Origin of the sequence: Sorangium sp. So ce385, assembly GCF_051474135.1 — a bacterium.
GTDB lineage: Bacteria > Myxococcota_A > Polyangia > Polyangiales > Polyangiaceae > Sorangium > Sorangium cellulosum_D.
Window position 1 is genome coordinate 14,166,042 of the sequence record NZ_CP150337.1, and the last position, 57,671, is coordinate 14,223,712.

Consider the following 57,671-nt stretch of genomic DNA (forward strand, 5'->3'; position numbering starts at 1 on the left):
GGGCCTGGAGGAGTGCGACGGCGGCCCCGCGTGCGGGCCTGCGTGCCAGCGCATCCCGGTGTGCGGCGACGGCCTCATCGACGATCCCGAGGTCTGCGACGACGGCAATACCGACGGCGGGGACGGCTGTGACGCCGCGTGCCGGCTCGAGGGGGCGACGGCCGAGATCGAGCCCAACTCGACCCCTGCCGAGGCCGACGCGAACGGCGCCGTGGCGCCGGGAGCGCTCGTGTCCGGCGCGATCGCGCCGGAGGGCGACGTCGATCTCTTCGCCTTGCAGCTCGCCACCCTCTCCGACCTCCGGCTCGAGACCTTCGACTCGAGCGGCCCCGACCGCTGCGCCGGCGGCGTCGACACCGCCCTCGCGCTCCTCGCGGCGGACGGCGCGACCGTGCTCGCGTCCGACGACGACGGCGGCGTGGGCGCCTGCTCGCTCATCGACTCGACGAGCCCGGGCGGCGCCGCGGCGCGCCGCCTCTCGCCGGGGACGTACTATGTCAGCGTCCGCGGCTTCCCCGAGGTGCCTGGGGCGCGCTACACGCTGCGCGTCTCGCTCGACGCCTCGTGCGGCGACGGCGTGAGGGAGGGCGCGGAGGAGTGCGACGGCGGCGCGCTCTGCGATCCGCGCTGCGAGCGGGTCGCGGTCTGCGGCGACGGCCTCCGCGACGCGCCCGAGGGGTGCGACGACGGCAACGCCGCGGGCGGCGACGGGTGCAGCGCCGCCTGTCAGCTCGAGGCGGTGACCGCGGAGATCGAGCCGAACGACACCCTCGAGGAGGCGGGGGCGCGCGATCTCGTGATCGCGGGCGACGCGCTCGTCGCGGCGAGCCTCGCTGCGGGCGACAGGGATGTCTTTCCCATGAGATTGCCTGTCGCGTCGGTCGTGCGCCTCGAGGTCTTCGACGGCACCGCCGCGGGCTGCGCGGGGGACATCGCCACGACGCTCCGCGTGCGGGACGCCGAGGGGGCGCTCGTCGCGACCGACGAGGGGCTCTCCGACGCCGAGGTCGCGAGCGGCATCGGCGGCTGCTCGGCGCTCGTCCTGGCGCTGCCCGCCGGTGACTACGATATCGAGGCAGCGTCTCGGGACGGCGGCGCGGCGATCCCGCTTTACCTCCTCCAGGCGAAGGTCCTCGAGTCCGCCGGGGCCGAGGGCGAGCCGAACGGCACCATCGCCGAGGCGAACGGGCCCATCGGCTCCGACGTCTTCATCGCCGGCGCGCGGACGAGCGACGACTTCGATTTCTACGCCGTGGACCTCCCGGAGGGCCGCTCGATCCGCGCGGAGATCGTCGAGGGCGGCGCGGAGACGTGCGAGTCGCTCGAGATCGACAGCCGGCTGTCGCTGCTCGACGCCGAGGGCGCGCTCATCGCGGACGACGACGACGGCGGCCGGGGGCGCTGCTCGCTCGTCGACGGCACCGGGGACGCGCCGCGCCACCCCGGCGCGCACGCGCTCCCGGCGGGAACGTACTTCCTCCGCGTCCGCGCCGCTTCGGGCGCGTCGGGCTCCGCGGCCTTCTTCGATTACCGGCTGGCCGTCACCCTCCGCTGACGCGCGGCGCCCCCGCGCGTCCGGGGTCGCTGCGCCCACGTCCAGCCGAGACGCGGCGCGCCCGCTCCGGGCGCCGCCGGGGGGCCGGGACGAACCCCCGCCCGCCGCGGCGACTCGATGTCTCGATATCCCATCATCGCGAGACTGCCGCGCTCCGTCGCGCCGCCGTGTGGCTCCGCGGTGCTCAGCGGCGTCACATGAGGGGGCGGGACCCACAAGCATCCTCGGGAGTCGCTCGCGATCGTTCACGCGCATTCCGCGTGTTCCTTCCTCGCGCGCCCGCGCGGGCGCTCCCGCCGTCACACGCGGCCTGGACCGCTCTTCGCAGCGCCGCCGCACAGCGCCTCTCGCGGCGCAGGTGCGTGATACTTCGGCTGGATGTGGGAGCCCACGGGGTGCGTTCGAGGCAGAGGGCATGAGAGCATAGTCGAGGAGTGCCGGTATTCTCCCTGGTTCTATCTCCGTCGTGTTTTCGAGCGGAAGACTGCCAGTCAAAAGTGCTTGCGCGAACCCGCGGGGAGAATAGTCTCCTGTTGTTCGCGTCATGACCTCGGGGCGGGTTCCTCCGGGAGCGTGGCCATGACGGGCCGACGACGACGTGCGTCGCGCCCGCCGGGCCATCGCTCCCCTGGCGCAGGCCCCGGGGCATGAATCCCTTGGGTGACGATCTGGATAGGTATCTGCATCAAACTTCACCACAGATTCGATTCCTCGGAGGTATTTCTCATGAAGAAGTTTGCTCGTTGGGCGCTCGCTTTCGCTGCGGTGATGTCGGTCTCTGGCAGCGCCATGGCCATCAATCAGACTTGCGGTTACGATGTCGTGCTCAAGAACGGGCTGCGGAAGATCCCTGCCGGTAAGTTCGCTTGCGGCCTGGCCGAGCAGAGCGGGGATTTGTGGAGAGACGAGTGCGTCTTCGCGTGCAAGTGGGGCGTCATGGCGGCCCCGGGCGCCGCCGTGAGCGCCACCTCCGTCCTCCGCCAGGCGACGACGCTCGGGAATTTCGACTGCGACGCGATCTCCTATCAGTTCACGGACTCGGACATCTGCATGGACACCTTCGGCCCGAACTACGGCATCGACACGAAGTGGCAGAAGTCGATCCTGGCCAGCTTCATCGCCATCGAGGACGGCTACAACGGCGTGATGAAGTCGGTGTTGCGGTACCACTCGCCGCTGTCGTTCGCCCTGACCGGCACGTTCACGCCGAGTGGCTGCTGATGCCGGCGCGTCGCTGAGACCGGTCTCCATCGGGCTCTGAAGCGACGCCCAGCGCTCGACCGATCGGCGAGGGTCTCCCCGCAGAAAGCCCTCAGTAACGGCCCCGGGCAGGACGGGGAGGCGTTCGTCGATCGCGTCGTGCGGAGCGAGGAGGGGGCGCCGGCAGTGGCCGGCGGCCCCTTCTCTTTCTCCGCCTCCATCGAGCGTCCGGCGCAGAGCTCTAGCCAAGTCGACTTGTCTGGAGGAACAATGATGCAACCGAGTACGTCGCAACGGCCCCCGTCGCGCCGGCGTCTGTGGATCGCCGTCGGACTTCTCCTGGCTGCCCTCGCCGGCGTGGCCCTCTTCCTCGCCCTCCGTCCGGCGGACGAGCCGACCGGCGGCGCGAAGGCCCCGGCCGCCGCGGCGGAGAAGCGGGCTCGCTATCGCAACAGAGCGCTCCTCCGCGGCGGCGCGCCCGCGGCGCAGCCGGAGGCGCGGCCCACGATCAGCGGCCTTGTCTACGGGAGCGACGGGAACACCATCGCGGGCGCGACGGTCGTCGCGTCGACCTTCGAGGTCGCCGGCAACGTGCTCTCGACGGCGGGCTCGGTGAAGAGCGACGAGCGCGGGCGGTTCGAGATCGCGCTCCCGGACGGCACCTATCAGCTGAACGCGAGCGCCGAGGGGTACGGGACCACGTCGACCACGGCGCACCCCGGCGAGGCGGTGAGCCTCGTGCTGTCGAGGAGCGGCGTCATCGAGGGGCGCGTGCTGGACGAGCGGGGCGAGCCCGTGCGGCGCTTCGCGCTCGACGTCCTCTCGGCCGTGACGGCGGAGACCCCTGCGACGCCGCCTCTGTTCTCGCGCACGTTCGACAGCCCGGACGGCTCGTTCCGCATCGAGCAGCTGCCCTCCTGGCAGTTCACCGTCAGGGCGACCGCGGCGGGCTTCGCGCCCACGTTCTCTTCGATGATCGCCGTGGCAGCCGGGGACGTCGAGAAGATGGATTTGACCCTCTCCCAGGGGTGTATTCTGACCGGGCGCGCGGTGGACCCGTCCGGCGCTCCGCTGCCGGGCGTGTACGTCGACGCCGAGTCGCTGATCGCCGTCGGCGAGATGAGCCCCGTCGCCATGGAGGCCGCCGCCCAGGCGCAGACCGAGGACGACGGCTCGTTCAGCTTGCCGCACGTGCCGAAGGGCACGGTCGTCGTCCGCGGCTATGACGGGAGCAACGCCGTGAGCTCGATGGAGATCGAGGTCTCGAGCTGCGACGGCCTCCCGCCGGTGAAGCTCGTGATGTCGCCCGGCGGCAGCCTCTCCGGCGTGGCGCGCGACGCCGACGGCAAGCCCATCGCGGGCGCCCGGATCACGCTGGCGCACCGGCCGATCGGCTTCGTGAACACGGTGAGCGACGCCCAGGGCCGCTTCGAGTTCGATCAGGTCCCGTCCGGCGCGCTCCGCGTGATCATGCAGCGCGGCGAGCAGGTGATGATGGCGGGCGTCGAGATCGCGGAGGGGAAGACCACGCAGCAGGACATCGCCTTTCCGCCCCAGGGCACAGGGGAGATCCGCGGCCGCGTCACCGTGGGCGGCAAGCCGCTCCCGGGGGCTCGCCTCGTGCTGGCCACCTCCGTGGGGGACGAGGGCGCCATCGGCATGTTCTACCCTGTCACGGCCGAGGACGGCTCGTACCGCGCGTCCGGGCTCCCGCCCGGCCCCTACATCCTGAACGTCGAGTCGACGAGCACCGGGGCCGGCCTGCGGGTGAGGCCGGGCGAGGTCGCGACGATGGATCTCCAGGTCGTCGACCCGCCGAGCATGAAGGGCCGGGAGGCCGCGCTCCCGCCGCCCCAGTGACTCCAGCGCCGGCGGCGCTCCCCGGCTGTCCGGAGGCCGAGCCTCCCGGACGGCCGGTCCACGTTTGTGGTGACGACCGCGCACCGCGCGCGGGCAGCGCCGCGAGAGCGAGGCGGCAGCGCCCCCCTCCGCGGCGCCGCCGCTCAGCGAAAGGTCACTCCGCCGGCGCGACCGTCAGCGTGAACGGCCCGACATCGCCGGGGCCGTAGCTGTCGACGAAGATGTCGATCGGCGCGTCGGCGGTCACCGCCACCGTGATCGACTCGGGGAACGCGGCTTCGAGCGGATCATCGGCGCACGCGAGCTCGCTGTCCCGGTCGGCGCAGTCGGTCCGCGCGTAGAGGACGATATCGCTGCCGACCTCCGGCGTGGCGGTGATCGTCACATCGCCGCTCGCCGAAGGGGTGTACCGATAGACGATCTCCCCACCGGCGCCCCCGCACGACCCCGTGAAGCCCTGCGTGCCGTCGGACGTGTCCCCCGCCACCTCCGGCTCCGTGAGCGCCACGGCGTCGGCGCACAGGACCTCCGCGTTCACCACGCACGTGTTCTTGCATGCGTCGTCGTCCACGGTGTTGCCGTCGTCGCACTCCTCCGTGCCGACGATCTCTCCATCGCCGCAGACTTGCGGCACGAAGTTCACGTCGAGCTCGTACGAAGCGTCCGCGTCGCTCAGCGCCTCGATGTAGATGAAGTAGGTATCGCCGGCCTCGACGGTGAGCTCCACGAAGGGGTCGCCCGGCGCGAACGCCTGGAGGCAGCCGAGCAGCGTGGCCGCGTCGTCGCAGCTGGTCCGGACGTACCAGTCGAACAGGCCCTCCGGATCGTCCGAGAACGCGGCGAACTCGACCACGCCCTTCGCCGGCGCGACGAACTCGAAGACCTTCTCCTTCAGGCCCGAGCCGGCGGGGTACGTGCCGAAGAGGTCCGAGCAGATCGCGCCGAACGTGTCGGTGCCGTCCTCCGTCGTGCCGGTGAACGTCCCTCCCTCGGACACGTCGGTCGCCCCCGTGCACGCCGCGGTGATGCGATCGGAGCACGCCGCCTGCGCGGAGCAATCGAGCTCCTCGCAGTCCTGCAGGGCGTCGCGGTCGTCGTCCTCGCCGTTGTCGCAGGTCTCGCCCTTCGCGACGCAGAACCCGGAGTCGTCGTCGCAGGAGCCCTGGCACTGCTCGTCGGCGTCGCAGCCGCCGACGCACATCTGCCAGCCTGCCCCGTCCACGTCGACGCAGGTCTGCCCCACTCCCTCGCAGTCGTCCGCCGCTGCACAGGACTTGAGGCAGAGCGAGTAGCTGCCCTGGGGCAGACACTCGGATCCCTCCTCGCAAGGCAGCAGCTCCTCGTCGCAGAGCGAAGAGCAGTAGCCGCCCGCCCAGCCGAACGACTCCTCGGTCAAGCAGAGCCCGCCGAGACACTCCTCGTTGGCCGTGCAGGCCTCGCCGTCCGCCTTCGCCTCCGGGGCGCCGAAGCCGTCGCCGCCGTCGCCGCCCTGGCCGCCGTCGCCGCCCTGACCGCCGTCGCCGCCCTCGCCGCCATCACCGCCTTCGCCCGGAGGCGACGGCGAGGGGTGACCCGTGCCGGACGTGGTCCCTTGCGGGCTCGGGTCGTCGTCGCCGCAGGCGGCAAGCGACAGGCACATCGCTGCAACCGCTGACAGGGGAAGAGCAAGTCGCATCTTGTTTCTCCTTAGTAGGGGGTACAGCGCTCGTAGCACGGAATACGCCAATACGTGCCACATCAGGAGAAAAACACAGCAATAGCTGTAATTGTTACGTCCTTGGTAGAATACGTTGGTAAGAAAATGGTCCTTACAATCGTGCAATGCTGAGACCATGGCGTTTCAGAATCGAAACCTGGCGGGGATGTCCCCGACGCACTGCCGCAATTCTCGGCCGGTTCTAGGGATCCTCCGGATGGCATGGTCGGTGCTTCATGGGAGGCCAGCGCCGCCGGCGCGGCCTTCGCCCCCCTGAGGCCCCGGCGGCGCTGTATTTTTGTCCGCAGCCCTCCCGGCTGTCGCGTTCTGTCACGCCTGAGCCCCTCGGCTCGCTTCGCCCGGCAGGCCGGGACGGCGGCGGAGGGCGCGGCCGGACCGGGCGCGCATCGCCGTCGCGTTGTATCGTCGGCCGCCCCATGGCGACGAAGACGAAGCGCGCCTCTCCGGCGAAGAAGCTCCCGAAGCTTCCGGCGGAGAAGCTCTCCTCTCCCCCGGATCAGAAGTTCGCGTGCCGCGACTGCCCAGCTCGCTGCTGCCGGCTGCCCTGGAACATCCGCTTCAGCAGCGAAGAGGCCAAGCGGTACCTCGAGGAGCCGTGGGTGCGGGAGCGGGCCGGGGAGGAGGGGGCGCTCGTCATCGCGCGCGGCGTCCTGCCCATGCGGGAGAAGGACCGCCGGCTCCAGTGCGTCTTCCTCGACGACGACCTGCTCTGCAGCATGCAGAAGCGGTTTGGCCACGAGTACATCCCCAAGTCGTGCCAGGCGTTCCCGTTCGGGTTCGTCCGCGACGAGAAGGACGTCGTCGTCGCGCAGCTGTCCCATCTCTGCCCGTCGATCCGCGACAACTACGGCGAGCCCGTGGACCGACAGCTCAAGGACAAGCTCCAGCAGCGGGGCGACACCGAGCGGATGTCGAAAGCGCTCGCCACGCTGGGCGGCGTCATCCTCGCCCAGCCGCAGTATCTACGCGCGGCGGCGCACTGGGAAGCCGAGCTCGCGACCGACGACTCGCCGGCGTCGATCCTGGCGCGGCTCTACGACTGGACGACGGCCTTCGAGCGCGCCCTCCCCCCGGGCGCCGAGCGCGCCGCGGACGTCTCGATCGACGCCGCCCTCGCGCTCGCCGGCGCCGAGGCGCCCGCGCCGCTCGAGCCCCGCAGGAAGCCCTCGTTCTACGCCCGGGTGCTGTTCGCCTATCTCCTCGGCAACCTCTGTTATCCGTCGCGGGTCCGGGAGGCCCACCGCGTCGGAGAGGCCTCGTGGACGGAGCTCCACGCGCTGCGCAGCTTCGGCAACAAGGTCGCCTGGATGCTCGGCCGCGGCACCGTCGATATGCTGTTCATCCCCAAGCCGTTCAAGCTGCAGCGGGTGAGGACGGTCGACCGCTTCCTCGCCGGGGACGAGGGGACCCTCGTCAAGGACTACCTGCGCCTCGTGCTCCAGCGCCGGCACATCTTCTCGGCGCCTCGGCACCTCCTGGCCGCGGTCCTCGACCTGTCGCTCGCCACCGTCATCATCTCTCGCTTCGCCCGCTGCCGCGCCGCGGCGGACGGCCGGGTCAAGGTCTCGCCGGAGGACGTGCGGGAGGGCATCAGCGTGGCCGAGCTCGTCCTCCTGAGCCACGCGGCCCTGTCGGAGCAGGGCAAGCTCATGAAGAACCTGCGCTGGCTCCTCCTCACGAAGCGCGAGAGCTTCCGGGCCCTCCTGGCGACCGAGGCGTAGCCCGGCGCGCAAGACGTGCGGCGGGGCTCGCCTAACCGCCGGTCCCGACTATCCTTCCGCGCCCACCGGGCCGGCAGGCCCATGGAGGCACGCGCAATGATCGTCATGAAGTTCGGCGGCAGCTCGGTCGAGAGCCGCGCGCAGATCGAGAAGGTCCTTCACATCGTCCGAGCCCGTCTGGACCGCCGCCCCGTCGTCGTGAGCTCCGCCCACAAGGGCATGACCGACGCGCTGATCAACGCCGCCAAGCTCGCCGCCACCGGGAAGTACGACCCCTCCGTCCCGGTGTCCAAGCAGCGCGCCGTCGCCGAGGCGCTCGGCTGCGCGCCCGAGCTCCTCGCGCCCTTCTACGAGGAGATCGCGGATCTCCTGCGCGGCATCAGCCTCGTCAAGGAGCTCAGCCCGAGGAGCCTCGACTACATCGCGAGCTTCGGGGAGCGCATGTCCGTGCGCTGCATCGCGGACTTCTTCGCGCGGAGCGGCGTGCCGGCCCGCGCGTACGACGTCTGGGACCTCGGCTTCATCACCGACTCGAGCTTCGGCCGCGCGCGCCCGCTGCCCGGCTTCGACGCCCGCGTGAAGGCCATGTTCGCCGAGCGCGTCCCCGAGGGCGTCGTCCCGATCGTCACCGGCTTCGTCGGCCGCAACGAGGCCGGCGAGATCACGACCGTCGGCCGCAACGGGAGCGACCTCACGGCCACGCTGCTCGCCGCGGGCCTCGGCGCCGAGGAGGCGCAGATCTGGAGCGACACCGACGGCGTGATGACCGCCGACCCGAGCGTCGTGAAGACGGCCCGGAACATCCCCACGATGCGCTTCGACGAGGCCGCCGAGCTCGCGTTCTTCGGCTCCCGCGTCCTGCACCCCTCCACGCTCCTGCCCGCCATGGAGAAGGGCATCCCGGTGCGGGTGCTCAACACGAACCGGCCGGATCACCCCGGCACGGTCATCGGCTTCAACACCGAGGCCGGGTCCCCGGCCGTGACCAGCATCGCGTACCGCGAGCGGCAGGTCGTGCTCAAGATCAGCTCGACCCGGATGTTCGGCGAGGTCGGCTTCCTCGCGCAGGTCCTCGCCGTGCTGGCCCGGCACGAGGTGGTGATCGACGTGATCACCACGTCCGAGGTGTCGGTCTCGATGACCACCGACGACCTCGGGAAGCTCAGCCGCGCGCTGCCCGAGCTCGAGGGGTTCGGCGCCTGCGAGGTGCTGCCCAACCGGACGACGCTCGTCGTCGTCGGCAAGGGCCTGCCCAAGCAGAAGGGCGTCGCCGCGCAGGTGCTCGAGGCGATGGCCGAGGCCGGCGTCAACGTCGAGATGCTGAGCTACGCCATGGGCAGCATCAACCTGTCGATGGTCATCGAGGACGCGAGCGTCGCGGCCGCGGTCGCGGTGCTGCACCGCTCCCTCTTCGAGAAGGCGCGCTGACGGCTCACCACGACCGGCCGCCGGCCGCGTGACACCGGCCGCCGGCCGCGTGACAGGACGTTGACAGGCGTGACGCGACGCGCGCGCCGCAGTAGGCGTAGCCCTCGGCCGGACTCGGCGTCCGGCCCCGGGGAGACCATGACAGCGGCACACCAGGGCGGCAGCGCGGCGCCCATCCCTCGCGAGAGCACGAGCGACATCCTGCGGCGGATCGAGGCCGCGCACGCCGCCCTCGGCCCGGGCGCCGCCCTCGCGTTCGACGCGGACGGCACCCTCTGGGAGGGCGACGTCGGCTTCGACCTGTTCGAGGCGTTCCTCGCCGGCCGCTGCGCGCGGCCCGAGGCCGAGGCGGCGCTGCGGCGCGAGGCGGAGGCGTTCGGCGTCGCCGCGGAGGGCGGCGCGCACGAGCTCGCGAGCGCGCTCTACGCGGCGTTCGCCGCCGAGCGCTACCCGGAGGACCGGGCCTTCGCGATGATGGCCTGGGCCTTCGCCGGGTGGCGCGAGGACGAGCTCGCCGCCCTGATCGACCGCGTGCTCGAGGAGAAGGGCCACGCGGGGCGGATCCGGCCGGCGCTGCTGCCGATCCTCGACTGGGCGCGGTCGCGCGGCGCCCCTGTGTACGTCGTCTCCGCCTCCCCGCGCGCCGTGATCGAGCGCGCCGTCCGGCGGCTCGGCATCGCCCCCGAGCGGATCGCCGCCATGACCCCGGCCGTCCGCGAGGGCCGGCTCGCCGCGGAGCTCGCCGCGCCCCCGACCTACGGCGACGGCAAGACGCGCGCGCTCGAGCGCCTGTTCCCCGCGCTCGCCGTGCTTGCGGCGTTCGGCGACAGCGCGTACGACGCCGCCCTGCTGAGGACGGCCCGGGTGCCCGTCGCGGTCGCCCCGAGCCCGAAGCTGCTCGCGGTCGCGGGCTCGATCCCGGGGCTCGTCCTGCTCGACACCTGAGCTGCCGCCATGGCCACCCTCTCGCTCCGCGGCCTGATCCGACGCTTCCCGGGCGCCGCGCGCCCCGCCCTCGCCGGCCTGGACCTCGAGGTCGAGGACGGCGAGCTGCTCGTCCTCGTCGGGCCCTCCGGCTGCGGCAAATCCACGGCGCTCCGGCTGATCGCGGGCCTCGACAGCCCCGACGGCGGCACGGTCTCGATCGGCGGGCGCGACGTCAGCCGCGTCGCGCCCGAGGACCGCGACGTCGCCATGGTCTTCCAGGGCTACGCCCTGTACCCGCACATGACCGCGCGCGACATCATGGGCTTCCCGCTCCGGATGCGCGGGGTCGCGAAGGTGGAGCGGGCGCGCCGCGTGGAGGAGGCGGCGGCGCTGCTCGGCATCGGCCACCTGCTCGATCGCCGCCCCGGCGAGCTCTCGGGCGGCGAGCGCCAGCGCGTGGCCATGGGCCGCGCGATCGTGCGCGCGCCCGCGGCGTTCCTCTTCGACGAGCCGCTCTCGAACCTCGACGCCGCGCTGCGCGCCGAGCTCCGGGTCGAGCTCGCGGCGCTCGTGCGCCGCCTCGGCACGACGTCGGTCTACGTGACCCACGACCAGATCGAGGCCATGACCATGGGCGACCGCATCGCCGTGCTGCGCGCCGGCGAGCTCCAGCAGGTCGGCCCGCCGCGCGCCATCTACGAGGCGCCGGCGAACACCTTCGTGGCCGGCTTCCTGGGCACGCCGGCGATCAACCTGGTCCCGCTCGAGCGCGCCGGCGATCGGTACGCGAGCGCGGCGCTCTCGCTGCCCGCCCCGCCGGGGGTGGCGCTCCCGGACCGGGTCATCGCGGGCGTGCGGCCCGAGCACCTGCGCGTCGCGCCGGGGGCGCAGGGCGACGCGGCGGCGTGGGGCGGCGCCGGGGCCGCGGGCGACGGGGCGCGGGGCGAGGTGGAGGTCGAGGCGCGCGTCGTTGTCGCCGAGCCGCTCGGCGCCGAGACGTTCCTGTACCTCGAGGCCGGCGGCGCGCGGCTGCGCGCGCGGGCGCACGGCTTCGCGACGCCCGCGCCGGGGGAGGCGGTGCGCGCGCGGCTCGACCCGGGCGCCGTGCTCTGGTTCGACGCGGGCTCCGGCGCGCGGATCGCCCCGCCGGGGGGCGCGTCATGAGCGGAGGGGGCCGCGCGGGGCCCTGGGCGAGCGCCGCCTGCTCGCGGCGCGACGCGCTCCGGGCGCTCGCCGCGTCGATCGCCGCGGCCGCGACCGGCGCGACCGGCTGCGCGCGGCGCGCGCCCGACGGGCGCATCGAGGCCTCGCTGTGGTTCGCCTACGGCGGCAAGAACCGCGAGGTGCTCCTGTCGCTCGTCGATCAGTTCCACCGCGAGCAGGGGCGCTACCGCATCGACGCGGTGTACCAGGGCGACTACTTCGAGGCGCTCGCCAAGCTGCGCACCGCGCTCGCGGCGCGCGCGGCGCCCGCGCTGACGCACGTGGTCGGCGAGGTGGTGCCCTACCTGGCCGAGGCGGGCGTGCTCGAGCCGCTGGAGCGGTTCCTCGGCGCGCCCGGCGCCGGGCACGGCGGCCTCGACGTCGTCGAGGCGCTCGGCCAGGCGGGCACGTTCGTCGGCGGGGGCGAGCGCCCGCTCGTGTGCCTGCCGTTCAACCGCTCGACGCCGATCGCCTACTACAACCGCGACGTGTTCCGCGAGCTCGGGCTGTCGCCGCCGTCGACCTGGGACGAGCTCCGTCAGACCGCGGCGCGGCTCGTCGTGCGCGACGGCGGCGGGACGCGGCGCTGGGGGTTCGAGTGCCCGATCGATTGGTGGTTCTGGGCGGCGCTCGTGGGGCAGGCGGGCGGCGAGCTCCTCGGCCCGGACGGCGCGCCGGCGTTCGGCGGCGAGGCGGGCGTGCGCGCGCTCCGGTTCTGGCAGGCGCTCGTGCACGAGGACCGCACGATGAAGCCGCCGCCGGGGCGCGACTACAACGCGTGGCAGGTGACCAACACCGACTTCCTCTCGGGCCGGGTCGCGATGATCTGGACCTCGACCGCGTTCCTCCGGTACCTGGAGGACAACGCGGGCCAGGCGGGCGCGGGGAGGTTCGAGGTCGGCGCGGCCCCGCTGCCGCGCGACGTGCGCGCCTCGGTGCCCACGGGCGGGACGATGTTCGTGATGCCGCGGGGCGCGGCGCCGGCGGCGCAGGAGGCGGCGTTCGCGTTCCTGCGCTGGATGATGGAGCCGGCGCAGGCGAACGCGTGGGCGACGCGCACGGGCTACATGCCCGTCTCGCGGCGCGGCCTCGAGGCGCTCACGCGGGACGGCTACTACGCCGCGCACCCGAACGATCGCGTCGCCGTGGACCAGCTCGCGCACGCCGCGCCCTGGCCCTGGTCGCCGGACCTGTTCCGCGTCCAGCGCGAGGCGGTGCAGCCCCGGCTCGAAGAGGCGGTGCTCGCCCCGCGCGACGCCGCCGAGACCCTCTCCGAGGCCGTCCGCGCGGCGCGCGAGCGATGAAGCCCAAGCACCCCCTCTCGCCGTACCTGCTCCTCCTGCCGACCGCGGCCTTCCTCGCCGTGTTCTTCCTGGTCCCGCTCCTGCTCGCGGCGAAGAACAGCTTCTACGCGTGGGATCTGCTCACGCCGCCGCGGTACGTCGGGCTGCGGAACTACGAGGTGCTCGCCGAGAGCGGCGAGCTCGCCGGCGCGTTGCTCCGCACGCTCGGCTACAGCGCCGTCGTGGTGACGCTCTCCGGCTCGCTCGGGCTCGCGCTGGCCGTGGCGCTCGATCGGCCGGGGCCGGTCTACGCCTTCGTGCGGGGCGCGGTGTTCAGCGCCTATGTCGTGTCGTGGGTCGCGGTGGCGCTGCTCTGGATGTGGATCCTCGACGCCGAGGGCATCTTCTCGGCGGCGCTCCGCGGGCTCGGCCTTCCGGCGATGAGCTGGCTCGGCGATCCCCGGTCGGCGCTGCTCGCGCTGGCCGCGGTGAGCGTCTGGAAGATCACGGGGTATGCGATGGTCATCTTCCTGGCGGGCCTGCAGGACATCCCCCGCGCGCTGCACGAGGCGGCGGCGCTCGACGGCGCCGGCCCGTGGCGGCGGTTCCGCCACGTGACGTGGCCGCTGCTCCGCCCGAGCGCCGCGTTCGTGGCGACGACGAGCCTCATCCTCTCCTTCCAGGCGTTCGACGTGATCCGCGTGATGACGCAGGGCGGGCCGGTCAAGTCGACGACCCTCTTCGTCTACGCCATCTACGAGCACGTCTTCGTGAACCTGCGGGTCGGCCGGGCGAGCGCGATGATCGTGATCTTCTTCGGGTTCTTGCTCCTCTTGACGGTCCTGCAGCTCTGGGCGCTCCGCGCGGGCGTGCCGCGCGAGGGGAGGCGGCCGTCGTGACGGCGGGGCGCGGCGGCGGCGCGGGCGCGGGGCTCTTCAGCGCGCGCGCGCGCCGGCTCGTCTCGGACCTCGTGCTCCTCGCCGTGGCCGTCGTGTGGCTCGGGCCCTACGTGTGGATGACGATCACCTCGCTGAAGACGCTCCCCGAGATCACCCGCGCTCCGGCGTACCCGTTGCCGCAGGCGATCCAGCTCGGCGCGTACCGCGAGGTGCTCCAGGCGGTGCCGGTGATGCGGTATTTCGCCAACACCGTGTTCATGGCGACGGCCATCGCGCTCTTGCAGATCGCGCTGGCGCTCCCGGCCGGCTATGCCCTCGCGAAGCTCAGGTTCGTCGGGCGGAGCGCCGCGTTCGTCCTCGTGCTCTCGTGCCTGCTCATCCCGGCGCAGGTGACGTTCGTGCCGGTCTTCACGATGCTCGGCGCGGCCGGCCTCGTGAACACGTTCGCGGCGCTGATCCTCCCCTTCGGGGTCAGCGCGCTCGGGACGTTCCTCGTGCGCCAGGCGCTGCTCTCGGTGCCTGACGAGATCATCGAGGCGGCCAGGATGGATGGGGCGGGCGAGCTCAGGATCGTTTACCTGATCCTCGGCCCGATGCTCCGGCCGACGCTCTCGGCGCTGTTCCTGTTCAGCTTCGTCTTTCACTACAACGATTACTTCTGGCCGCTCGTCATGACGACGGATGATCGGGTGCGCACGTTGCCGCTCGCGATCGCCCTCCTGCGGGAGCAGGGGACGGGGGTCCGCTGGCACCTCGTGATGGCGGGCAACGTGATCCTGAGCCTGCCCGTGCTCCTCGTGTTCGCGGCGGCGCAGCGGCAGCTGCTGCGCGCGGTGACGGCGCGGGTCTGAGCGGGTCGGGCGCCCGGGCCTGCGCTCGAGGCAGCCGGGCCGTCGGAAGCGCGGTTTGGCCGGCCGGCGTGTGCACCGGCGTGGCAGTGAGCGCGGGGCGCGATCGCGCCCGCCAGCCACGTTGGTGCGGCGGCCCTGCGCCTCGCCGGGCTGGCGATCGCCGCGAATCGCGGCGGGCCGCGGCGCCGGATCGAGGGGAGAGCGCTGCGCGGTTTGTTCTCGTCCGGGCGCCCTCGTTTCTGGCCCGGTCGTCGCACCGGCTCGCGGCGGCAAGCGCAGCGCCGGCCCGGCGCCGCGGGAGGAGATCCACGATGACGACGACCGAACCCATCATGCAGAAGGAAGAGGGCAAGATCACCACGAAGATCGAGGAGCGGACTGGCAGGGTTCCGTCCGGCGCCTATCTCGGGCTGGCGATCGGCTCGATGGTGGTCTCGGCCGGCTGCATGCTGGCCGGCAAGAAGCAGATCGCGAACTTCATCGGCCAGTGGGCGCCGTCGCTGCTCGTGATCGGCCTGTACAACAAGCTGGTCAAGATCGAGCACGAGATGGGCTTCGGCAGCGCCTACCGCTGACGGCGGCCTGCTGCGGGCGGCGGACGGCGGCGAGCTCGCGCTCGAGCTCGCCGCCGGCGACGTGCCGCCCCCGTTGTCTACGCCCGTTCTCGGCCCCGCAGGATCCGGTCCGCGACGACGAACCCGAACGGGACGACGGACAGCGCGAGCACGCTGACCACGGCCCGGCCGGACAGAGCGCGCTCGAGCGCCGCCCGGAAGGCCGCGGAGAGCATCGCCAGGAAGAGCACGCCGTGCACGCTCCCGGCGATGCGCACCGCGACGGGGTAGCCAAGCGCGTATTTCAGCGGCATCGCCACGAGCAGCAGCAGCAGGAGAGAGGCTCCCTCGACGATGCTCGCGATCCGGAGGGTCCGGCGCTCGTTCATGGCCGCACCTGCGCCCAGGTCGGCTTGACCACCATCAACACCACGACGCAGACCACGGGCAGCGCGGACCCAAGGAACGCAGAGAGATCCCTTCGCTCTCGGCTGACGCAGTAGACAAGCGCGGCGTTGGCGACGAGCGACAGGAGCAGCGCTCCTGCGACCCAGAGCTCGAACAGCGGCCAGCCGTTCAGGACCAAGAGCGCGTATCCAGACAGCCACGTCGCCAGCAGGCTGGGCGACGCGACGCGGTGCACGGCGCGCCTCCGCGCGGCGGGATCTTCGCACAGGAAAGCGCCGGCGGCGCCGCCGGCATATCCCATGACGCTCAGGAACTTGAGCACGAGAATGCATCGATACGCGATCATCGGTACGCCTTCTGCCAGAGGTCGCTAATCCAGCGTTCAAGCCTCGGAGGCAGCTCGGGGTCCAGCCTCTCCGTGGTGCGTGGCGGCGTCCGGGGCTGACGTCCGGGACTCCACGCCGACGCCAGTCTGGAGGACGGGCGCCCTCTGCGCGAGCGGCGAAAACGACAATGATCGACAGGATCTGGCCAGCGTCGTGCCTTGTGAGAGCGGGATCGCCGCCGCATTGCGAGGTCGTGGGGCCACCGCGGCTGGGGGATGGACCCAGGCGGAGACGATGCTGCGGCGAGCCGGCAGGGATCGCTGTCGTCGCGGCCGCTGCGGTTGTCGGGAAAAGAGGAGCGCGCCATGATGGCGCCATGCATCGGGTGGTGATCGTCGCGCTGGACGGGGTGGTCGCCTTCGATCTCTCGACGCCGATCGAGGTGTTCGAGCGCGTACGCCTCGCGAGCGGGCGCCCGGGGTACCAGGTGCAGGTCTGCGGCGTGAAGCGCGACATCGACGCCGGGCGATTCCGGATGCGGGTCCGGCAGGGGCTGTCGGCCCTGCGCAAGGCCGACACGATCATCCTTCCGGGCATCGCGGACGTCGGTCGGCAGGTCCCGGAGCCTCTGATCCGCGCCGTCCGACGAGCCGCCGAGGGGGGAGCGCGCGTGGCCTCGATCTGCAGCGGCGCGTTCTTGCTCGCCGCGACGGGGCTGCTCGACGGCAAGCGGGCGACCACGCACTGGCTCGCCGCCGAGGAGCTCGCGAGGCGCTTTCCGCGGGTGTCCGTGGACCCCAGCGTCCTCTATGTCGACGAGGGCAAGGTGCTGACGTCGGCCGGCGCGGCCGCCGCGCTCGACCTGTGCCTGCACATCGTGAGGCGCGACTACGGGGCAGCCGTGGCCGCCACGGCGGCGCGCCTGTCCGTCATGCCGCTCGAGCGCGACGGCGGCCAAGCTCAGTTCATCGAGCGAGCGCCCCCTCCGACGGAGCATGTCTCGCTGAGCCGAGTGCTGGAGTGGCTGGAAGCGCACCTGCACGACGAGCTCTCCCTCGGCGACATCGCGCGGCGAGCGGCGATGAGCGTCCGCTCCCTAAGCCGCCATTTCAAGGAGCAGACGGGCACGACGCCGCTGCAATGGCTCCTCAAGGCGCGCGTCCGCCGGGCGCAGGCGCTGCTGGAGACGACACCCCTCTCCATCGAGCGGGTCGCGTCCGGCGCCGGGTTCGGCTCGGTCGCGGCGTTCCGGCAGCACTTCCATCGGGTGGCCGGGACCAGCCCGCAAGCCTACCGCCGCGCGTTTCAGAGCCGGCCCCGGCGCGCCAGCTGATCTCGACCGCGCCGGATTGCTCCCGGCAGGGGAGCTCGCAGCCCTCGCGGCCGCGGTCGATCTCGCCCCCGTCCCCGTTCTCGATGCTGCTCGTGCGCGCTGGCGCCTCGCAGGCGACCGCGTTCCGCATCACAGCCGAGCGAGCCAGCGTAGATCGGGTGAATAGAGCTGATCCCACTTTTCTCCATCATCGTCTCTTTCCGAGCATTCTTCACATGAAGAAGACCACTCCTCACGCGCCCGGACATGCTCTGCGGCGCTCAGGCGGCAAGGCCCGATAATAAGATGCTCGTGCGAACGTACGATGTTGATCGCGGAGAGCTGCACCAGGCGCTCCGCGGCTGGCGTGTCGAAGGTGACGTGCATCGCATCCAAAAGCATCGGGGGGTCGCCATGCTCATTTGAATCCGCACTGAAAGCAGATCTCATGGGTGTAGGGCTTGTCTTGCTGACATTCGTCGCGGCAGGCGTACGACGTGCCCCCGGAACCACGGGCTCGGCACCCGCCCCCCTCGCACGACATGGCGCAGGAGGCAGGCGTCCGCCGGCGGGTCGCAACACCACCGGCCGGCAGCCATCCTACGTAACGATCGTTTCCTGCTTTAGACCTCCCCGCGAGGACCTCGTCTCGCGGAGCTGCCGGCCCGCGCCGGGAGTTCCCTCCGGCGAGGCTCCCGCGGCGCGCTCCTCTCCGCCCAGGGCGATGGACGATCCCTCGCGCAGCCCCGCCGGTAAACCCGCTCCCCGCGGCCCAGCGCGCGCCCCCCTTCGCACCCCGCCTGAGAACACTCCTTCCCGCTCCGGCTCCCGCTCCGGCCGCCGGCGCCGCTCGGCGCGCGCCTCGCCCGGCGATAACCGCCGTCCAAATCTCGACATCTCCCTGGAATCCTTCTTGCTGAGCTCGCGCGCGCGGTGAACGGAGGACCTCATGCGTCAGCGACTTTCTCGATCTCTTGTCCTGGTAGGGCTCTTCTCCACAGGCGTTTTCTCGTCGCTCCTCGCGGCCTGCGGGCCAGAGGACCCCATGCCGACGCCCGGCTTCGGCGTCGACGGCTCTGATCCGCAGATCATGGTGACGGAGGTCCCGCCGCCGGCCATCAGCGGCGGAACGCTGCTCATCGCCGCCGACGGACATACGGCGGTCGCGGCGGACCCCGACCGCGATCGCGTCTGGATCGTGGACCTCGACGGCGGCGAGCCGGCGTCGGTCGCGCTCGCGCGCGGGGACGAGCCCGGGCGCCTCGTCGAAGACGCGAACGGCCGGGTCCACGTGGCGCTCCGGCGCGCCGGCGCCGTGGCCACCCTCGACATCGCGTCGCGATCGATCGTCGAGCGCCGGGAGGTCTGCCGCGCGCCCCGCGGGGTCGCCTTCGACGCAGCGCGCGACGCCATCCACGTCGCCTGCGCCGGCGGCGAGCTCGTGACGCTCCCCGCCGCCGGCGGCCCCGCCGTCCGGAAGATCCGCCCCGCCCCCGACCTGCGCGACGTCGTGGTCGAGGGCGACCGCCTCCTCGTCAGCCGCTTCAAGTCCGCCGAGACCCTGGTCGTGGGCCCCGAGGGCGAGGTGCTCTCGCGCCGCGCGCTCCCCGCATTCCGCTCCAGCGGGTTCAGCACCTCGGATTACGCACCTTCCGTGGCCTGGCGCATGGTGCCGCGCGCTGAGGGCGGCGCGCTGATGGTGCACCAGCGTGCGATGGCGTCGCAGGTCACCCTCAGCCCGGGCGGCTATTACCAGGCAGGCGATTGCGATGGGAACATCGTGCACGGCGCGATCAGCCGGATCGACCCGGCGGATACTCCCGACACGGAGCGCCCCGCGCCGCCCGCGGCCGCGATCCCGAACGTCTCGCTGCCGGTCGACATCGCGGTATCGCCCGACGGCGCGCGCGTGGCCGTGGTCGGGGCCGGCAACGACGTGGTCGTGACCGCGGCCACCGGCAACCTGACGCGCGACTCCGTATCCCCCAACTGCAACCCCGAGGTCACCTCGCAGCCGGTGGGCGGGCAGCCGGTCGCCGTGGCGTTCACCGCCGGAGGCGCCATCGTCGTGCAGCTGCGCGAGCCGGCCGCCCTGGCCGTGCTCGACGGGCGCATCATCGCGCTTCCGGGCGAGAGCGCCAGAGACACCGGCCACGACATGTTCCATCGCCCGCCGAACGGCTTCAGCGCCGTCGCGTGCGCGTCGTGTCACCCCGAGGGGCACGAGGACGGACACACGTGGAACTTCGACCCCGTGGGCCTGCGGCGGACGCAGACGGTGGGCGGCGGCATCCTGCAGACGGCGCCCCTCCACTGGAGCGGCGACATGCAGGATCTCTCCGGCCTCATGGGAGAGGTGTTCGTCTCCCGCATGGGCGGCCCGAAGCCCGGCGCCCGGCGGATCAACCTGATGGCCCGCTATATCGACAGCCTGCCCGCCTTCCCGGCGTCGCCGCCCGAGGACGAGGCCGCCGTCGCGCGCGGCGCGGCGCTCTTCCACGACAAGAAGGCGGCCTGCGCCGACTGCCACAGCGGCCCGATGCTCACCAACAACCGGAACGAGGATGTCGGGACCGGTGAGCTCTTGCAGGTGCCCTCGCTCATCGGCATCGCCGGGCGCGCGCCGTTCATGCACGACGGCTGCGCGGCGACGCTCCGCGATCGCTTCGATCCCGCCTGCGGCGGCCGCGATCACGGCGACGTCTCCGGCCTGACCTCCGCGCAGCTCGACGATCTCGTCGCCTACCTCGAGTCCCTCTGAGCCCTCGCCCCGCCGCGCTCCCCGCGCGACGCGATTGAGGCGTTCCTCATCACCCGGGGCCGATTGCCACGATCGCGCCCGGCCATCGTCCGGCCGGCGCGGCGCTGGATCCGCAATAGACGGGAAATCCGGACGCGCGTCAGGCGACGTCGCGTCGCTCGCGGGCGGCACAGCGGTTGCTCCTTGATCGACGCAGACACCGCGGTTCGATGGATCCGGGCCACAGGCACGGTCTTGTCTTCTTCTCACGACAGGGCGAGCCGGGCTTCCAGCGGAGAAGCGGACCCGCGCGGCGGCGCGAGCTCGCCAAGGAGGACACCATGCCGAGAGGCGATAAGTCGAGCTACACGGACAAGCAGAAGCGACAGGCCGAGCACATCGAGGAAGGGTACGAGAAGCGCGGCTTATCGGAGGGCGAGGCCGAGCGGCGGGCCTGGGCGACCGTCAACAAGATGACCGGCGGAGGGAAGAAGTCGGGCTCGGGGGTGGGCAAACCGGTGAACAAGGAGCCGGCGAAGAAGGGGGGCCGCAAGGGAGGCGCCGCCTCGAAGGCGAGGCCGGCCTCGGCGCGGAGCGCGGCGGCGAAGAAGGCGGCCGCGACCCGCAAGCGGAACGCCGCGGCCGGCGGCGGCCAGGGCGCGGCCGCGAAGAAGGCGGCGCCGAAGAGCGCGGGGTCGAGCGCGCGCAAGAGCGCCGGGTCGAGCGCGCGCAAGAGCGCCGGGTCGAGCGCGCGCAAGAGCGCCGGGTCGAGCGCGCGCAAGAGCGCCGGGTCGAGCGCGCGCAAGAGCGCCGGGTCGAGCGCGCGCAAGAGCGCCGGGTCGAGCGCGCGCAAGAGCGCCGGGTCGAGCACGCGCAAGGGCGCCGGGTCGAGCGCGCGCAAGAGCAGCGCCTCGCGCAAGACGACCTCGCGGCGGACCGGGACAGGAGCGCGGCGCGCCGCGAGCGGCTCCTGACCTGGGCGCGAGGAGGGGAGAGGGGACGACCATGCAGGAACTTCAGGGCAACGGGGCGCCGGACGGCGAGGGCCGCGTGGCGAGGGACGAGTCCGGACCGCAGGAAGAGAGCCCGAAGGGGCGCGCCTTCCTCGCGAACCTCGTGCGGGAGCTGTTCCAGACGGAGCACTCGGCGAAGACGCACCCGCTGGTAGAGGCGGAGCGCCTCGGCGATGTGCCGCCGGCGCACGCCATGCGGGCGGTCTCAACCCACGCGGAGGCCGCGCTGTCGGAGCTCCCGTCGCTCCTCGGCGAGCGCGGGCTGCCCGTCAGCGCGGGCGGGAGCGTGGTGGGCCACGTCTTCTCGGCGCTGCGCGACCACCTCGCCGATCACCTGCTGAGCGCCGAGAAGTCCTACCGCGGCACGCTCCTCGGGATGCGCCACGGCATCGACCTCGTCGAGCTGATCCAGTACGTCGCCACGGCCGAGGGCGACACGCACCTCGCGGCGTGGTGCGCGCGCTGGCTCTCGGAGCGCAGACCCCTCGTCGAGGCGGCCGCCGGCGAGCTCGCGTGGTTCGCGGCGCGCCCGGCGCGCGCCACCCGCGCGGCGAAGGACAGCGCCGTCGCCCACCTCCTCCAGGGCCTCGTCAACGGCGCCGAGCTCGCGGCGCACCGGCTCCGCCGCATCGCGGCGCTCGCCGGTTGACGCCCGACGGCAGCGCGCCGACAGAGCCCGGCGCAGGGCGAGCCGGCGCGCATCGTCGAGGAGGAGAGTCAGCGTGGAGCAGGGGATTGCGACGTGGGGCACGCCGTTCGAGCTCCTGAAGAGCCACGGGCCCGACGTCGCGAGCGCGTTGCTCATCGCGATCGTCGGCTGGCTCGCGGCGGCCTGGACCGCGCGCAGCGTGCGGTCGTTCGGCAAGCGGTGGACGCACATCGACGTGACCCTCGTCCCCGTGCTGGCCAGCGTGGGCCGGCTCGCGGTCCTGACGGTCACCGCGATGGCGGTGCTCGAGCGGTTCGGGGTCGACACGAAGAGCCTGTTCGCGGTGCTCGGCGCCGCCGGACTGACCATCGGGCTCGCCCTGAAGGACACGCTGTCGGATGTGGCCGCCGGGCTGGTCCTGCTCGTGCTCCGGCCGTTCGACGTCGGCGACGCGATCGAGGTCGACGGGACGTCGGGCATCGTCGAGGCCATCGACGTGTTTCAGACCAAGCTGACGAGCTTCGACGGCGTCCCGATCACGCTGCCGAACTCCAAGGTCCGGTCCGCCAAGATCCAGAATTTCACCCGGGCGCAGCGCCGGCGCATGGACCTGACGATCGGCGTCAGCGCGACCGCCGACATCGCGCAGGCCATCAGCGCGCTGCGCGAGGTCGTCTCGAGCGAGCCGCGCGTGCTGCCGGAGCCGGCGCCCACGGTCGACGTGATCGAGGTCGCGGACGGGAAGGTCCACCTGCTCGTCCGCGCCTGGACTCTCCCCGCCGACTTCTTCCCGGCGCGGATCGAGCTCACGCGCCATTTCAAGGAGCGGCTCGACGCGGCGGGGATCGTCGTCCCGGTGCCCCAGCGGGAGCTGCACATCCCGCTCCGCGAGCCGGAGCGGCGATCTGCCCCGTTCCTGTGACGCCGTGGCGGCGCCCACCCGCGCCGGCGGCCCGGCGCACGGCGCGGGTGCCGTCTTTGCACACGCGTTTGCACACGAGCGCTACGCTCGGCCGAGGACAGCCCAGGTTCCACGAGGTCCATGGAGAACACGCAATCGAAGAGGGGAAGCGGGGAGCACGCCGAGCCGGTCTCGCCTTCGGGCGAGGGCGCGACGGCAGAGCCCGCGCCGGCGCCGCGCGGCGCAGCGGGGGCGGCGCCGCGCGAGCAGGAGCGCCACGCGCTGCACGAGCCGTCCGCGGACTGCGCGCTGATCGACGCCTTCTTCCAGGCGACGACCGCCGGGCTCGGCGTGATCGACCGCGATCTCCGCGTGGTGCGGCTCAACCAGGCGCTGGCGGACATCAACGGCATCCCCCTCGAGGCGCACCTCGGCAGGACCATCCCCGAGCTGCTCCCGGAGATGGGCGACGCGATCGTCGCCCAGCTCCGGCGCGTCCTGGAGACCGGGGTGGCGTTCACCGCCGAGGTGACGGGGCGGACGCGGGCCTCGGACCTGCCGCGCTCCTGGCTCGTCAATTACGCGCCCGTGCGGGCGATGGACGAGGGCGTCATCGGCGTGGGGGTCGTCGTGCTCGACATCACCGAGCGCAAGCGGACCGAGGACCGGCTCCAGGAAGAGGGTGAGACGCTCGAGCTGCTCAACCTCACCGGCAAGCAGCTCGCGGCCGAGCTCGATCTGGAGAAGCTCGTGCAGGCGGTGACCGACGCGGCCACGCGGCTGAGCGGCGCGCAGTTCGGCGCGTTCTTCTACAACGTCACGAACGCCGAGGGGAAGAGCTACATGCTCTACACGATCTCGGGCGTGCCGCGAGAGCACTTCTCCGGGTTCCCGATGCCGCGCAACACGGACGTGTTCGCGCCCACCTTCAACGGAGAGGGCGTGGTGCGCCTCGACGACGTCACGCAGGACCGGCGCTACGGGAACAACGATCCTTACCACGGCATGCCGAAAGGCCATCTGCCGGTGGTCAGCTACCTGGCCGTGCCGGTGGTCTCTCGCTCCGGGACCGTCATCGGCGGGCTGTTCTTCGGGCACCCGGCGCGGGGCGTCTTCACCGAGCGGGCGGAGAAGCTGGTGGTCGGGCTCGCGGCTCAGGCCGCCATCGCGATGGACAACGCGCACCTGTTCCGGCGGGCGCAGCAGCTCATCCAGGCCCTCGAGCGGAGCAACAAGGAGCTCGATCGCTTCGCCTACGTGGCGAGCCACGATCTGAAGGCGCCGCTCCGCGCCATCGCGAACCTGTCGCAGTGGATCGAGGACGATCTCATGGACAAGGCGTCTCCGGAGACGCGCCAGCACATGGTCCTGCTCCGCTCGCGCGTGGTCCGGCTCGAGGCGCTCATCGAGGGGATCCTGCGCTACTCGCGCGCCGGGCGCGTGCGCGACAAGCCCGAGAGCGTGGAGGTCCGGAGGCTCCTCGACGACGTGCTCGCGCTGCTCACGGTCCCCGAGGGCGCGTCGATCGAGATCGCGGCGGGCATGCCGACGCTCCTCGCGGAGCGGGTTCCGCTCGAGCAGGTCTTCCTGAACCTGATCGGCAATGCGTTGAAGTATGCCGATCGCCCCGACCCGCGCGTCGAGGTGCGGGGGCGGGATCTGGGCGACCTCTGGGAGTTCTCGGTGAAGGACAACGGGCCCGGGATCGCCCCGCAGTACCACCAGAAGGTCTGGGAGATCTTTCAGACCCTGAACCCGCGCGACAACATCGAGGGGACGGGCATCGGGCTCTCGATCGTCCAGAAGATCGTGCTCAGCAAGGGAGGCCGGGCGTGGGTCGAGTCGGAGAAGGGCGCCGGCGCCACGTTCTTCTTCACCTGGCCACGGAGCGAGCCGGACGCCGGGGGCGGCGTGCGCTGAGCCGGGCCGGCCGCGGCGCGCCGCCGTGCGGGCCGCGGAGGCGAGCGTGGCGATCCGCCACGCTCCGCGCCGGGTGAGGCACGCCGCTGGCGGCGCAGCCGGCCGCAGGCGCCGGCGCGACGCGAGGGCGAGGGGCGCGGCGGTCGGGCGCGCGGATTGCTTCACAGGAGGAGCGCTCCGCGTGATCCGCTTCATCGAGGATCGGTGAGCGCGAGCCCTGGCCTCTAGCTGGAACTCGACGGTAATGCATCGATCCGTGGCAGTCCTGTTGAATTGCTCTTCCCGATCGAACCGCGCGGCGGAGCAGCGCGCGCGGCTCGGGGAGCTCCTGAAGGAGACCGGCTTTGACGCAGATCTGCTGTGCGCGGAGAAGACCCGGCACATGGGGGAGCTCGCCCGCTATGCGGCGCGGGAGCCCTACGATCTCGTCGTGGCGGCCGGCGGCGACGGCACGGTGAACACGGTCGCCGCGGCGGTCGCCGGCACGGACAAGACGCTGGGGGTGCTGCCGCTCGGGACGGTGAACCATTTCGCCAAGTACCTCGGCGTTCCGCTGACGCTCGAGGGGGCGGTGCGCACGCTGGTCGAGGGGCGGCGCGCCCGGGTCGACGTGGGCGAGGTCAACGGCCGTGTGTTCGTGAACAACTCGACCCTGGGCATCTATCCCAGCATCGTGCGGGACCGCGAGGCGCTCCGGAAGCGGAGCGGGCTCAACAAGTGGGTCGCCCTCGCGCTGGCGACCGTCTCGGGCATCCGGCGGCATGAGCGCGTCCGACTCCGGCTCTCCCTGGACGGGCAGGAGCTCCAGCTGGACACGCCGTTCGTGTTCGTCGCGAACAACGATTTCAAGCTCGGCGACGTCGATCTCGCCCGGCAGCGGCCGCCGAGCTCGGGCGAGCTCGGGGTGTGCGTCGCGCACGCGGAGAGCCGGCTCTCCAGCGTCAGGCTCATCGCCAGCGCCCTCGCCGGGCGCATCCAGGAGGCGAGCGATTTCAGCATCTTGCGCACGACGGAGCTGCGGGTGGAGGCGCCGGGGCGCCGCCGCCTGCACGTGGCCGCGGACGGCGAGGTCCTGAAGATGAAGCCGCCGCTCTGCTACCGCACGCGGCCTGAGGCGCTTCGCGTCATCGTGCCCCTGTCGTCCCGGATCAGCGCGGGCTCACGACGGCGGGAGGGCTCAACGGCTCACGTCGCCGCGCTGGGAGGATGATTCACCATGCGCACGCTCGTGCACCTGTCGGACCTGCACTTCGGCCGTGTCGACAAGGCCATCCTCCGCCCGCTGATCGACAGGATCTGGCGGATCGAGCCGAGCGTGGTCGTGATCTCGGGCGACCTGACCCAGAGGGCGCGGAGCGCCGAGTTCGCCGAGGCGCGCGCCTTCCTCGACGCGCTGCCCACGCCGCAGATCGTGGTGCCCGGCAACCACGATGTCCCGCTCTACAACCTGTTCGACCGGTTCCTTCGCCCGCTGGACAAGTACCGGAGCCACATCACGGACGATCTCTCGCCGTTCCACCTCGACGCGGAGCTCGCCGTGCTCGGCATCAACACCGCGCGATCGCTGACCATCAAGGACGGGCGCATCAACGCGCGGCAGATCGAGGGGATCAAGGCGAGGATGTGCGAGCTCGGGCCCGAGATCACGAAGATCGTGGTCACGCATCATCCGTTCGACTTGCCCGAGAACTCGCCGCACGCGATCGTGGGGCGCGCGCGGCAGGCGATGGCGGCGATCGCGGCCTGCGGGGTCGACATCATCCTGTCGGGGCACCTGCACCTCAGCCATACAGGGCACTCCGCGGAGCGGTTCGAGGCCGGCGGGCACTCGTCGCTGATCATCCAGGCCGGAACGGCGACCTCGACGCGCGGGCGCGGGGAGCAGAACGCGTTCAACGTGATCCGGATCAGCGGGCACAAGATCGATATCGAGCGGAACTTCTGGGAGGCGGAGAGCGGGATTTTCAGGATCGCCGGCGCGGAGCATTTCGAGGAGACGGCGCGGGGGTGGGTGCGGGCGGCGTGAGGCGAATCGAACGAGAGCGATGGGACGAACCACAAAGCACAGAGGGCACAAAGGAGGAGAGGATTCGAATCTCTCCCTCTGCGCCCTCTGTGCCTCTGTGGTTTAAATCGTCTCTATCTCACGTCCCTCACGCCAGCTTCCCGAGCTCCCGGAACCGCCCCTTCAGGTCGCTGTAGAGCCCGCGGTACACCGCGTGGATCTCCCGGTACCGCGCCGAGCGCGCCTGGTCCGGCGCGACCCGCGAGACGACATGGACGAACGCGTCCGCCGCCTCCTCGACCGACGAGAACAGCCCCGCGCCCGCCGCGCCGAGCAGCGCCGCGCCGTAGGCCGGCCCCTCGGTCGACGTCGTGATCGCCACCGGGGCCTCGAACACGTCCGCCATCAGCTGCCGCCAGAACGCGCTGCGCGCCCCGCCGCCGGTCAGCCGGATCTCGTCGATCGAGACCGCCGCCGCGCCGTTCGCCTGCCCCACGCCGCGCATCAGGTCCAGCGAGTCCGCCAGCCCGAACGTGATGCCCTCGAGCACCGCGCGCGAGAGGTCGGCCTTCGTCGTCCGGGCGCTCAGCCCCACGAACGCGCCGCGCGCCGCCGCGTCGTTGTGCGGCGTCCGCTCGCCCATCAGGTACGGCAGGAAGACCACGCCGCCCGCGCCGGGGCGCGCCGTCGACGCCGTGTCCGAGATGATCTCGTACGGATCGACCTTGCGGATCTCCGCCGCCATGCGCTCCCCGTCGCCGAGGACGTCGCGGTACCAGCGGAGCGCGCCGCCGGCGGCGAGCATCACCCCCATCAGGTAAAAACGGCCCGGGACCGCGTGGCAGAAGCTGTGCAGCCGCATCTCGGGCTCCACGACCCAGGTGTCGGTGTGCGCCAGGATCACGCCGCTCGTGCCGACCGACGCCATCGCCCGGCCAGGGCGCACGATGCCGAGCCCCACCGCGCCCGCCGCGTTGTCCGCCGCGCCCCGCACGACCAGCGTGCCCGCCGGCAGCCCCGTCGCCGCCGCGACCTCGGGCGTGAGCTTGCCGAGCGGCGCGTTCGACGGCGCCGACTTCGGGAACACCGCGCGCGGCACCCCGACCGCGTCGAGGAGCTCGGCGCTGAAGGCGCGATCCCCCGGCGAGAACGCCAGCGTGCCGCTCGCGTCGCTGTCGTCGGTCCCGAGCTCGCCCGTGAGCTTGAGCCCCACGTAGTCCTTCGGCATCAGCACCGCGCGCACCCGCGCGAACGCCTCGGGCTCGTGCTGCCGCAGCCAGAGCAGCTTCGGCAGCGTGAACCCCTCGAGCGCGCGGTTGCCGACCAGGCGCGCGAGGCCCGCGTCGCCGACCTTCGGGTTCGCGTGGATCGCCTGGCACTCGGCCGTGGTGCGCGTGTCGCACCACAGGATCGCCGGCCGGATGACGGCCTGCGCCTCGTCCAGCAACACCGCCGAGTGCATCTGCCCCGTCAGCCCGATCGCGCGCACCTCGTCCCGGCGCGGGCCGAGGGCGCGGGCGAGCTCGCCGAGGGCGCTCAGCGCCGCCGCGGCGAAGTCCTCGGGCTCCTGCTCGGCCCACCCGGCGTGCGGCGTGGAGAGCGGGTATTCGCGGTGCGCCGACGCGACCGCCGCGCCGCGCTCCGTTTCGACTGCGATGGCCTTGAGGCCGCTGGTCCCGACGTCGATTCCGATCACGATGGCCATGAAGAGCGTCCTTTTCCTTGGAAGAGAAGGTGAGCGGCTGGAACTTTGAAGCGAAGCTGAGCGGCTACGAACGCTAAAGAGAGACTGAGCGGCTAGAACACGACCTGGAGCTTCATGGGCGCGGTGCCCTTCTTCATCATCTCCAGCCCGCGCGGGAGCTCCTCGACGGGCATCGCCTCGGACAGGAGCCGCTTCACGTCGACGGCCCCGCGCTCCATCAGCTTGAATGCCCGGTCGTACGTCCTCCTGATCGCGAAGCTGCCGATGATCTCGAGATCGCGCCGGTAAATCTCGAACGGCGAGACCTCGATCTTGTCCTGCGGACCACACACGCCGAACACGAGGTACCGGCCGCCGTTCTTCACGTACTGGAGCGCGTCGCCGAGGACCCGCGCGATGCCCGTCGCGTCGATCACGACGTCGAAGCCGTAGGGCGCGATCTTCTTGAGCTTCGCCGGGAGCGCGTTGTCGGCGACGACCACCTCGGTCGCGCCGTGCTGGCGCGCCAGATCGAGCTTCGACTCGACGAGGTCGACCACGGTGACCGCGGCCGCGCCGTTCGCGCGGCTCGCCTGGAGGTGGAGCTGGCCGATCGGGCCGGCGCCGAGCACCAGGACCTCCGAGCCGATCTCGATGCGCGCCCGATCCTGGCCGAAGACGACGCACGCGAGCGGCTCGCAGAACGCCGCCTCGCCGAACGAGACGCGCTCGAAGCGATAACAGTTCTTCGCCGGGACGCGGACGAGCTCGGCGAAGCCGCCGTCGCGGGTCACGCCCACCGCGTTCCACTTCAGGCAGTGGTTCTGCCGGTTGATCATGCAGAAATGGCACTCTTCGCAGGTCACCGTCGGGTCGACCATGACCCGGTCGCCGGGCCGGAGGCCCTCGACCTCGTCGCCCACGGCGGCCACCTCGCCGGCGAGCTCGTGCCCCGGGATCAGCGGGAAGGTCGGGAAGAAATCGCCCTCCCAGATGTGCACGTCGGTCCCGCAGATGCCGCACGCCTTCGCGCGGACGAGCACGTCGCGCGGGCCGATCTGCGGCGGCGCGACGTCGTTGCGTACGGCGATCTTCTTCACGGCTTCGAGAACGGCTGCCTTCATACGAGACCCTCCTCGGGGCATCGCAGGGGCAGCGCGGCCGCTTCCTGCGAAGCCCTCCTCGTTGGGGTCGCATAGGCGGGCCGCGGCCGGGCGTCGAGGGCCGTCGAGCCCCGCCCCGCGCGGCGGCGCGCGGGGCGGGCTGACGCGGGACGTCAGGACTTCGCGGAGACCTTGGGCGGGGAGATCGTGCGCCAGAGGAAGGCGTAGACGTCCATCAGATCGCGCGGGGCGAGGCCGCGCTCGCGCAGGCGCCGCTCGAGCTCGCGCGCGAGCGCCTGCATCCGGCCGTAGCCCTCGGCGCTCGGCGCGCGATCGTAGGCGAGGTCGAAGCCGAGCACGGACGCCTGCTTCTCGAAGAACGACGGCTTCACGAAGACGTGCTCCTCGGGGTAGACGAGCGCGCTCAGGATCGTCGCGAGCGGCCAGGTGACGACCTTGGCCGCGGCGAGCACGCCGGCGAGCCGGTCGAAGCGGGCGGCGTAGTCGCCCGCGCCGTAGAGCACGTCGACGACCGCCTCGGCATAGGCGCGGTGGTGCTCGGCCGGCATCTTGTTGAACGGGATGAGGTCGCCGAGCGGGTGCAGGAGGCCGGTCGCGGCCTTGTGGACCTTGGCGATCCGCTCCATGAAATCGGCGAGGTTGCCCGCGGCGAGCAGCGCCTCGAGCTCGCCCTTGCCGAGGAGCGCGCGCGCGGTCTCGATGGCGCCCTGCTTGAAGGCCTTGCTCTTCTTCTTCGCGCCCTCGGCCGCGACGGCCCCGGCGGCGCCGCGCTCCTCGGCGATGAAGTGCGGGCCCCCGAACCCGCCCTCGAACTGCGACTCGAAGCTCGCGACCTGCTCGTCGAAGTTCGTGAGCGGCGGCGCGACCACGCGCGCGCGCTGCTTCTTGGCGGCGGCCGACGGCCGGTCCCGGAGCCCGCGGATCCTGGCCTCGAGCGCGCTCGCCTCGTCGTCGCCGAGCTGCACCGGCTCGAGCTTGGACCAGAAAGCCTTGGCGATGGAATGATTGAGGCCGTCCTCGAAATCGTAGAAGCGCTTTTCGTCGCGCTCCTCGACGAGGTATCCGAGTCCCCACTGGGGACACCCCGGGTGCTTGACGATGATCGGGGCCGAAGGTTCCGTTGAACGAGAGGTCGCCATAGGCGGCGCAGCCTACTCGATCTTGGGACGACCGCACCCGCTCCGGCGCCGCTTCTGGACCCGTGTTCAGGTGCGCCGCGCGGGCGGCGCGCAATCGAGCCCATCCGCGCCGGCGCGGCGCGCGGCGTCAGTGGGCGTCGCGCCGCGGCGAGCGCGAGGTTCGCCGGCGTCGCGCGCCGAGAGGCGAGCGCGAGGCGCTAGTTGACGTCGCGCGCCGCCGAGGCGAGCGCGAGCTGCTGGAGCGCGAGCGCCTCGGTCACGCGGCGCACCCGCGCGACGACGTCGAGCGTCTCCAGCACGGCCTGCCGCTCCCGCGCGTCGAGGATCAGGTGATGGGCGCAGAGGTCCGCGACGAGCGAGGTGGCCGCGTCGCGCGGCAGCCGGAACTCGAAATTGCTGTCGCGATCGCGGACGAGCGAGGCGAACGAGGCCGCGGTGGAGATGAGCGCGGCGTGGTCCTGGGCCGAGATCTCGCCGGGCTCGTCCTCGAGGACGGTCGCCGCGGCCGTGCGGTACGGCGGCACGAACGGGCGCTCCGCCAGGCGGACGCGGGCGCGGCCCCGCAGCACGATGTTGTAGCGGCCCCCCGGCAGCTCGGCGTGATCGATGATCTCGCCCGCGCCCGCCACCCCCGCGATGGACGGGTGCCCGTGCGCGTCGATCGGGTGGGGGTCCGTGATGAGGACGACGGAGAGGATGCGGTGCGTCTCGAGCGCGTCGCGCACGAGCGCCCGATAGCGCGGCTCGAAGATGTGGAGCGGCAGGAGGGCGCCGGGGAACAGCACCGTCTGCGGCAGCGGGAACAGCGGGAGCTCGGGCAAGGCCGCGTTGAGATCGCCCGGTCGCGGAGGCGTCGTTTCCACGAGCCTCAGGCTAGCACGCGGGGGGGTCGGGTGTGGCGGCGCGACGTACATCGAGCGCGGCAGAATGCCTGATCGCGCAGCGCGCACGTGGCCCCGCGCTGCGCGCGCCTGGCCGCGCCGCGCGCCTGGCTCCGCGCAGCGCGCGCCTGGCCCCGCGCAGCGCGCGCCTGGCCCCGCGCTGCGCGCGCCTGGCCCCGCGCTGCGCGCGTCTGGCCCCGCGCTGCGCGCAGGCCGCCCTGCCGGCCTCGTCAGCCGAACATCTCGAGCGCCGAGCCCGTCACGGCGTCGGGGGCGTCGAGCGCGGCGTACACGATGAGCTGCGCCACCTCGTCGGCGCTCATCTGCGGGGGGAAGCCGCTGCCGGCGAGCATGTCGGTGTCGACCGAGCCGGGGAGCACGGCGATGGACTGGAGCCCCGTCCCGCGCAGCTCCTCGGCCAGGCTCTTCGAGAAGCCGACGAGGCCCCACTTGGAGGCGGCGTACGAGGCGTTGCCCGGGGACGCGATGGTCGAGGAGATGCTGCCGACGTGGACGAGACGGCCGCGGCCGCGCGCCAGCATGGCCGGGAGGAAGGCGCGCGAGACGAGGTAGGGGCCGCGCAGGTTGACGGCCATCACCTCGTCCCAGGCGGCGGGCGAGGTCTCGTGGACCCGCGTCCCACGGCGCACGATGCCCGCGTTGTTCACGACGACGCGGGGCGCGCCGAGCCACGCCACGACCTCGGCGGCGGCGCGCGCGACCTGCTCCTCGGAGGCGACGTCGCAGGGGACCGGCAGCGCGGAGACGTCGAGCCGGCGGACCTCGTCGGTCACCTCGTCGAGGCGCGGGCTCGGCCGGCCGAGCAGCGCGACGGACAGGCCGCGGCGCGCCAGCGCGAGCGCCGCCGCGCGGCCGATGCCGCGGCTCGGCCCCGTGACGACCGCGACGCCGCTCACGGCCTGCCCCCGGAGAGCGCGGCGGCGAAGGCGAGATCGCGCTCCGGGCCCGGCTCGGCGAACACCCCGGCGACGGCCACGGTCTCGATGACCGCGCCGGCCTTGCGTTCGCCGCGGGCGATGAGGCACGTGTGGGTCAGCGTGAGCTTGCACAGGGCGCCGCGGGCGCCGAGCTCGCCGACGAGCAGGTCGACGAGCTGCCCGCCGATGCGCTCCTGCAAGGTCAGCCGCCGCGCCAGCGCGTCGAGCACGTGCGCGATCGTGCCGATGCCGGCGACCCGCGCGCCCGGCAGGTAGGCGACGACGCCGGTGCCGTGCCCCGGCAGGAGGTGGTGCGGGCACATCGTGGTCACCGAGAGGTCGCGGGCGACGACGAGGCCGCGCTCGAAGGGGCCGGTCTCCATCGCGCCCTCGCGGAGCACCGCGGCCGCGTCGATGGCCTCGCCCTCGATCAGGTCGTCCGCCCACGCGTCGGCGACGCGCTCGCCCGTGCCGGCGAGCTCCCCCTCGACGTCGCGCCCGAGGGCGCGGAGGAACTCCTCGATCGCCCGTGCCGCTCTCTGTCGATCGATCACCGGGGCCCCGTCAGTTGAGCAGCTGCCGGCGCTTGGCCGCGGTGATCGGCTTTCGCCCGGCGTAGCCGGCCTCGAGCCCGTGGTAGTGCTCGACGGCCGGCTCGCCGTAGCGCCAGCACAGCCAGACGAGGGCGCCGTCGAGGCGCCCGTAGAAGTCGCAGAGCCCGATCCGCTGGTCCTTCACGACCACGCCGAGCTCCTCGACCTCCTGCCACCCCGACTCGTACGCGGCGATCTTCTCCGAGAGCTCGCGCTCGCGGGCGCGCGCCAGCTCGCTGCCGCCGCGCGCCAGCTCGAGGAGCTGATCGGGCGTCGCCGCCGGGCTCTCGACGGTCTTCACGAGCTCCTGCCAGCAGCGCTCGATATCGCTCGCCAGGGCGAGCTGCCGGCCGATCAGCGACGATAGCCGGGGGACGAGCGCGTTCGCCTCTTCGATCGTCCAAATGCGGGGAGTGCTCACGGGACCTCACCTGAAGGGCGGCGCGACAACCCGGTCATGCAGGGCCGGTAAGCGGAGGAGAGTGCGGTGTCAAGGGCTTCTCCGGAAGGATCCGCCGCGGCCGGGCGCGGGGCGCGTTCCAAAGGATGAGCCGCGCGGGCTCGGCGGCAGCCGGGGGCGTGGCCTAGGCTAGGCTAGGCTGGCCTAACCTGGCCTAGCCTAGCCGCGCGCGCCGACCCGGGCGCCGGCGGGCCCGCGGCCGCGCGCGAGCGCCCTCGCGCCGCGACGCTTGTCAGCCAGCGTGGTCCCGTCGCCCCGCGCCGTGTCGGCCTCACCACACGGCAACGGGTTGCAACCGGCGTTCCGCAGGCGATAAGCTCGCGCGGCGATCGTGGTAGATTGCGAGGCCGCCGCATGCGACTCCGGACGATGTCGGGCATCAAGCTGTCGAATCTGCTCCTCTGCGGCTGGAGCGGGCTCGTCCTCGTTTACCTGTATCTCCCGATCCTGCTCCTCGTCGCCTACTCGTTCAACGACTCGCGGATGAGCGTGGTGTGGGAGGGGTTCACGTTCAAGTGGTATCGGCAGCTCTTTGGCGAGCTCGTCGCCCACCTGAGCGACGAGCGCCGGTCGCCGCTCATCGAGTCGCTGAGCAACAGCGTGATCGTCGCCGCGATCACCACGGCGTTCTCGGTCGTCCTCGGCACGGCGGGCGCCTTCCTGCTCTACCGGTACAGGTTCCCCGCGCTCCGGTCGATCAGCACGCTGATCTTCATTCCCATGATCATCCCGGAGATCATCATGGGGATCAGCCTGCTCATCTTCTTCAAGACGGTGGAGCTCGAGCTCGGCTTCACGACGGTCATCATCTCGCACATCACCTTCTGTTTTCCCTTCGTGCTCATCGCCGTCCAGGCGCGGCTCGCGGGGCTCGATCCGTCGCTCGAGGAGGCCGCCCTGGACCTCGGGGCGACGCCGGTCAAGGCGTTCTTCCTGATCATGGTGCCTTACCTTCTGCCCGCGATCGTCTCCGGTGCGCTGATGTCGTTCACGCTGTCGATGGACGAGCTCATCGTCACGTATTTCACGCGCGGGCCCAAGTCCGAGACCTTGCCGATCAAGGTGTTCGGCATGGCGAAGGTCGGTCTGAACCCGATGCTGAACACGATCTCGACCGTGTTCATCGTCGCGACCGCGATGCTCGTCGTGGTCGCCGAGTCGCTGAAGGGCACCGCGAGGCGGCCCCCCGACGAGAGCTGACGGGGACCGACGCGCGGCGCGACCGCCTGCGCCGGCGCAGGCAAGACAAGGAAAAGCCAATGAAACGCATCTCAGCGCTCCTGATCCTGTTGTTCGTGCCCCTCGTGGCCCTGCTCGGCTGTGGGAAGAAGGAGAGCCCGGCGCCCCAGGCGGCCGCCTCGGGCAGCGGCCCCGCGCCCGAGCCGAAGGCCGGCGGCGAGCTCAACCTCTTCGGGTGGTCCGAGTACGTCCCGCAGGAGATCCTGGACGGCTTCACGAAGGAGACGGGGATCAAGGTCAACTACGAGACCTACGCCTCGAACGAGGAGATGCTGTCGAAGCTCCTCGCCGGGGGCACCCGGTACGATCTCATCCAGCCCTCGGAGTACGCGATCGAGGCGCTCATCAAGCAGAAGAAGCTCCAGCCGCTCGATCACGCGCGCATCCCCAACCTGAAGAACATCGCGCCCGCGTTCAGGAACCAGCCGCACGACCCGGAGCTCAAGTACACGGTCCCGTGGATGGGCACGACCGTCGGCATCGTCGTCAACACCGCGAAGGTGAAGGAGCCCATCAAGGGCTACAAGGACGTGTTCCAGCCGAAGCACAAGGGGCGCATCGTGGCCCTGAACGACAACCGCGAGATGGTCTCCTGGGTGATGGTGACGATGGGGATGAACCCGAACGACGTGACGCCCGAGAACCTCGCGAAGATCAAGCCGACCCTGGCGGAGTGGATCAAGCTCGTGAAGGTGTTCGACTCCGACAGCCCGAAGACGGCGCTGCTCAACGGCGACGTCGACATCGGCGTCGTCTGGAGCGGGGAGGCGGCCCTGCTCTACCAGGAGGACAAGAGCAAGTTCCAGTTCGTCCTGCCGGTCGAGGGGACGCACAAGGCGATCGACAGCCTGGCGATCCCCGACAACGCGCAGAACAAGATCGGCGCGGAGATGTTCATGAATTACATCCTCCGCCCGGAGGTCAGCAAGATCATCTCGGACAAGTTCCCCTACACGAACCCGAACACGGAGGCGCGCGCGCTGCTCACGCCGGAGCAGCTCGCGAACCCGGCGAGCTACCCGCCCCTCGCGGGGATGGAGACCTTCCACGACATCGGGAAGGCGGCCGCGGACATCGACAAGCTGGTGACGGACCTCAAGGCGTCGCAGTGAGCGGCGGGGCGTCATGAACACGGCCACCGGGCAGGTCGTCGAGCTCCAGGGCCCCCAGCGAAGGCCGGGCGTCCGCGGGTGGCTGCTGCTCGCCCCGCTCTTGCTCTGGCTCCTGGCCTTCGTCGTGGCGCCCACCGCGATCATGCTCGTTTACAGCTTCTGCGAGCGGGACGAGCTCGGGCAGGTGGTCTTCAAGCTCTCGCTGTCGAGCTACGCGCGCGTCCTCGACGCGACCTACCTCAAGATCCTGGTCAATTCGATCAAGTACGCCGCCATCACCACGGCGATCTGCCTCGTCGCGGGCTATCCGGTGGCGTACTTCATCGGGCGGGCCCGGGAGGGCATCCGGAACAAGCTGCTCATGCTGGTGATGGTGCCGTTCTGGACCAGCTTCCTCATCCGGACGTATGCGTGGATGTCGATCCTCAAGTCGGAGGGGCTCCTCAACGGGCTCCTGCTCTACCTGCGGATCATCTCGGCGCCGCTCGACATCATGTACACGCCGACGGCGGTGGTCATCGGCCTCGTCTATTCGTACCTGCCGTTCATGATCCTGCCGATCTACGGGAGCGTCGAGAAGCTCGACAACGCGCTCATCGAGGCGGCGTTCGATCTCGGCGCGGGGCCGGTGTCCGCCTTCTCGCACGTCATCGTCCCGCTGACGCGGCCGGGGATCCTCGCGGGCGTCCTGCTCGTGTTCATCCCGGCGCTCGGGATGTTCGCGATCACCGATCTCATGGGCGGGTCGCGCGTGCCGATGATCGGCAACGTCATCCAGAACCAGTTCGGTCAGGCGCGCGACTGGCCGTTCGGCGCCGCGCTCGGGATGACGCTGCTCCTCTTGTTCTCGCTGTTCTTCCTGCTCGGGATGCGCAAGGAGCCGGACCGGTGACGCGGCGCCGCGCTCCTCCGCCGCCGCTCGTCCCGCTCTCCCGCTCCCTCTCTTCCCTCTATCTCTCCCCCTCTGCTTCCGGCCCCCCAAGGTAAATCGATGGACGTCATGGTCGAGCTCCGCGCGGTCACCAAGCGATTCGGCAGCTTTCAAGCCGTGAGCGAGGTCGATCTCCAGATCCAGGCGGGCGAGTTCATCACCCTCCTCGGCCCCTCGGGGTGCGGCAAGACGACGCTCCTCCGGATGATCTCGGGGTTCGAGACGCCGACGAGCGGCGCCGTCCTGCTCGAGGGGAAGGACGTCACGTACGAGCCGCCCTACCGGCGGGACGTGAACCAGGTGTTCCAGAGCTACGCGCTGTTCCCGCACATGACCGTGCAGGAGAACATCAGCTTCGGCCTGCGGATGAAGAAGGTCCCGAAGCCGGAGATGGCCGAGCGGGTCCGCGCCGCCGTCGCGATGGTGTCGCTCGAAGGCATGGAGCAGCGCAAGCCGTCGCAGCTCTCCGGCGGGCAGCGGCAGCGGGTCGCGCTCGCGCGGGCCATCGTCTGCCGCCCGAAGGTCCTGCTCCTCGACGAGCCGCTGTCCGCGCTCGACGCGAAGCTCCGGCACGCCATGCAGGTCGAGCTCAAGGCGCTCCAGAAGAAGCTCGGGATCACCTTCGTGTTCGTGACCCACGACCAGGAAGAGGCGCTCACCATGAGCGACCGCATCGCCGTGATCAACAAGGGCCGGATCGAGCAGCTCGGCGACGCGTCGCAGATCTACCACCGGCCGAAGACCACCTTCGTCGCGAACTTCATCGGCCAGGCCAACATCCTCCGGGCGGCCGTCCTCTCGCGGAGCGGCGCGCGCGCGCGGGTCCGGCTCGCCGGCGGGATCGAGCTCCTCGTCGACGCCGAGCACCTCGCGGGCGGGGCCGAGAACGCGCTCATCTCGATCCGGCCCGAGAAGATCGCGCTCCGCAAGGAACGGCACGGCGATCTGGAGAACTGCTTCGAGGCGCACGTCGAGGACGAGCTGTTCAAGGGCGCCACCGACCAGCTCCGCCTCCGGACCGACTCCGGCCTCGAGCTCACGGCCGTGGTGGCCAACGAGAGCTCCGTCCAGGCCGCGCTGCACGCCGGCGACAGGGTGTTCTGCCACCTTCACCCCGACGACATCGTCATCGTCCACGAGGGGTGAGCCGCCGCAGGCCGGCCGCCGATCGCCGCCGCCCGGACGAGCCCCGATCAACGCGGGGAAACCATTGGCCTTTTTCGTCCTGCCATCCCGCCTCTCTGGCGGGAAGCGACGACCGCCGCGCGCCGTGCCGCGCCAGCCATTCCGACGCGACGCCGGCGGCGTCGTCGGTGTGGTGACGGAGCGTCGTGAACCGCGGTTCTCATCCGGCCGCGGCAGCGTGGAAGTCGGGCTCGATGGCCGCGTAGGATGGAGGGCATGCTGCTTGCCAATCGGCCTCGCATGCCCCGACGGTCGCTTGCGCTTGTCGTTCCTGCTGCGGTCCTCTTCTCTTTTCCTGGCGACGCCCTCGCCGCGGGGGCGTGGCTGCCCGGCGCCGGACAGGCCTCCGTCGAGCAGCGCGTCGCCGTCGCGGCGGGCCCGGAGCGAACGACGCTCTGGACGAGCCTGCGGTTCGACGGCGCGCGGGGGCCGGTGGCGGTCGTCGTGCCGGTGCCGCCGCTCGCGGCGCTCGACGCGAGCTCGGACGCGTGGTTCGAGGCGCTCGAGGCGGCGACCGCGCCGCGCGTGCTCCCGCCCGAGGGCGTCGCCCCGTACTGCCCGGGGGACGACGGCCCGCCGGGCCCGTTCGAGACCGTCGGGCAGCTCGCGCACGAGCCGACGCTCGAGCCGATCGAGGTGGCGGTGCTCGAGGACGCGGGCGCGGTCGCGCGCTGGGCCGAGTCGGCGGGGCTCGCGCTCTCCTCCGAGACGGCCGCGCAGCTCGGCGAGCTGCAGGGGATGCGCTTCGCGGCGGCGCGGTTCGAGGCGCCCGGCGGGCCGGCGGTGACGCGGACGCTGCGCATCGTCACCGGCGGCGGGGAGGCGCGCCTGCCGCTGTCGCTGGCCAGGGCGGGCGCGGGCGACGTGCGCGTGACCGCGTGGCTCCTCGGCGACGGCCGGGGCGCGCTGACGGGCGCGACGCCGGTGACGCTGCCGCCGGCCTCGCTGAGCTGGGACGCGGACGCGCAGCGCAGCGATTACGAGGCGCTGCGCGCCGAGGCCCTCGGCCAGGCGGGGCTCGACGGGGCGCTCGTCGAGGCCGCGGGGCACGGGCCGCTGAGCCGCCGCGTCGCCCTCGGCAGCGACAGCGTGGACAGCGTGATCGCGGCCTATTTCGCGCGCGCGGGCGCGTACGGCGACGCCGGCGACGGCCCGGGGGCGTGCGCCGCCGTGGCCGCGGCCGCGCTGGAGTCGAGCCTCGCGGTCGCCGCGAGCTGCCCGCGCGCCGCGCTCGGCGTGGTCGACGGCGCGCTCGACTGCGCGGAGTCGCCCCGCAGGGACGAGACGGATCCCGATCTCCTGCGGTGCGGCCCGATCGCCGACGATCTCGCGGTCGGGCTCTCCGGGCTCGCGCCGTCGTCGGTGTGGCTCACCCGCGTCTCGCTGCGGCTCGCGGCCGGGCAGTCCGGCGCGGACTGGCCGCTGACGTTCGGCGCCGGCGCGTCCGCCTCGCCGGTCGTGAGGGCCGGCGCCCTGCGCCTGGACGCGTGCTCCACCGAGACCGGCGGCGGCGGCGCGGGCGGCGATCCCGGCGGATCGTCGGGCGTGGGCGGGCCCGGGGGCCTCGGCGGCGGGCCGAGCGCCGGCGCGTCGAGCACGACCGGCGGGCCGTCGGGCGTGGACGACCCCGAGTACTACTACGACGACGAGCCGGCCGCGGACATGGGCTGCGGCTGCGCCGGCACCGCCGATACGGTCGTCGTGGACGACCCCGAGCCGCAGGACGAGGACGAATATTACGCGGGGGAGTACGAGGACGACGGCTGCAGCGGGGACACGAGCGAGACGGGATCCGAGGACGAGTACTACGCGGAAGACGACGGCTGCAGCGGCGATACGAGCGAGACGGGGTCCGAGGACGAGTACTACGCGGAGGACGACGGCTGCAGCGGGGACACGAGCGACGAGTCCGAGGATGAGTATTACGCGGAGGACGACGGCTGCAGCGGAGACACGAGCGAGACGGAGTCCGAGGACGAGTACTACGCGGAGGACGACGGCTGCAGCGGGGGCTCGGACGACTCCGCCGAGTCGGAGGACTGCTCGATCGCGGGCGAGCGGCAGCCGAGCGCCCGGAAGAAGCGGGGGCCGAAGCTGTCGGTCATGGCGCTCGGGGTGTTCGCGCTGATCGCGCCGCTCCGGCGCGCGAGCCGGCCGCGGAGGGGCGGCCAGCGGTAAGGGATCGGGCGGGCGGCGCCGCGGCGGGCGCGGGCGGCACCGGAGGGGGGCTTCCCGTGCCATACTCCCGCGGGAGGCCACGAACGTGAACGCACCCGCCCGCAAGCTCTCCTTCACCTACGCCGAGTACCTCGAGCAGGAGCGGGCGAGCCCGACCAAGCACGAGTACCTCGGCGGCGAGGTCTTCGACATGGCCGGCGGCACGCCGGAGCACGCGCGGCTCGGGGCGAACGTCACGGCGGAGCTTCGCGCCGCGCTCCGCCAGCGAACCTGCGCGGTGTTCTCGTCCGACCTCCGCGTGCGCGTCCTCGCGACGGGTCTCGCGACGTACCCGGACGTGAGCGTCGTCTGCGGCAAGCTGGCGTACGATCCCGAAGACGAGCACGCGGTCGTCAACCCGCTGGTGCTCGTCGAGGTGCTGTCGGACTCCACCGAGGCGTACGACCGGGGGGAGAAGTTCGCGCACTACCGCCGCATCCCCTCGCTGAAGGAGTACGTCCTCGTCTCGCAGGCGCACCCGCGGATCGAGGTCTTCCGGCGCAACGAGGACGGCTCGTGGACGCTCTACGAGGCCGGGCCTGGCGAGCGCGCGAGGCTCGCGTCGATCGACGGCCTGCTCGACGTCGACGAGGTCTATCGCGGCGCGCTCGAGACCTCCGCCGCGGGCTGAGGGGCCGACCGTCCACGGAGCCCCGATGCGCGACGTCCGGATGCGAGGGTTTCGCGAGCAGACGACGGTCGAGCGGGCGCTCGAGGTGCTCGGGCAGCGGATCCGGCGGCTCGGCGACGAGCCGGTGCCGATCGCCCGGGCGGCGGGGCGGGTCACGGCCGAGCGCGTGCTCGCCCGGGCGAGCGTGCCGCACTTCGTGCGCGCGGCGATGGACGGATACGCGCTCGCCGGCGAGGCGACCTCCGGCGCGGCCGCCGGCGCGCCGGTCGAGCTCGCGCTCGTGGGCGCGTCGTTCCCCGGGCGCCCCCACGCGGGGGCGCTCCGCCTGGGCGAGGCCGTGCGGATCACGACCGGCGCCCCGGTGCCCGCGGGGGCGGACGCCGTGCTCATGGCGGAGCACGCGGAGGAGGCGGCGGGCCCGGACGGGGCGGCGGTGGTGCGGGTGCGCGCGCCCGTGCCGGCGGGCAAGCACGTCGCGCCGATCGGCGAGGACGTGATGGAGGGCGCGGAGGTCGTGCCGGCCGGGCGCCGGCTGCGGCCGCAGGACGTCGGCGTGCTCGCGTCGACCGGGGTCGCCGAGGTGCGCGCGGTGCGGAGGCCGTCGGTGCGGATCCTGATCACGGGCGACGAGCTCCTGCCGCCGGGGAGCGCGCCGGGCGGGGCGTGCATCGTCGACGCGAACAGCCTGGTGCTGTCGGCGCTCGCGCGCCGCGACGGCGTCGAGGGCGTGGAGGTCGCGTATGTCCCCGACCGGCGCGAGGCGGTCCGGAGCGCCCTCGCGGCGGCCGGCGAGGACGTGGTGCTGGTCTCGGGCGGGTCGTCGGTCGGCTCGGAGGACCACGCGCCGCTCGTGCTCGCGGAGCTGGGCGAGGTGACGGTCCACGGCGTCGCGATGCGCCCGGCGAAGCCCGCGGGGTTCGGGTTTCTGGCGGGCGAGCGGCCGGTGTTCCTGCTGCCGGGAAACCCGGTGTCGTGCCTCTGCGCCTACGAGTTCTTCGCGGGCCCCTCGATCCGCGCCCTGGGCGGCCTGCCGCGCGCGTGGCCGCACCGGCGGCGGCGGTGCGTGGTGGCGCGCGAGATCGCCTCGCTGCCGGGGCGCGTCGATTACGTGAGGGTGCGCGTCGAGGGAGACCGGGTGTTTCCGATCGCGACGAGCGGCGCGTCGATCCTGTCGTCGACCACGCGCGCGGACGGCGTGGTCATCGTGCGCGCCGAGGACGCGGCGGTCGGAGAGGGCGCCGAGGTCGAGGTGCTGCTCTACGACGCGTGAGGCGAGGCGGGACCGCGCTTGGTACCGCCGCAGAACGGCAGTACCCTCGGGCAACACCCATGATCCTTCGCTTTTCCTCCTCCCTTCTGCTCGTCCTCGTCTCGGCAGGTTGCCTGGCGAGCTGCGGCGACGGCGAGCGCGATTCGACCCCTGAGGGCTCCACGTCAGGCGGCGGCGCCGGCGGAGGCGGCGCGAACCTCGGCGGCGGCGGGACGGGAGCGATCAGCGCCGGATCCACCGGCGCGGCCGGCGGCACGACCGCGAGCGGCACGACCGCGAGCGGCGCGACCTCCGGCAGCGGCGGCGCGGAAGCCGTCGCGCCGGGGATCGTCAAGCGCGCCGAGGGCAAGCTCGCCGAGTCGGGCCTCACCGTGGTGTCGTATGGCGGTTACCTCAACGGCGAATCCTTCCAGCAAGACGCGATCGTCTCCTTCGGCGGTTACCAGTACACGGCCTTCTGGAACACCAACCGCAACGTCGTCCTCGCGCGACGGCAGCTGCCGGCCCGCCCCGGAGAGGCCGCCGGGGAATGGCAGAAGTTCGACTTCAAGGACTACCGGCTCAGCGCCGACGACGCCCACAACACCATCTCTCTCGGGATCGCGCCCGGCGACGGCACGCTCCACCTCGCCTTCGATCACCACGGCAGCACGCTCCACTACCGCCGCTCTGTCACAGGCCTCTTGACCGACCCGGAGGGCACCGCCTGGGCCGCCGCGAGCTTCGGCGCCGTCTCGAGCGCGCTCGTCGGCTCGACCACCGTGACCCTCGTCACCTACCCGCGGTTCGTCACCGAGCCCGGCGGCGACAAGCTCCTCTTGAGCGCCCGGATCGGCGAGAGCGGCAGCGGCGACGAGCACCTGTGGGAGTACGACACGACGGCGCACGCCTGGAGCGCGCTCGGCGAGTACATCGAGGGCACGGACGCCAGCATGAACGCCTACCTGCACGGGCTCGCGTACACGCGCGGCGGCGCGCGCCTCCACGCGGCCTGGTGCTGGCGGGACACGCCGAACGCGACCACGAACCACGATCTCCTCTACGTCTACAGCGACGATCACGGGCGCACCTGGCACAACAATGCAGGGGAAAAGGTCGCGACCACCGGCGCCTCCTTCGTCACCCGGAGCACGACGGGCCTGTCCGTGTGGGCCATCGGCCAGAACCGAGGGCTCATCAACCAGGAGCACATGACCGTCGACGAGAGCGGCCGGGTCCACGTGCTGCTCTCGCACCTGCCCGACGCCGAGGCCGACGACGCGAACTTCACGAACGCACGGGCGCGCAGCGAGTTCTTCCATTACGTCCGGGATCCGGAGGGGACCTGGACGCGCCACGGCCTCGGCCTGCGCGCGATCGAGAACTTCCGGGGAAAGCTCGCGATCTCCTCAACCGAGAACGTCTACGCGATCCTCCCCGATCTGCGCATCGCCGGCGCCTCGCCGAGCGACGGCTATGCGACCTGGACGCTCCTCGACGCCTCCGACGCGGGCCGATTCTTCTCCGATCCCCTGATCGACGCCGCCCGGCTCGAGGCCTCGGACGAGCTCACCGTGTACTACCCCGAGCGGGGATCCGTGAATATCTGGGGCCTCGAGTACTCCCTGAAGTGAGCCGCGCGAACAGCGCACCTCCCCGCTGATCGCGCGCCTGTCCGGGCCAGATCCCGCCCCGACCGCGGCGATGACCCGCGCGCGGGCACGCTCGGTGCTCGCCCTGACGCGCGGTCTTGCCGGTGGCGAGGGCGTGCACTGCCGCGACCTCCGCGGCGGCAAGGGACACGCGCGCCGCGAGCCCCGGCGCGCTCCCGCCACGAGGAGCGTTACCAATGAACCCCGACGCGTTCGTCAAGCGCGGATTCGCATTCATCGTGGGAGGAATGGTCGCGGTCTCCGCGTATTATCAGGCCTCCGGGGTCGCTCAGCTCATCGCCCACCAGATCGCGCGGGACGGCGCCCCACCCGCCCTCCCGGAGAGAGCGCCCGCCCCGGCGCCGCCCTCGGACGACCGCGCGACGAGCGCGGCGCCCATCCTGGAGCGCAATCCGTTCGACTCCACGACAGGGCCGCTCGTGCCTCGGCCGAGCGCGGCGACCGCCGGCCAGGCGGATCTCTCCCAGCGCGATCCCTACCTCGCGCCGCCGTGCGATACGGGCCGCGTCGTGCTCATCGCGGTGTCCGAGGACCCGGAATGGTCGTTCGCCGCCGTCGAGGCGGAAGGCGGACGCACGGCGCTCGGGCGGCGCGGGGGGGAGATCGGCGGCCGGAAGGTCGAGCACATCGCCTGGGATCGGGTGTGGATGACGTCGGGCGGCGCGCGCTGCCAGATGCAGCTCGGCAAGAAGAGCGACAAGGACGGCAAGAAGGCGGCCGAGCCGCAGCCCCGGGCGCCGGAGCCGCCCCGCGCGACCCCGTCGCGCGCGTCCGGCAGGAGCGACGTCCCGCCCGAGATCGCCTCGCGCATGAAGCGCGTGAGCGAGACCGAGATCGACATCGATCGATCGGCCGCCGAGAAGATCTTCGAGCAGCCCGAGATCGTGACGACCACCTCGGCGGCGATCCCGGAGATGCGGGACAACCAGGTGGTCGGGCTGAAGATGATGATCAAACCGGGCTCGGTGCTCGAGTCGTTCGGGCTGCAGAGCGGCGATCTCGTGAAGTCGATCAACAGCATCGATCTCACCGACCCACAGAAGGCGATGATGGCCTACACGCGCATGCGCTCCGACAAGAGCCTGTCCGTCGTCGTCGAGCGCGACGGCCGCCCGGTGAGGCTCAGGGTCAACATCCGCTGACGCGAGCCGGCCCCCGCGGCCGCGGCGGGCCGCGGCGCTCCATCCTGGAGCGGCGCGCGCTCCATCGCGGATCGCCGCGGCGCGGGAGGCGCGGCGCAGAGCCCCATTTCCCATCTCTCCCGTCTGGCCCGGTTCCTGCGAAGCCCGTCTCGCGAGGGAGAGGCCATGACGCACATCGATCAACGCAGGGTCATCACGGGCGCCGAGGGCAGCGCGGCGGCCATCGTCCACGCGGGCGACCGCGGGGCCTGGGCGGCCGACCGCGAGCGATACGAGCAGGGCTGGCGCGCCGGCAAGCCGGCCGAAGATCCGGAGAAGCTCAAGAGGTGGGGGCGCATCAGCGCGAAGCCGAGCGAGTACCTGATTCACATGCGGCGAGGCCACCTGCGGCCCACCTCGGGACAGGGCGCCTCGTGCTTCAAGCTCCCCGGCGACAGCGTCGCGGTCGTGCCGACCACGATCCAGAAGCTCCAGTTCACGGCCGACCAGGTCACCCTCGAAAAGGTGGGCGTGGCGGTCACAGGGCTCGCCGTCTACCGCATCGCGGACCCGCTCGTCGCCTTCCGGATGCTGAACTTCTCGTTCCCGGAGCGCGCGCAGGAGAAGCTGGAGGCGCTGCTCGTCGACATGTTCGCGGGCGCCGCGCGCCGGCTGATCGCGAACCTGTCGGTCGAGGAGTGCCTGACGCGGCGGAAGGAGGGGATCGCCGGAGAGCTGATGCGCGAGATCGTGCCCGTCGTCTCGGGGCGCGGCAGCGTCGACGACACGACCGACAAGGGGTGGGGCGTCCTCGTCGACTCCATCGAGATCCAGGACGTGCGCATCCTCTCGCCGGCGGTCTTCGGCAACCTGCAGGCGCGCTACCGGAAGGAGCAGGAGCGGATGGCCCGCGAGGCGTCGCTGCTCACCGAGCGCGCCGTCCAGCAGGGCGAGGCCGAGGCGCAGCGGGCGATCGAGCTGACGAAGCTCGCCGCCGAGGTCGAGCTGCGCACGCGCCGCCAGGAGACCAGCGAGAAGGCGCGCCTCGAGGAGATCGCCTCCGAGGCGCGGATCGAGGAGGCGCGCCTCGCGCACGAGCAGCAGCTCGCGGCGCGCTCGGCCAGGGCCGAGGTCGAGAAGACCGCGCTCGAGGCGGAGGCGGCGGCCGCGCGCCACGCGGCGGAGATGGCGGCGGGCGCCCACGAGATCGACCTGCTCCGGCAGCGCGCGGCGATCGCGGACGCGCGGCGGCTCGTGGCGGAGGCCGAGCTCGCCATCGCGGAGATCGAGGCGAGGAAGGCGCGGCTCACGCAGGAGCTCGAGCTCGGGCGCGCGCGGGCGCTCCGCGAGATCGAGAACGCCGTGTCCCCGGAGATCATCCGGCTGACGGTCGCGCAGCAGATGCCGGCGCTCGCGGCCGCGTTCCAGCAGCGGATGGGCGAGGTGCACGTCACGGCGGTCGACGGGGCGAACCCGTTCGGATACATCGCGGCCGCCGTGGAGGGGGTGATGGGGCTGGCCCGCGCGGCGGGGCTCGAGGCGCCCTCGGCGCGGGCGCAGAAGGCGGAGCTGCCGGCGGAGCGCGAGCCCGAGGCCGGCCGGCGCTGAGGTGCGGCGCCGCGGCCGCGCGGATCGGGCGGGACGCTAGGCGGGCGGGGGCAAGGCTGCTCTACTCGCGTGCGAGACGCACCATGGCCGCGCTTTGCCCCCGCTCGACACGATCGCTCGCGGCGCTGTCACCCCTGCTCACCGCCGCGCTGCTCCTCGGCGGCTGCGGCGCAGAGCCGGAGGACACCGCGGCAGCGGCGCTGCGCCTGCGCTTCCCGGAGCACGCGGACGCCGTGCTGTCGGCGCGCGAGGCGTTCGCCCCGGCGGTGGACGGGTTCCGGCTGGCGGCGGCGGAGCGGGGCGGGGCGAGGGCCGGCCGGCCGGAGGTGGCGCTGCCTCGCGAGGGGAGCGGCGCGATCCGGTTCCGCACGCCGGCAGGGACCGAGGTGCGGGTGCGGGAGCTCGGCGCCGCGGGGGCCGGCCGGACGGCGGAGCGCGCGATGAGCTACGGGCGCGCGGGCGGGACGTCGTTCTGGACGGCGACCGACGAAGGCGTGGAGGAGTGGCTGCTCCTCGAGGCGGGCATCGCGCGCGGCGGCGAGCCGGTGGCGGCGTGGGAGGTGGAGGGAGCGACGCCGCGCGAGCGCGGCGAGGCGGTCGAGCTCGTGGACGAGCCGAGCGGCGCGCCCGTCCTGCGCGTGACGGCGCCGCGCGCGTACGCGGCGTCGGGGCGGGCCGTGGCCGCGGCGCTCCGGGTGCGGGGCTCGCGCATCGAGCTGTCGGTCGACGCGGGGGGCGAGGCGGTGCTCGTCGATCCCCTGTGGGAGCCAGCGGGCCGGATGAACTATCCGCGCAGCTACACCAGCGCGACGCTGCTGCCGAGCGGCAAGGTCCTGCTCGCTGGCGGAGCCAACCTCGGCGTGAGCAGCCTCGACACCGCGGAGATCTACGATCCGGCGGACAACAGCTGGACCCTCGCGCCGCGCATGCACGCGCGTCGCTTTGCGCCCGCCTCGGTGAGATTGCAGGACGGTGACGTCCTCGTGGTGGGCGGGTACGTCGGAGATCCTGCGGAGGCGACCCGCTTCAGCGCGGAGCGGTACGACCCGGCGGCCGACACCTGGACCCTCACAGAGCCTGCCCTCGAGCCGCGCGAGGAGATGACCGCGACGTTGTTGCGGAGTGGCAAGGTGCTCGTGACGGGCGGGCTCGGCACCCTCGATGGCAGGTGGGTGTACCTGTCCAGCGCGGAGCTGTACGACCCGATCACGAACACCTGGAGCCCCGCGGCGCCCATGGGCGAAAGGCGCGGTCGCCATGCCGCGATTCTGTTGCCGAGCGGCGAGGTCCTGGTGACGGGTGGAATCAGTGACCCGGGCGACACCGCGGAGCTGTACGATCCGGCGGCCGACACGTGGCGCTCCGCGGGCTCGATGACCAGCAGGCGCTACGAACACACGATGACGCTGCTGCAGAGCGGCAAGATCCTGGTGACGGGCGGGATCGCCCCCGTGGACGCAGAGGTGTTCGATCCGGCGACGGGCACCTGGACGCCGACGGGCCCGCTGAATCGGCCGCGCTCGCGTCACGCCGCGGCGCTGCTGCCGAGCGGCAAGGTGCTGGTGGTGGGCAGCTCGAGCGGGGCCGGCGATTCCGCCAGCGCGGAGCTGTACGACCCGATGACCAACGCATGGGTCTTGACGGAGCCCATGGACAGCATGCGCGATATCACCACGGCGACACCGCTGCTGAACGCCGAGGTGCTCGTCGCCGGCGGCGCCACCAGCTACGCGGAGCGGTACACGAGCCACGGCAGCGCGTGCACGTCGGACGACGACTGCGGGAGCTACGTCTGCGCGGAGGGCGTCTGCTGCGAATCGCGGTGCGCCGAGCCCTGCCATACCTGCGCCCTGAGCCCTGTCGTCGGCCAGTGCGTGCCCCAGCCCAAGGGATGGGATCTCCGCATGGACTGCGCGCGCGAGGGCTGTGACGGCACGTGCGACGGATTCGGGGCCTGCGCTGCCATCCCCCTGGACGGCGCGTGCTTTCCGGCCGTGTGCGTCGATGAGACGCACAGCCTGGCCGCCGTCCGCTGCCTCGCGCATGGGGGCACGTGCGCTGACCCGGGCGTCGAGACCGAGACCAGGGATGTCCTGGACTGCGCGGCCTACCGCTGCGATCCGGTCAGCGGCGCCTGCAAGGACGGGTGCGACTCCATCCATGACTGCGCGCTCGGGTTCGTCTGCGATCTGTCGGGCCGCTGCGTGCCCGTCCCGCCCGCCCCGAGCCCCCGTTGCAGCGCCGCGCCGGCGGCCGCCGCGGCCACCGGCGGCCGCTGCCTCGGAGCCCTGCTCGTCGCGCTCCTCGCGGCAGCGGCGCGGAGATCGTCGGTCCGCCGCGGTGAGCCGACGCGAGCGCCGGAGGTCTCCTGATGTCCCCGCCTCGCTCGCTGCGGTGCCCTCTGCTGCGCGCCTGCGCCCTGCTCGTGGCCACCGCGTCCCTCGCCGGCTGCAGCGCAGAGCTGGAGTCGCCCGCGTCCGCGACCCTGCGCCGGCTGTTCCCCGAGCACGCCGCCGCCGTGATCGCGGCCCGCGAGGCGTTCGTCCCCGGCGCGGCGGGGTTTGTCCTGGGAGCTGCCGAGGCGACCGGGCGACAGCGGCCTTCCGTGGTGCTGCCCCGCACTGGCAGCGAGCCGATACGCTTTCGCACGCCGGCGGGGACGGAGGTGCGGGTGCGGGAGCGCGGCGTTCTGGGGGCGAGCACCATCGAGGGCCGGGCCGTGGCCTACCGGCGGGCGGGCGGAACCTCGTTCTGGACAGCGACCGACGGGGGCGTCGAGGAATGGCTGCTGCTCGACGAGGGCGTCGCTCACGGGAGCGAGCCGGTCGCGGCGTGGCAGGTCGACGGAGCGGCGCCGCGCGCCCGCGGCGGCGCGGTGGAGATCGTGGACGAGGCGCTCGGAGCGCCCGTGCTGCGCGTGACGGCGCCGCGCGCCTACGCGGCCTCGGGGCGGCCCGTGACCGTGGCCCTCCGGGTGCGAGGCTCGCAGATAGAGCTGTCGGTCGACGCGGGGGGCGAGGCGGTGCTCGTCGATCCAGCGTGGGAGTCCGTCGGCATGATGGTCACTCCGCGCGCGGTTCACACCGCGACGCTGCTGCCGAGCGGCCTGGTCCTGTTGACGGGCGGACGAGGGCACGGCTTCGGCATGGATGAGGTTCTGGCGAGCGCCGAGCTGTACGACCCGACGGCCGACACCTGGACCCCCGCGCCTCCGATGCAGCGCGCTCGCATCGCGCACACCGCGACGCTGCTGCCGGACGGCAGGGTCCTGGTCGCAGGCGGCGAAGAGCCGGACGTCCGCTTCGCCGCGGAGCTGTACGATCCGGCGACCGATACGTGGACCCACACGGGCCCGATGCAGCGCGCTCGCACCGGGCACACCGCGACGCTGCTGCTGGACGGCAGGGTTCTCCTGGTGGACGGTTCTACCGTAGACGACGGCGAAAGTTACGCGGAGGTGTACGACCCGGCGACCGACGCCTGGGGGCTCACGAGCCCGACGCCGAGCTCCCGGACCTGGCACACCGCGACGCTGCTGCCGAACGGCAAGGTCCTGGTCGCGGGCGGCTACGACCTGGACGGCGTCGTGGACACGGCGGAGCTGTACGACCCCGCGACCGACACCTGGACCGCGACGAGCCCGATGTTCCACAGGCGCGCCGGGCATGTCGCGACGCTGCTGCCGAACGGCAAGGCCCTCGTGGCAGGCGGTGACGGGCTACAAGAGGGAGGTGTCCCCGCTTCCCCGCGGGCCGAGGTGTACGACCCGGCGACGGACACCTGGAGCCCGGCGGGGCGGCTCCAGCGCGGGCGTCGATACTGCACCGCCACGGTGTTGCCGAGCGGCCAGCTCCTCCTGGCGGGCGGCCAGGAGGATGAGCGAGGCCTCAGGCTCGACAGCGCGGAGCTGTACGATCCGGCGACGGACACCTGGTCCTTCACGACGCCGATGAGCATCGCGCGCGAGCAGCACACCGCGACGCTGTTGCCGAGCGGCGAGGTCCTGATCGCGGGTGGGTACAGCGACGGCGGCTACGCGAGCGCAGAGCGGTTCGGCCTCGCTCTGGGCGAGTCCTGCGCCGGGGCATCCGACTCGAGCGCGTCCGGCTGCCTCTCCGGCAGCTTCTGCGTCAATGGCGCCTGCTGCGACGCGCTCTGTCCCTGCGGCGCCTGCGACGCCGAGGGGCACTGCGGCCCGACGGGCAGCCCAGCGAAGGTCGGCATGATCTGCGCGGACGAGGTCGCGTGCGCTGACGCGACCCACAGCGTCCCGCCGGCGCGATGCACGCTGGCGTTGTCCACCTGCCCGGAGCCGGTTTCCATCGACTGCATCGCCTACCGATGCGACGACCAGAGCGGCGCCTGCAAGACGAGCTGCGCCTCGCTCGACGACTGCGCGCCGGACTTCGTCTGCAACTGGCGAGGCCACTGCGTCCCGCCCCCACCCGCGCCCGCCGCCGCGGCCGACTGCAGCGCCGGGCCGGGCCGGGCCGCCTCCGGCGCGGCCGGCGCGGCTGGTGTGCTGCTCGTCGCGCTCGGCGCGCGGCGCCGAGCGCGCATGACGGCGTCGCGGCGGGAGGCTAGGCGGGCCGGGGCAACGCTGCTCTACTCGGCGCCACGAGACGCGCCGTGCCGGCACCACCCGCTTCCTTGAGACGATCGCTTCCGATGCCATCTTCCCTGCTCGCGGCCGCGCTGCTCGTGGGCGGCTGCGGCGCGGAGCCGGAGGACACCGCGGCCGCGGCGCTGCGCCTGCGCTTCCCGGAGCACGCCGACGCCGTGCTGTCGGCGCGCGAGGCGTTCGCCCCGGCGGCGGACGGGTTCCGGCTGGCGGCGACCGAGCCCGGCGGGACGTGGCTCCGGGCTGCGCGGCCGGAGGTGGAGCTGCCCCGCGACGGGAGCGGCGCGATCCGGTTCCGCCTCGCGGAGGGCGGCGAGATCCGGGTGAGGGAGCTCGGCGCCGCGGGCGAGGGCGCGATGGCAGAGCGCGCGGTGAGCTACCGGCGCGCGGGCGGGACGTCGTTCTGGTCCGCGACCGAGCGCGGCGTGGAGGAGTGGCTGCTGCTCGACGAGGGCGTCGCGCGCGCGGGCGAGGTGGCGGCGGCGTGGGAGGTGGAAGGGGCCGTGCTGCGCGAGCGCGGCGCGGCGGTGGAGCTCCTGGACGAGCAGAGCGGGGCGCCGGTGCTGCGCGTGACGGCGCCGCGCGCCCATGCGGCCACGGGGCGGCGCGTGACCGTGGCGCTCCGGGTGCGGGGGGCGCGCATCGAGCTGTCGGCGGACGCGGGCGGCGAGGCGGCGCTCGTGGATCCCGCGTGGGAGCCGGCGGGGCGAACCAACGTCGAAATCAGGCGAGATCACACCGCGACGCTGTTGCAGAGCGGCAAAGTCCTCGTGGCGGGCGGTATCGACTGGCCCGACGCTCTCGCCGACGCGGAGCTGTACGACCCGACGGACGACACCTGGAGCCTCGTGGGCCCGATGCTCGTAGCGCGCTCCCGCCACACCGCGACGCTGCTGGAGAGCGGCGAGGTCCTCGTGCTCGGGGGGGAGCACGACGACCCCTCCGAGATCGTGCCCGTCAACGCCGCGGAGCTCCACGACCCGGAGACCGGCACCTGGAAGCCCAGATCATCCATGGTCACGTCACGGGCTGAGCACACCGCGACGCTGCTGGAGAGCGGCGAGGTCCTCGTGGTGGGCGGAGCGGCGGGACCCCGCACGCTCTCCAGCGTGGAGCTGTACGACCCGGAGACCGACACGTGGACCTCCGCGGCACCGATGAACGAGGCTCACGAACGCCACGCTGCGGTGCTCTTGCGGCCGAGCGGCAAGGTCCTCGTGGCGGGAGGGATGGGAGGCATCCGTGAGCTCAGGAGCGCGGAGCTCTACGACCCGGAGACCGACACCTGGACGCCCACGGGGGCGCTGCCCGGAGGCAATTCGTTCTCCTGGGCCCCCGTCGTCATGGCGCCGCTGCCGAGCGGCGAGGTCCTGGCCGTGGGCACTCGGGGAGCGGCGCGGTACGATCCGACAGCCGGCACCTGGTCCCCCACGGGACCGATGATCGGACGGCGCCCCTCGCCCAGCGCGACGACGTTGCGCAACGGCATGGTCCTGGTCGCGGGTGAGCCCTCCTCCTCGGACACCGCGTCCTACAGGAGCGTGGAGCTGTACGACCCGGAGACCGACGCCTGGACCGAGACGGCGCCCACGAACGGCTTCCACGGCGACCACTCCGCGACACTGCTGCTGAGCGGCGATGTGCTGCTGGTCGGCGAATCCGTGTACCCAGAGCGGTATTCGATCGTCGGACTCCGGTGTGCGTTGGACGCCGAGTGCGGGCGCGGCGCCTGCGTCGACGGCGTCTGCTGCGAATCGCAGTGCCTCGAGCCCTGTCACTCGTGCGCCATGCCCTCGTCGCTCGGCCGCTGCGTCCTCCAGCCGAAGGGCTCGGATGCTCGCGGCGAATGCGCGCGCGAGGGCTGCGATGGATCGTGCGACGGGCTCGGCGCCTGCTTCGCGGTGCCCAAGGACGGCGTGTGCGCCCTGGCGCAGTGCCGCGACGCGACGCACAGCGTGGCGCAGGTCCTCTGCCCCGCCGATGGAGCCAGCTGCGCGGGCCCGAGCAGCGAGGCCCGGGAGGTCGTGGATTGCGCGCCGTACGATTGTGATCAGGTCAGCGGCACCTGCAAGGTCGAGTGCGGCTCGTGGCAGGACTGCGCGCCGGGCCATGCATGCGACTTCTCCGGCCGCTGCGTGCCCGCTCCGCCCGCCGCGAGCCCGGGGTGTAGCGCCGGGCCGGCCACCGCGGAGGCGGGCGGCTCCAGGGCCGGCCGCGGCGCCGCGCTCCTTGCGCTCCTCGCCGTCGTGCAGCGGAGCGCCTCGGTCTTCCGGGGCCGATTCCCACGGCGGCGGAGGGACTCCTGATGTCCCCGCGCGGCTCCCTCAGGTGCGTTCTGCCGCGCTTCGCCGCGCTGCTCTGGGCCGCCGCGTGCCTCTCCGGCTGCAGCGCCGAGGTGGATCCGCCTGCGTCCGCCGCCGCCCTGCGCCGCCAGTTCCCGGACCAGTCCGCGGCCGTGCTCGAGGCGCGCGAGGCGTTCGTCGGCGACGCGGACGGGTTCCATCTGGGCTCGGCGGAGGTGAACGGGAGACCGGCGCGGCCTCACGTGGTGCTGCCCCGGGAGGGCAGCGAGCCGATCCGGTTCCGCACGCCGGTAGGGGTCGAGGTGCGGGTGCGAGAGCTCGGGGCCGCGGGGGAGGGCATGGCGGTGGAGCAGGCCGTGGCCTACCGTCGGAGCGGGGGGACGTCGTACTGGTCGGCGACCGAGCGCGGCGTGGAGGAGTGGCTGCTGCTCGACGAGGGCGTCGCGCGCGGCGGCGAGGCGGTGGCGGCGTGGGAGGTGGAGGGCGCGAGGCTGCGCGGGCGCGGCGAGGTGGTGGAGCTCGTCGAGGAGGGGAGGGGGACGGCGGTGCTGCGGGTCTCGGCGCCGCGGGCGTATGCGTCCTCGGGGCGGCCTGTGGCCATGGCGCTCCGGGCGCGGGGCTCGCGCATCGAGCTCACGGTGGACGCGGGCGGCGAGGCGGTGCTCGTCGACCCGTCGTGGGAGCTGACCCATGGCGCGATGAACGTCGCGCGGAGCGGTCATACCGCGACGCCGTTGCCGAGCGGCCTCGTCCTCGTGGCGGGCGGGCGGGGCGACGGCTCTCTCGACGAGACGAGCACCACGCTCGACAGCGCGGAGCTGTACGACCCGGCAACCGACTCCTGGAGCTTCACGGGGAGCATGAAGCACGCGCGCAGAGGGCACAAGGCGATGCTGCTCTCGAGCGGTGAGGTCCTCGTCGTGGGCGGTGACGTGGAGGTTGCCCACGAACTTGGCGGCATCGATCTCGAGACCGCGGAGCTCTATGAGCCGAAGACTGGCACATGGACCGACGCGGCGCCGATGCGTCTCGCCCGCATCGGTCACACGGCGACGCTGCTTCCGAGCGGTAAGGTCCTCGTGGCGGGCGGGGGCAAGAATAGCTTCTTTACCGAGAGCGTGGAGCTGTACGACCCCGAGTCCAATCGGTGGGAGCCCATGGCTCCGATGAGCTACCCGCGCGCTGGGCACAAGGCGATGCTGCTCTCCAACGGCAAGGTCCTCGTGGCGGGCGGACGTTACATTCCCGGCGTGCTCGCCACGGCGGAGCTCTACGACCCCGAGGCCGATCGGTGGGAGCTCACGGCTTCGATGAACCACGCGCGCAATGGTCTCACGATGACGTTGCTGCCGAATGGAGAGGTCCTGGCGGCGGGCGGCCGGCACCCTGACGGCACCTGTATCGCGCGCGCGGAGCGATACGATCCGGAGGCCAGGAGCTGGACGCTCACGAGCCCGATGAACAGCGGGCGGACGAGCTACAGCGCATCGCTGCTACCCGACGGCACCGTCCTGTTCGCGGGCGGATTGACCGACAGCTATTTCTACCTGAGCAGCGCGGAGCGGTACGACCCGGCGGTCGATACCTGGACCTTCACGACCTCCATGAGCTCCCCGCGCATCGGGCACACCGCCACGCTGTTGTTGAGCGGCGAGGTGCTGGTGGCAGGGGGGACTTACTCTGACATCACGTTCGCCGAGAGCGAGCGGTTCGGCCAGGCCCGCGGTGAGGCGTGCACCGCGACGACCGCGTGCTTGTCCCCCGATATCTGCGTCGACGGCACCTGCTGTGACGTGCCATGTCCCTGCGGCACCTGCGGCGCCCCGGGGACCGAGGGGCGCTGCGGCGAGACAGGCAGCCCGGAGAAGGCCGGCTCGATCTGCGCGCCGTCCAGGTGCGACGGCGACCGCCGCATCTTCGAGGCGGTGCGGTGCACGACGGCGTCCTCCGCCTGTGCCACGCAGGTGAGCGTGCCCTGCGTCGCCTATCGATGCGATCCGGAGCGCGGCGCCTGCAAGCAGAGCTGCGCCTCGATCGACGACTGCGCACCGGGCTACGCCTGCAACCTGCGCGGCCACTGCGTACCGGCCCCGTCCGCGCCGGACGCCGCGTCCGGCTGCAGCGCCGGGCCGGGCCGGGCCGCCCCCGTCGCGGCGTGCGCCGCCGGTGCGCTGCTCGTCGCGCTCGGCGTCGCGCGCCGTCGGCGACGCCCGGAGATCATCCGGCGAGCGGTCGCGTAGCAGATGCGGGCGCTCGCGGCCGCGCTCCAGCAGCGAATGGGCGAGGCGCACGTGACGGCCGTCGACGGCGTGAACCCGTTCGGCTACATCGCCGCCGCCGTGGATGGCGTGATGGGGCTGGCCCGCGCGGCGGGGATCGAGGCGCCCTCGAGCCGCGCGGGCAAGGCCGAGCGGCGGTCGGGAGCGGGGACGACGCCGGACCTGGCTGAGGCTCGGCGCCGGGATGCCCGAGGCGAGGCCGACCGACGCGCGCTGCGCCGGGCGCCGCGGCGCGCGCTAGGCGGGCCGGTGCAACGCTGCTCTACTCTGCGGCAAGCGGTCTTCATGCCTTTGCCATCATCCAGCTCGCGGCGCGTAGCGCGCCTGTTGCCATGGCTTGCAGCCGCGCCGCTCGTCGGCGGCTGCGGCGCGGAGCCGGACGACACCGCGGCCGCGGCGCTGCGCCTGCGCTTCCCGGAGCACGCGGACGCCGTGCTGTCGGCGCGCGAGGCGTTCGCGCCGACGGCGGGCGGGTTCCGGCTCGCGTCGACCGAGCCCGGCGGGACGTGGCTCCGGGCTGCGCGGCCGGAGGTGGAGCTGCCGAGGGACGGAAGCGGCGCGATCCGGTTCCGCCTCGCGAAGGGCGGCGAGATCCGGGTGAGGGAGCTCGGCGCAGCGGGCGAGGGCGCGATGGCAGAGCGCGCGGTGAGCTACGGGCGCGCGGGCGGGACGTCGTTCTGGGCGTCCACCGACCGGGGCGTCGAGGAGTGGCTGCTGCTCGAGGAGGGCGTCGCGCACGGCGAGGCGGTGGCGGCGTGGGAGGTGGAGGGGGCGCTGCTGCGCGAGCGCGGCGCGGCGGTGGAGCTGCTGGACGAGCAGAGCGGGGCGCCGGTGCTGCGCGTGACGGCGCCGCGCGCCTATGCGGCCACGGGGCGGCCCGTGACCGTGGCGCTGCGGGCGCGGGGGGCTCGCATCGAGCTGTCGGCGGACGCGGGCGGCGAGGCGGCGCTCGTGGATCCCGCGTGGGAGCCGACGAGCCGAATGAACGTCGCACGCTGGCAAGGGAGCACCGCGACGCTGCTGTTGCCGAGCGGCAAGGTCCTGGTGGCGGGCGGCTCCGACGTCATAGGCGTCGAGACTTCCAGCGCGGAGCTGTACGAGCCGACCACCGACACCTGGACGCTCGCGGCAAGCATGCGCTCAACGCACCGCGCTCACACGGCGACGCTGCTGGAGGACGGCAAGGTCCTCGTGGTCGGCGGGGGGCACATGCGGCGCATCAGCGCGGGGAGTGGGGGATACGAGGCGGTGACCGTCGACGCCGTGGAGCTCTACGAGCTCACGACCGACCGCTGGACGGACGGCGCATCCATGGCCGAGTCGCGGCTTGAGCACACGGCGACGCTGCTGAAGAACGGCAAGGTCCTGGTGGCGGGCGGAAAGAGGGGAACCCGCGTTCTTTCCAGCGCGGAGCTGTACGATCCCGCGACCGACACCTGGACCACCGCGGCACCGATGAACGCCGCTCGCTCGACGCACGCTGCGCTCTTGCTGCCGAGCGGGGAGGTCCTCGTGGCGGGAGGGTTCGTGTACGACGCTCCCGCCGGCAGCACGGAGCTATACGACCCGGTGGCCGACTCCTGGACGCTCACGGGCTCGATGACCGAGGGTGAATGGGTCCCGGTGGCCCTGGCGCAGCTGCCGAGCGGCGGGGTCCTCGCGGCGGGCAGACTGGGCGCGGAGCGGTACGATTCAGCGGCGGGCACCTGGACCCGCACGAGCCCGATGATCGCGCATCAGGGCGTATACAGCGCGACAACGCTGCACAACGGCACGGTCATGGTCGTCGGTGAGTCCACCAACGTGGACGATCCTTCTGCCAGGACGGTGGAGCTGTACGACCCGGAGGCCGACACCTGGACCCTCACGGCATCCACGAGCGGTTCGTACTCGGACCACACCGCGACACGTTTGCTGGACGGCGGTGTGCTGCTGGTTGGCTCTTCGGAGTATTCCGAGCGGTACTCGATCATCGCCGCCGCGTGCGCGTCCGATGCCGATTGCGGGCACACCGCGTGCGTCGACGGCGTCTGCTGCGAATCGCGGTGCTCCGAGCCCTGTCACTCGTGCGCCATGCCCTCGTCGCTCGGCCGCTGCGTCCTCCAGCCGAAGGGCTCGGATGCTCGCGACGAATGTGCGCGCGAGGGCTGCGATGGAGCGTGCGACGGGCTCGGCGCCTGCTCCGCCGTGCCCAAGGACGGCGTGTGCGCC

45 protein-coding genes (2 of these 45 cut by a window edge) are annotated in these 57,671 nt (G+C 72.6%); 34 read left to right on the forward strand and 11 right to left on the reverse strand.

The window, feature by feature from the left end; translation table 11 throughout:
- The 3 genes from WME83_RS51865 to WME83_RS51875 all read left to right on the forward strand — a co-directional run.
- Window positions 1-1,555, forward strand: partial view of a DVUA0089 family protein gene (locus WME83_RS51865; protein WP_437317121.1) — the final stretch only. Its footprint begins 1,889 nt before the window's first position; the window shows 1,555 of its 3,444 coding nt (coding positions 1,890-3,444); its start codon lies off the left edge, out of view; it ends in the stop codon at window positions 1,553-1,555.
- 726 nt (window positions 1,556-2,281) lie between these two features.
- Entirely contained in the window at window positions 2,282-2,776 is a 495-nt protein-coding gene (locus WME83_RS51870) for a hypothetical protein (RefSeq protein WP_437317122.1), read from the forward strand.
- 249 nt (window positions 2,777-3,025) lie between these two features.
- Entirely contained in the window at window positions 3,026-4,615 is a 1,590-nt protein-coding gene (locus WME83_RS51875; protein ID WP_437317123.1) for an MSCRAMM family protein, read from the forward strand.
- A gap of 154 nt (window positions 4,616-4,769) precedes the next feature.
- On the opposite strand, the gene WME83_RS51880 is transcribed toward WME83_RS51875, so the two are convergent.
- A complete protein-coding gene (locus WME83_RS51880) occupies window positions 4,770-6,254 on the reverse strand; it encodes a DUF4215 domain-containing protein (protein ID WP_437317124.1) in 1,485 nt (494 codons plus the stop codon).
- Between the two features lie 494 nt (window positions 6,255-6,748).
- Between WME83_RS51880 and WME83_RS51885 the strand changes: the two genes are divergently transcribed.
- From WME83_RS51885 to WME83_RS51920, 8 genes are all read left to right on the forward strand, one after another.
- Window positions 6,749-8,053 (forward strand): YkgJ family cysteine cluster protein, encoded by a 1,305-nt coding sequence (locus WME83_RS51885; RefSeq protein WP_437317125.1) that lies wholly within the window; start codon window positions 6,749-6,751, stop codon window positions 8,051-8,053.
- Between the two features lie 96 nt (window positions 8,054-8,149).
- A complete protein-coding gene (locus WME83_RS51890) occupies window positions 8,150-9,481 on the forward strand; it encodes an aspartate kinase (protein WP_437317126.1) in 1,332 nt (443 codons plus the stop codon).
- Between the two features lie 138 nt (window positions 9,482-9,619).
- Complete coding sequence (locus WME83_RS51895; protein WP_437317127.1) at window positions 9,620-10,426, forward strand: HAD family hydrolase; 807 nt, start codon at window positions 9,620-9,622, stop codon at window positions 10,424-10,426.
- 9 nt (window positions 10,427-10,435) lie between these two features.
- Window positions 10,436-11,572, forward strand: coding sequence for an ABC transporter ATP-binding protein (locus tag WME83_RS51900; protein WP_437317128.1), 1,137 nt, complete (start codon window positions 10,436-10,438; stop codon window positions 11,570-11,572).
- Entirely contained in the window at window positions 11,569-12,915 is a 1,347-nt protein-coding gene (locus WME83_RS51905) for an ABC transporter substrate-binding protein (protein ID WP_437317129.1), read from the forward strand. Before WME83_RS51900 ends, WME83_RS51905 begins: the two co-directional genes overlap by 4 nt.
- The gene (locus WME83_RS51910; RefSeq protein WP_437317130.1) at window positions 12,912-13,793 is read left to right on the forward strand and encodes a carbohydrate ABC transporter permease; all 882 of its coding nucleotides are present in this window, start codon (window positions 12,912-12,914) and stop codon (window positions 13,791-13,793) included. The genes WME83_RS51905 and WME83_RS51910 overlap by 4 nt, the downstream gene beginning before the upstream one ends.
- Complete coding sequence (locus WME83_RS51915) at window positions 13,790-14,644, forward strand: carbohydrate ABC transporter permease (RefSeq protein ID WP_437317131.1); 855 nt, start codon at window positions 13,790-13,792, stop codon at window positions 14,642-14,644. Before WME83_RS51910 ends, WME83_RS51915 begins: the two co-directional genes overlap by 4 nt.
- Window positions 14,645-14,955: 311 nt before the next feature.
- Complete coding sequence (locus tag WME83_RS51920) at window positions 14,956-15,219, forward strand: hypothetical protein (protein WP_437317132.1); 264 nt, start codon at window positions 14,956-14,958, stop codon at window positions 15,217-15,219.
- 77 nt (window positions 15,220-15,296) lie between these two features.
- Here the strand turns inward: WME83_RS51920 and WME83_RS51925 are convergent, their stop codons facing one another.
- A complete protein-coding gene (locus WME83_RS51925) occupies window positions 15,297-15,587 on the reverse strand; it encodes a DUF3817 domain-containing protein (RefSeq protein ID WP_437317133.1) in 291 nt (96 codons plus the stop codon).
- A complete protein-coding gene (locus WME83_RS51930; RefSeq protein WP_437317134.1) occupies window positions 15,584-15,952 on the reverse strand; it encodes a hypothetical protein in 369 nt (122 codons plus the stop codon). Before WME83_RS51930 ends, WME83_RS51925 begins: the two co-directional genes overlap by 4 nt.
- 356 nt (window positions 15,953-16,308) lie before the next feature.
- Between WME83_RS51930 and WME83_RS51935 the strand changes: the two genes are divergently transcribed.
- Window positions 16,309-17,265 (forward strand): GlxA family transcriptional regulator, encoded by a 957-nt coding sequence (locus tag WME83_RS51935; protein ID WP_437317135.1) that lies wholly within the window; start codon window positions 16,309-16,311, stop codon window positions 17,263-17,265.
- Between the two features lie 129 nt (window positions 17,266-17,394).
- Here WME83_RS51935 and WME83_RS51940 read toward each other — a convergent pair whose 3' ends face one another.
- A complete protein-coding gene (locus WME83_RS51940; RefSeq protein WP_437317136.1) occupies window positions 17,395-17,694 on the reverse strand; it encodes a hypothetical protein in 300 nt (99 codons plus the stop codon).
- 595 nt (window positions 17,695-18,289) lie between these two features.
- On the opposite strand from WME83_RS51940, the gene WME83_RS51945 reads away from it, so the two are divergent.
- The 7 genes from WME83_RS51945 (at window position 18,290) to WME83_RS51975 (ending at window position 26,493) form a co-directional block, all read left to right on the forward strand.
- Window positions 18,290-20,005, forward strand: coding sequence for a cytochrome-c peroxidase (locus WME83_RS51945; RefSeq protein WP_437317137.1), 1,716 nt, complete (start codon window positions 18,290-18,292; stop codon window positions 20,003-20,005).
- A gap of 320 nt (window positions 20,006-20,325) precedes the next feature.
- On the forward strand, window positions 20,326-20,958 hold the full coding sequence (locus tag WME83_RS51950) for a hypothetical protein (protein WP_437317138.1): 633 nt from the start codon (window positions 20,326-20,328) through the stop codon (window positions 20,956-20,958).
- 31 nt (window positions 20,959-20,989) lie between these two features.
- Window positions 20,990-21,646 (forward strand): hypothetical protein, encoded by a 657-nt coding sequence (locus WME83_RS51955; RefSeq protein ID WP_437317139.1) that lies wholly within the window; start codon window positions 20,990-20,992, stop codon window positions 21,644-21,646.
- Window positions 21,647-21,719: 73 nt separating this feature from the next.
- The gene (locus WME83_RS51960; protein ID WP_437317140.1) at window positions 21,720-22,568 is read left to right on the forward strand and encodes a mechanosensitive ion channel family protein; all 849 of its coding nucleotides are present in this window, start codon (window positions 21,720-21,722) and stop codon (window positions 22,566-22,568) included.
- A gap of 120 nt (window positions 22,569-22,688) precedes the next feature.
- The gene (locus WME83_RS51965) at window positions 22,689-24,467 is read left to right on the forward strand and encodes a sensor histidine kinase (RefSeq protein ID WP_437317141.1); all 1,779 of its coding nucleotides are present in this window, start codon (window positions 22,689-22,691) and stop codon (window positions 24,465-24,467) included.
- A gap of 256 nt (window positions 24,468-24,723) precedes the next feature.
- Window positions 24,724-25,677, forward strand: coding sequence for a diacylglycerol/lipid kinase family protein (locus tag WME83_RS51970; protein WP_437317142.1), 954 nt, complete (start codon window positions 24,724-24,726; stop codon window positions 25,675-25,677).
- A gap of 6 nt (window positions 25,678-25,683) precedes the next feature.
- Window positions 25,684-26,493 carry a metallophosphoesterase family protein gene (locus tag WME83_RS51975; protein WP_437317143.1) on the forward strand — a complete coding sequence of 270 codons (810 nt, stop codon included), beginning with the start codon at window positions 25,684-25,686 and terminating at the stop codon, window positions 26,491-26,493.
- Between the two features lie 127 nt (window positions 26,494-26,620).
- On the opposite strand, the gene xylB is transcribed toward WME83_RS51975, so the two are convergent.
- The 7 genes from xylB to WME83_RS52010 form a co-directional block, all read right to left on the reverse strand.
- Complete coding sequence (gene xylB / locus WME83_RS51980) at window positions 26,621-28,177, reverse strand: xylulokinase (protein ID WP_061627510.1); 1,557 nt, start codon at window positions 28,175-28,177, stop codon at window positions 26,621-26,623.
- 92 nt (window positions 28,178-28,269) lie between these two features.
- Window positions 28,270-29,280 (reverse strand): zinc-dependent alcohol dehydrogenase family protein, encoded by a 1,011-nt coding sequence (locus WME83_RS51985; RefSeq protein ID WP_437317144.1) that lies wholly within the window; start codon window positions 29,278-29,280, stop codon window positions 28,270-28,272.
- Window positions 29,281-29,432: 152 nt separating this feature from the next.
- Window positions 29,433-30,419 (reverse strand): hypothetical protein, encoded by a 987-nt coding sequence (locus tag WME83_RS51990; RefSeq protein WP_437317145.1) that lies wholly within the window; start codon window positions 30,417-30,419, stop codon window positions 29,433-29,435.
- Window positions 30,420-30,616: 197 nt separating this feature from the next.
- Window positions 30,617-31,282 carry an LON peptidase substrate-binding domain-containing protein gene (locus tag WME83_RS51995; protein ID WP_437317146.1) on the reverse strand — a complete coding sequence of 222 codons (666 nt, stop codon included), beginning with the start codon at window positions 31,280-31,282 and terminating at the stop codon, window positions 30,617-30,619.
- 248 nt (window positions 31,283-31,530) lie between these two features.
- Entirely contained in the window at window positions 31,531-32,217 is a 687-nt protein-coding gene (locus WME83_RS52000) for an SDR family NAD(P)-dependent oxidoreductase (RefSeq protein WP_437317147.1), read from the reverse strand.
- Entirely contained in the window at window positions 32,214-32,792 is a 579-nt protein-coding gene (folE, locus tag WME83_RS52005; RefSeq protein ID WP_437317148.1) for a GTP cyclohydrolase I, read from the reverse strand. The genes WME83_RS52000 and folE overlap by 4 nt, the downstream gene beginning before the upstream one ends.
- A 10-nt stretch (window positions 32,793-32,802) precedes the next feature.
- The gene (locus WME83_RS52010; RefSeq protein ID WP_437317149.1) at window positions 32,803-33,252 is read right to left on the reverse strand and encodes a DUF2203 domain-containing protein; all 450 of its coding nucleotides are present in this window, start codon (window positions 33,250-33,252) and stop codon (window positions 32,803-32,805) included.
- A 393-nt stretch (window positions 33,253-33,645) separates the two neighbouring features.
- Between WME83_RS52010 and WME83_RS52015 the strand changes: the two genes are divergently transcribed.
- The 15 genes from WME83_RS52015 to WME83_RS52085 form a co-directional block, all read left to right on the forward strand.
- Window positions 33,646-34,491, forward strand: a complete 846-nt coding sequence (locus WME83_RS52015) for an ABC transporter permease (protein ID WP_437317150.1) — start codon at window positions 33,646-33,648, stop codon at window positions 34,489-34,491.
- A 59-nt stretch (window positions 34,492-34,550) separates the two neighbouring features.
- Window positions 34,551-35,642 carry a polyamine ABC transporter substrate-binding protein gene (locus WME83_RS52020; protein ID WP_437317151.1) on the forward strand — a complete coding sequence of 364 codons (1,092 nt, stop codon included), beginning with the start codon at window positions 34,551-34,553 and terminating at the stop codon, window positions 35,640-35,642.
- Window positions 35,643-35,655: 13 nt separating this feature from the next.
- Window positions 35,656-36,534 (forward strand): ABC transporter permease, encoded by an 879-nt coding sequence (locus tag WME83_RS52025; protein WP_437317152.1) that lies wholly within the window; start codon window positions 35,656-35,658, stop codon window positions 36,532-36,534.
- Between the two features lie 99 nt (window positions 36,535-36,633).
- The gene (locus tag WME83_RS52030) at window positions 36,634-37,719 is read left to right on the forward strand and encodes an ABC transporter ATP-binding protein (RefSeq protein ID WP_437317153.1); all 1,086 of its coding nucleotides are present in this window, start codon (window positions 36,634-36,636) and stop codon (window positions 37,717-37,719) included.
- A 255-nt stretch (window positions 37,720-37,974) separates the two neighbouring features.
- The gene (locus WME83_RS52035) at window positions 37,975-39,936 is read left to right on the forward strand and encodes a DUF2330 domain-containing protein (protein WP_437317154.1); all 1,962 of its coding nucleotides are present in this window, start codon (window positions 37,975-37,977) and stop codon (window positions 39,934-39,936) included.
- 85 nt (window positions 39,937-40,021) lie between these two features.
- Window positions 40,022-40,606, forward strand: coding sequence for a Uma2 family endonuclease (locus WME83_RS52040; protein WP_437317155.1), 585 nt, complete (start codon window positions 40,022-40,024; stop codon window positions 40,604-40,606).
- 40 nt (window positions 40,607-40,646) lie between these two features.
- Complete coding sequence (locus WME83_RS52045) at window positions 40,647-41,876, forward strand: molybdopterin molybdotransferase MoeA (RefSeq protein ID WP_437317156.1); 1,230 nt, start codon at window positions 40,647-40,649, stop codon at window positions 41,874-41,876.
- Between the two features lie 59 nt (window positions 41,877-41,935).
- Complete coding sequence (locus WME83_RS52050; RefSeq protein ID WP_437317157.1) at window positions 41,936-43,489, forward strand: BNR repeat-containing protein; 1,554 nt, start codon at window positions 41,936-41,938, stop codon at window positions 43,487-43,489.
- A 215-nt stretch (window positions 43,490-43,704) separates the two neighbouring features.
- Complete coding sequence (gene gspC, locus WME83_RS52055; protein ID WP_437317158.1) at window positions 43,705-44,670, forward strand: type II secretion system protein GspC; 966 nt, start codon at window positions 43,705-43,707, stop codon at window positions 44,668-44,670.
- A gap of 165 nt (window positions 44,671-44,835) precedes the next feature.
- The gene (locus WME83_RS52060; protein WP_437317159.1) at window positions 44,836-46,257 is read left to right on the forward strand and encodes an SPFH domain-containing protein; all 1,422 of its coding nucleotides are present in this window, start codon (window positions 44,836-44,838) and stop codon (window positions 46,255-46,257) included.
- 83 nt (window positions 46,258-46,340) lie between these two features.
- Window positions 46,341-48,629, forward strand: a complete 2,289-nt coding sequence (locus WME83_RS52065; RefSeq protein WP_437317160.1) for a kelch repeat-containing protein — start codon at window positions 46,341-46,343, stop codon at window positions 48,627-48,629.
- 53 nt (window positions 48,630-48,682) lie between these two features.
- Entirely contained in the window at window positions 48,683-50,911 is a 2,229-nt protein-coding gene (locus tag WME83_RS52070) for a Kelch repeat-containing protein (RefSeq protein ID WP_437317161.1), read from the forward strand.
- Between the two features lie 14 nt (window positions 50,912-50,925).
- A complete protein-coding gene (locus tag WME83_RS52075) occupies window positions 50,926-53,184 on the forward strand; it encodes a kelch repeat-containing protein (protein WP_437317162.1) in 2,259 nt (752 codons plus the stop codon).
- Window positions 53,184-55,421, forward strand: coding sequence for a Kelch repeat-containing protein (locus WME83_RS52080; RefSeq protein WP_437317163.1), 2,238 nt, complete (start codon window positions 53,184-53,186; stop codon window positions 55,419-55,421). The genes WME83_RS52075 and WME83_RS52080 overlap by 1 nt, the downstream gene beginning before the upstream one ends.
- Window positions 55,422-55,787: 366 nt before the next feature.
- Window positions 55,788-57,671, forward strand: the 5' portion of a protein-coding gene (locus tag WME83_RS52085; RefSeq protein ID WP_437317164.1) for a Kelch repeat-containing protein. It continues 384 nt past the right edge of the window; only the first 1,884 of its 2,268 coding nucleotides appear in the window; its start codon is at window positions 55,788-55,790; its stop codon lies off the right edge, out of view.

What these genes read in the sequence shown, in the direction of transcription:
- WME83_RS51895 (WP_437317127.1), top strand. Translation starts at nt 9,620, where the DNA reads ATGACAGCGGCACACCAGGGCGGCAGCGCGGCGCCCATCCCTCGCGAG.
- WME83_RS51985 (WP_437317144.1), bottom strand. Translation starts at nt 29,280, where the DNA reads ATGAAGGCAGCCGTTCTCGAAGCCGTGAAGAAGATCGCCGTACGCAAC.
- gspC (WP_437317158.1), top strand. Translation starts at nt 43,705, where the DNA reads ATGAACCCCGACGCGTTCGTCAAGCGCGGATTCGCATTCATCGTGGGA.
- WME83_RS52065 (WP_437317160.1), top strand. Translation starts at nt 46,341, where the DNA reads ATGGCCGCGCTTTGCCCCCGCTCGACACGATCGCTCGCGGCGCTGTCA.
- WME83_RS51890 (WP_437317126.1), top strand. Translation starts at nt 8,150, where the DNA reads ATGATCGTCATGAAGTTCGGCGGCAGCTCGGTCGAGAGCCGCGCGCAG.
- WME83_RS51880 (WP_437317124.1), bottom strand. Translation starts at nt 6,254, where the DNA reads ATGTGCCTGTCGCTTGCCGCCTGCGGCGACGACGACCCGAGCCCGCAA.
- WME83_RS51875 (WP_437317123.1), top strand. Translation starts at nt 3,026, where the DNA reads ATGATGCAACCGAGTACGTCGCAACGGCCCCCGTCGCGCCGGCGTCTG.
- WME83_RS51935 (WP_437317135.1), top strand. Translation starts at nt 16,309, where the DNA reads ATGCATCGGGTGGTGATCGTCGCGCTGGACGGGGTGGTCGCCTTCGAT.
- WME83_RS52015 (WP_437317150.1), top strand. Translation starts at nt 33,646, where the DNA reads ATGCGACTCCGGACGATGTCGGGCATCAAGCTGTCGAATCTGCTCCTC.
- WME83_RS51920 (WP_437317132.1), top strand. Translation starts at nt 14,956, where the DNA reads ATGACGACGACCGAACCCATCATGCAGAAGGAAGAGGGCAAGATCACC.
- WME83_RS51885 (WP_437317125.1), top strand. Translation starts at nt 6,749, where the DNA reads ATGGCGACGAAGACGAAGCGCGCCTCTCCGGCGAAGAAGCTCCCGAAG.
- WME83_RS52080 (WP_437317163.1), top strand. Translation starts at nt 53,184, where the DNA reads ATGTCCCCGCGCGGCTCCCTCAGGTGCGTTCTGCCGCGCTTCGCCGCG.
- xylB (WP_061627510.1), bottom strand. Translation starts at nt 28,177, where the DNA reads ATGGCCATCGTGATCGGAATCGACGTCGGGACCAGCGGCCTCAAGGCC.
- WME83_RS51940 (WP_437317136.1), bottom strand. Translation starts at nt 17,694, where the DNA reads ATGAGATCTGCTTTCAGTGCGGATTCAAATGAGCATGGCGACCCCCCG.
- WME83_RS51900 (WP_437317128.1), top strand. Translation starts at nt 10,436, where the DNA reads ATGGCCACCCTCTCGCTCCGCGGCCTGATCCGACGCTTCCCGGGCGCC.
- WME83_RS51950 (WP_437317138.1), top strand. Translation starts at nt 20,326, where the DNA reads ATGCCGAGAGGCGATAAGTCGAGCTACACGGACAAGCAGAAGCGACAG.
- WME83_RS52075 (WP_437317162.1), top strand. Translation starts at nt 50,926, where the DNA reads ATGCCATCTTCCCTGCTCGCGGCCGCGCTGCTCGTGGGCGGCTGCGGC.
- WME83_RS51910 (WP_437317130.1), top strand. Translation starts at nt 12,912, where the DNA reads ATGAAGCCCAAGCACCCCCTCTCGCCGTACCTGCTCCTCCTGCCGACC.
- WME83_RS51965 (WP_437317141.1), top strand. Translation starts at nt 22,689, where the DNA reads ATGGAGAACACGCAATCGAAGAGGGGAAGCGGGGAGCACGCCGAGCCG.
- WME83_RS52035 (WP_437317154.1), top strand. Translation starts at nt 37,975, where the DNA reads ATGCTGCTTGCCAATCGGCCTCGCATGCCCCGACGGTCGCTTGCGCTT.
- WME83_RS52050 (WP_437317157.1), top strand. Translation starts at nt 41,936, where the DNA reads ATGATCCTTCGCTTTTCCTCCTCCCTTCTGCTCGTCCTCGTCTCGGCA.
- WME83_RS52025 (WP_437317152.1), top strand. Translation starts at nt 35,656, where the DNA reads ATGAACACGGCCACCGGGCAGGTCGTCGAGCTCCAGGGCCCCCAGCGA.
- WME83_RS51930 (WP_437317134.1), bottom strand. Translation starts at nt 15,952, where the DNA reads ATGATCGCGTATCGATGCATTCTCGTGCTCAAGTTCCTGAGCGTCATG.
- WME83_RS52030 (WP_437317153.1), top strand. Translation starts at nt 36,634, where the DNA reads ATGGACGTCATGGTCGAGCTCCGCGCGGTCACCAAGCGATTCGGCAGC.
- WME83_RS51945 (WP_437317137.1), top strand. Translation starts at nt 18,290, where the DNA reads ATGCCGACGCCCGGCTTCGGCGTCGACGGCTCTGATCCGCAGATCATG.
- WME83_RS52020 (WP_437317151.1), top strand. Translation starts at nt 34,551, where the DNA reads ATGAAACGCATCTCAGCGCTCCTGATCCTGTTGTTCGTGCCCCTCGTG.
- WME83_RS51925 (WP_437317133.1), bottom strand. Translation starts at nt 15,587, where the DNA reads ATGAACGAGCGCCGGACCCTCCGGATCGCGAGCATCGTCGAGGGAGCC.
- WME83_RS51870 (WP_437317122.1), top strand. Translation starts at nt 2,282, where the DNA reads ATGAAGAAGTTTGCTCGTTGGGCGCTCGCTTTCGCTGCGGTGATGTCG.
- WME83_RS51990 (WP_437317145.1), bottom strand. Translation starts at nt 30,419, where the DNA reads ATGGCGACCTCTCGTTCAACGGAACCTTCGGCCCCGATCATCGTCAAG.
- WME83_RS52060 (WP_437317159.1), top strand. Translation starts at nt 44,836, where the DNA reads ATGACGCACATCGATCAACGCAGGGTCATCACGGGCGCCGAGGGCAGC.
- WME83_RS51905 (WP_437317129.1), top strand. Translation starts at nt 11,569, where the DNA reads ATGAGCGGAGGGGGCCGCGCGGGGCCCTGGGCGAGCGCCGCCTGCTCG.
- WME83_RS51955 (WP_437317139.1), top strand. Translation starts at nt 20,990, where the DNA reads ATGCAGGAACTTCAGGGCAACGGGGCGCCGGACGGCGAGGGCCGCGTG.
- WME83_RS52045 (WP_437317156.1), top strand. Translation starts at nt 40,647, where the DNA reads ATGCGAGGGTTTCGCGAGCAGACGACGGTCGAGCGGGCGCTCGAGGTG.
- WME83_RS51975 (WP_437317143.1), top strand. Translation starts at nt 25,684, where the DNA reads ATGCGCACGCTCGTGCACCTGTCGGACCTGCACTTCGGCCGTGTCGAC.